51 protein-coding genes, 1 tRNA gene, 1 other RNA gene and 1 pseudogene (2 of these 54 running past the window's edge) are annotated in these 56,625 nt (G+C 71.4%); 16 read left to right on the top strand and 38 right to left on the bottom strand.

The annotated features are described in order from the left end of the window. From ACH4KB_RS30375 to ACH4KB_RS30350, 6 genes are all read left to right on the top strand, one after another. Positions 1-325, top strand: the final stretch of a protein-coding gene (locus ACH4KB_RS30375) for an ABC transporter ATP-binding protein (protein WP_398069042.1). It extends 944 nt beyond the left edge of the window; only the last 325 of its 1,269 coding nucleotides appear in the window; the start codon falls outside the window, past its left edge; its stop codon occupies positions 323-325. Further along, on the top strand, positions 322-1,191 hold the full coding sequence (locus ACH4KB_RS30370) for an ABC transporter permease (protein ID WP_398069041.1): 870 nt from the start codon (positions 322-324) through the stop codon (positions 1,189-1,191). The genes ACH4KB_RS30375 and ACH4KB_RS30370 overlap by 4 nt, the downstream gene beginning before the upstream one ends. Next, complete coding sequence (locus tag ACH4KB_RS30365; RefSeq protein WP_398069040.1) at positions 1,188-2,186, top strand: glycine betaine ABC transporter substrate-binding protein; 999 nt, start codon at positions 1,188-1,190, stop codon at positions 2,184-2,186. The genes ACH4KB_RS30370 and ACH4KB_RS30365 overlap by 4 nt, the downstream gene beginning before the upstream one ends. Before the next feature lie 77 nt (positions 2,187-2,263). Then, positions 2,264-2,881 (top strand): ArsR/SmtB family transcription factor, encoded by a 618-nt coding sequence (locus ACH4KB_RS30360; protein ID WP_398069039.1) that lies wholly within the window; start codon positions 2,264-2,266, stop codon positions 2,879-2,881. A gap of 46 nt (positions 2,882-2,927) precedes the next feature. After that, positions 2,928-3,122 (top strand): hypothetical protein, encoded by a 195-nt coding sequence (locus ACH4KB_RS30355; RefSeq protein WP_398069038.1) that lies wholly within the window; start codon positions 2,928-2,930, stop codon positions 3,120-3,122. A 25-nt stretch (positions 3,123-3,147) separates the two neighbouring features. Continuing rightward, on the top strand, positions 3,148-4,464 hold the full coding sequence (locus tag ACH4KB_RS30350) for an MFS transporter (protein WP_398069037.1): 1,317 nt from the start codon (positions 3,148-3,150) through the stop codon (positions 4,462-4,464). Here the strand turns inward: ACH4KB_RS30350 and ACH4KB_RS30345 are convergent. Beyond that, complete coding sequence (locus tag ACH4KB_RS30345; protein ID WP_398069036.1) at positions 4,424-5,212, bottom strand: S16 family serine protease; 789 nt, start codon at positions 5,210-5,212, stop codon at positions 4,424-4,426. The genes ACH4KB_RS30350 and ACH4KB_RS30345 overlap by 41 nt on opposite strands. Positions 5,213-5,350: 138 nt before the next feature. Continuing rightward, positions 5,351-5,995: an IclR family transcriptional regulator gene (locus ACH4KB_RS30340; RefSeq protein ID WP_018958460.1), complete on the bottom strand. Its 645-nt coding sequence runs from the start codon at positions 5,993-5,995 to the stop codon at positions 5,351-5,353. Positions 5,996-6,524: 529 nt separating this feature from the next. Between ACH4KB_RS30340 and ACH4KB_RS30335 the strand changes: the two genes are divergently transcribed. The 3 genes from ACH4KB_RS30335 to ACH4KB_RS30325 are packed head-to-tail and all read left to right on the top strand — an operon-like array spanning position 6,525 to position 9,963. Further along, a complete protein-coding gene (locus ACH4KB_RS30335; protein ID WP_398069035.1) occupies positions 6,525-6,977 on the top strand; it encodes a hypothetical protein in 453 nt (150 codons plus the stop codon). Continuing rightward, positions 6,977-9,277, top strand: coding sequence for a hypothetical protein (locus ACH4KB_RS30330; RefSeq protein WP_398069034.1), 2,301 nt, complete (start codon positions 6,977-6,979; stop codon positions 9,275-9,277). Before ACH4KB_RS30335 ends, ACH4KB_RS30330 begins: the two co-directional genes overlap by 1 nt. Positions 9,278-9,279: 2 nt before the next feature. After that, on the top strand, positions 9,280-9,963 hold the full coding sequence (locus tag ACH4KB_RS30325) for a hypothetical protein (RefSeq protein WP_398069033.1): 684 nt from the start codon (positions 9,280-9,282) through the stop codon (positions 9,961-9,963). An 85-nt stretch (positions 9,964-10,048) separates the two neighbouring features. Here ACH4KB_RS30325 and ACH4KB_RS30320 read toward each other — a convergent pair whose 3' ends face one another. The 4 genes from ACH4KB_RS30320 to ACH4KB_RS30305 all read right to left on the bottom strand — a co-directional run bounded on the left by ACH4KB_RS30320 (position 10,049) and on the right by ACH4KB_RS30305 (position 14,124). Next, the gene (locus tag ACH4KB_RS30320) at positions 10,049-11,833 is read right to left on the bottom strand and encodes a DEAD/DEAH box helicase (protein ID WP_398069032.1); all 1,785 of its coding nucleotides are present in this window, start codon (positions 11,831-11,833) and stop codon (positions 10,049-10,051) included. 159 nt (positions 11,834-11,992) lie between these two features. Continuing rightward, a complete protein-coding gene (locus ACH4KB_RS30315; RefSeq protein ID WP_398069031.1) occupies positions 11,993-12,382 on the bottom strand; it encodes a type II toxin-antitoxin system death-on-curing family toxin in 390 nt (129 codons plus the stop codon). Then, a complete protein-coding gene (locus ACH4KB_RS30310; RefSeq protein ID WP_026290595.1) occupies positions 12,379-12,579 on the bottom strand; it encodes a ribbon-helix-helix protein, CopG family in 201 nt (66 codons plus the stop codon). The genes ACH4KB_RS30315 and ACH4KB_RS30310 overlap by 4 nt, the downstream gene beginning before the upstream one ends. A 39-nt stretch (positions 12,580-12,618) precedes the next feature. Further along, entirely contained in the window at positions 12,619-14,124 is a 1,506-nt protein-coding gene (locus tag ACH4KB_RS30305; protein ID WP_398069030.1) for an MFS transporter, read from the bottom strand. Positions 14,125-14,350: 226 nt separating this feature from the next. Between ACH4KB_RS30305 and ACH4KB_RS30300 the strand changes: the two genes are divergently transcribed. Continuing rightward, positions 14,351-14,425, top strand: a tRNA-Cys gene (locus ACH4KB_RS30300). A gap of 53 nt (positions 14,426-14,478) precedes the next feature. On the opposite strand, the gene ACH4KB_RS30295 is transcribed toward ACH4KB_RS30300, so the two are convergent. From ACH4KB_RS30295 to ACH4KB_RS30230, 14 genes and pseudogenes are all read right to left on the bottom strand, one after another. Then, positions 14,479-14,811: a hypothetical protein gene (locus ACH4KB_RS30295; RefSeq protein WP_398069029.1), complete on the bottom strand. Its 333-nt coding sequence runs from the start codon at positions 14,809-14,811 to the stop codon at positions 14,479-14,481. A gap of 358 nt (positions 14,812-15,169) precedes the next feature. Continuing rightward, positions 15,170-15,829 (bottom strand): hypothetical protein, encoded by a 660-nt coding sequence (locus tag ACH4KB_RS30290; protein ID WP_398069028.1) that lies wholly within the window; start codon positions 15,827-15,829, stop codon positions 15,170-15,172. Next, positions 15,829-16,077, bottom strand: coding sequence for a hypothetical protein (locus ACH4KB_RS30285; protein WP_398069027.1), 249 nt, complete (start codon positions 16,075-16,077; stop codon positions 15,829-15,831). Before ACH4KB_RS30285 ends, ACH4KB_RS30290 begins: the two co-directional genes overlap by 1 nt. 58 nt (positions 16,078-16,135) lie before the next feature. Beyond that, a pseudogene (locus ACH4KB_RS30280) lies at positions 16,136-16,777 on the bottom strand (hypothetical protein); the annotation flags it as partial. A 19-nt stretch (positions 16,778-16,796) separates the two neighbouring features. Further along, on the bottom strand, positions 16,797-17,219 hold the full coding sequence (locus tag ACH4KB_RS30275) for a hypothetical protein (protein ID WP_398069026.1): 423 nt from the start codon (positions 17,217-17,219) through the stop codon (positions 16,797-16,799). Positions 17,220-17,526: 307 nt separating this feature from the next. Continuing rightward, positions 17,527-19,881 carry a xanthine dehydrogenase family protein molybdopterin-binding subunit gene (locus tag ACH4KB_RS30270; RefSeq protein ID WP_398069025.1) on the bottom strand — a complete coding sequence of 785 codons (2,355 nt, stop codon included), beginning with the start codon at positions 19,879-19,881 and terminating at the stop codon, positions 17,527-17,529. A gap of 82 nt (positions 19,882-19,963) precedes the next feature. Further along, positions 19,964-21,691, bottom strand: a complete 1,728-nt coding sequence (locus tag ACH4KB_RS30265) for a 2Fe-2S iron-sulfur cluster-binding protein (protein WP_398069024.1) — start codon at positions 21,689-21,691, stop codon at positions 19,964-19,966. Beyond that, positions 21,688-22,584: an FAD binding domain-containing protein gene (locus ACH4KB_RS30260; RefSeq protein WP_398069023.1), complete on the bottom strand. Its 897-nt coding sequence runs from the start codon at positions 22,582-22,584 to the stop codon at positions 21,688-21,690. The genes ACH4KB_RS30265 and ACH4KB_RS30260 overlap by 4 nt, the downstream gene beginning before the upstream one ends. Before the next feature lie 397 nt (positions 22,585-22,981). Then, positions 22,982-24,670, bottom strand: coding sequence for a beta-N-acetylhexosaminidase (locus ACH4KB_RS30255; RefSeq protein ID WP_398069022.1), 1,689 nt, complete (start codon positions 24,668-24,670; stop codon positions 22,982-22,984). A gap of 4 nt (positions 24,671-24,674) precedes the next feature. Further along, positions 24,675-25,577, bottom strand: coding sequence for a carbohydrate ABC transporter permease (locus ACH4KB_RS30250; protein WP_398069021.1), 903 nt, complete (start codon positions 25,575-25,577; stop codon positions 24,675-24,677). Continuing rightward, positions 25,574-26,554 (bottom strand): carbohydrate ABC transporter permease, encoded by a 981-nt coding sequence (locus ACH4KB_RS30245; RefSeq protein WP_398069020.1) that lies wholly within the window; start codon positions 26,552-26,554, stop codon positions 25,574-25,576. The genes ACH4KB_RS30250 and ACH4KB_RS30245 overlap by 4 nt, the downstream gene beginning before the upstream one ends. Before the next feature lie 2 nt (positions 26,555-26,556). Beyond that, positions 26,557-27,861, bottom strand: a complete 1,305-nt coding sequence (locus ACH4KB_RS30240) for an extracellular solute-binding protein (RefSeq protein ID WP_398069019.1) — start codon at positions 27,859-27,861, stop codon at positions 26,557-26,559. Positions 27,862-28,101: 240 nt separating this feature from the next. Continuing rightward, on the bottom strand, positions 28,102-28,398 hold the full coding sequence (locus tag ACH4KB_RS30235) for a DUF3039 domain-containing protein (protein ID WP_006124925.1): 297 nt from the start codon (positions 28,396-28,398) through the stop codon (positions 28,102-28,104). A 121-nt stretch (positions 28,399-28,519) separates the two neighbouring features. After that, positions 28,520-29,080 (bottom strand): YqgE/AlgH family protein, encoded by a 561-nt coding sequence (locus ACH4KB_RS30230; protein ID WP_398069018.1) that lies wholly within the window; start codon positions 29,078-29,080, stop codon positions 28,520-28,522. Positions 29,081-29,368: 288 nt separating this feature from the next. Here ACH4KB_RS30230 and murA point away from each other — a divergent pair, with 288 nt between their 5' ends. Continuing rightward, the gene (gene murA, locus ACH4KB_RS30225) at positions 29,369-30,709 is read left to right on the top strand and encodes a UDP-N-acetylglucosamine 1-carboxyvinyltransferase (RefSeq protein ID WP_097866898.1); all 1,341 of its coding nucleotides are present in this window, start codon (positions 29,369-29,371) and stop codon (positions 30,707-30,709) included. A gap of 127 nt (positions 30,710-30,836) precedes the next feature. Here the strand turns inward: murA and ACH4KB_RS30220 are convergent, their stop codons facing one another. After that, positions 30,837-31,718, bottom strand: a complete 882-nt coding sequence (locus ACH4KB_RS30220) for an AraC family transcriptional regulator (protein ID WP_398069017.1) — start codon at positions 31,716-31,718, stop codon at positions 30,837-30,839. Here ACH4KB_RS30220 and ACH4KB_RS30215 point away from each other — a divergent pair. Next, positions 31,717-32,205, top strand: a complete 489-nt coding sequence (locus ACH4KB_RS30215; protein ID WP_398069016.1) for a DUF2000 family protein — start codon at positions 31,717-31,719, stop codon at positions 32,203-32,205. The two genes, ACH4KB_RS30220 and ACH4KB_RS30215, sit on opposite strands and share 2 nt — an antisense overlap. Before the next feature lie 138 nt (positions 32,206-32,343). On the opposite strand, the gene ACH4KB_RS30210 is transcribed toward ACH4KB_RS30215, so the two are convergent. The 4 genes from ACH4KB_RS30210 to ACH4KB_RS30195 form a co-directional block, all read right to left on the bottom strand. Further along, positions 32,344-32,625, bottom strand: a complete 282-nt coding sequence (locus ACH4KB_RS30210) for an HU family DNA-binding protein (protein ID WP_003968811.1) — start codon at positions 32,623-32,625, stop codon at positions 32,344-32,346. A 376-nt stretch (positions 32,626-33,001) separates the two neighbouring features. Next, positions 33,002-34,438, bottom strand: a complete 1,437-nt coding sequence (locus tag ACH4KB_RS30205) for an NAD-dependent malic enzyme (RefSeq protein ID WP_398069015.1) — start codon at positions 34,436-34,438, stop codon at positions 33,002-33,004. A gap of 506 nt (positions 34,439-34,944) precedes the next feature. After that, entirely contained in the window at positions 34,945-37,326 is a 2,382-nt protein-coding gene (locus ACH4KB_RS30200) for a HelD family protein (protein ID WP_398069014.1), read from the bottom strand. Between the two features lie 111 nt (positions 37,327-37,437). Continuing rightward, entirely contained in the window at positions 37,438-38,076 is a 639-nt protein-coding gene (locus ACH4KB_RS30195) for a CGNR zinc finger domain-containing protein (RefSeq protein ID WP_398069013.1), read from the bottom strand. 215 nt (positions 38,077-38,291) lie between these two features. Between ACH4KB_RS30195 and ACH4KB_RS30190 the strand changes: the two genes are divergently transcribed. Further along, on the top strand, positions 38,292-38,912 hold the full coding sequence (locus tag ACH4KB_RS30190; protein ID WP_398069089.1) for a GNAT family N-acetyltransferase: 621 nt from the start codon (positions 38,292-38,294) through the stop codon (positions 38,910-38,912). Here the strand turns inward: ACH4KB_RS30190 and ACH4KB_RS30185 are convergent. The 4 genes from ACH4KB_RS30185 to ACH4KB_RS30170 form a co-directional block, all read right to left on the bottom strand. Next, complete coding sequence (locus tag ACH4KB_RS30185) at positions 38,845-39,408, bottom strand: GNAT family N-acetyltransferase (protein ID WP_398069012.1); 564 nt, start codon at positions 39,406-39,408, stop codon at positions 38,845-38,847. The two genes, ACH4KB_RS30190 and ACH4KB_RS30185, sit on opposite strands and share 68 nt — an antisense overlap. An 80-nt stretch (positions 39,409-39,488) precedes the next feature. Further along, complete coding sequence (locus ACH4KB_RS30180) at positions 39,489-40,631, bottom strand: uroporphyrinogen-III synthase (protein WP_398069011.1); 1,143 nt, start codon at positions 40,629-40,631, stop codon at positions 39,489-39,491. 168 nt (positions 40,632-40,799) lie between these two features. Continuing rightward, positions 40,800-42,131, bottom strand: a complete 1,332-nt coding sequence (locus tag ACH4KB_RS30175) for a nitrate/nitrite transporter (RefSeq protein ID WP_398069010.1) — start codon at positions 42,129-42,131, stop codon at positions 40,800-40,802. Positions 42,132-42,416: 285 nt separating this feature from the next. Continuing rightward, positions 42,417-43,382 (bottom strand): LysR family transcriptional regulator, encoded by a 966-nt coding sequence (locus tag ACH4KB_RS30170; RefSeq protein WP_398069009.1) that lies wholly within the window; start codon positions 43,380-43,382, stop codon positions 42,417-42,419. A 102-nt stretch (positions 43,383-43,484) separates the two neighbouring features. On the opposite strand from ACH4KB_RS30170, the gene ACH4KB_RS30165 reads away from it, so the two are divergent. After that, entirely contained in the window at positions 43,485-45,038 is a 1,554-nt protein-coding gene (locus ACH4KB_RS30165; protein ID WP_398069008.1) for an MFS transporter, read from the top strand. Positions 45,039-45,103: 65 nt separating this feature from the next. Further along, positions 45,104-46,798 carry a protein kinase gene (locus ACH4KB_RS30160; RefSeq protein WP_398069007.1) on the top strand — a complete coding sequence of 565 codons (1,695 nt, stop codon included), beginning with the start codon at positions 45,104-45,106 and terminating at the stop codon, positions 46,796-46,798. Positions 46,799-46,929: 131 nt separating this feature from the next. On the opposite strand, the gene ssrA is transcribed toward ACH4KB_RS30160, so the two are convergent. The 5 genes from ssrA to ftsE form a co-directional block, all read right to left on the bottom strand. Continuing rightward, positions 46,930-47,317, bottom strand: a transfer-messenger RNA (tmRNA) gene (ssrA, locus tag ACH4KB_RS30155). A gap of 119 nt (positions 47,318-47,436) precedes the next feature. Continuing rightward, positions 47,437-47,925 (bottom strand): SsrA-binding protein SmpB, encoded by a 489-nt coding sequence (gene smpB, locus ACH4KB_RS30150; RefSeq protein WP_397917159.1) that lies wholly within the window; start codon positions 47,923-47,925, stop codon positions 47,437-47,439. 18 nt (positions 47,926-47,943) lie between these two features. Then, positions 47,944-49,131 (bottom strand): S41 family peptidase, encoded by a 1,188-nt coding sequence (locus ACH4KB_RS30145; RefSeq protein WP_398069006.1) that lies wholly within the window; start codon positions 49,129-49,131, stop codon positions 47,944-47,946. 68 nt (positions 49,132-49,199) lie between these two features. Further along, positions 49,200-50,117, bottom strand: coding sequence for a permease-like cell division protein FtsX (gene ftsX / locus ACH4KB_RS30140; protein WP_097871215.1), 918 nt, complete (start codon positions 50,115-50,117; stop codon positions 49,200-49,202). A gap of 54 nt (positions 50,118-50,171) precedes the next feature. Then, complete coding sequence (ftsE, locus tag ACH4KB_RS30135; RefSeq protein WP_003968787.1) at positions 50,172-50,861, bottom strand: cell division ATP-binding protein FtsE; 690 nt, start codon at positions 50,859-50,861, stop codon at positions 50,172-50,174. Positions 50,862-51,120: 259 nt separating this feature from the next. Between ftsE and ACH4KB_RS30130 the strand changes: the two genes are divergently transcribed. Next, the gene (locus tag ACH4KB_RS30130; protein ID WP_265601304.1) at positions 51,121-51,321 is read left to right on the top strand and encodes a hypothetical protein; all 201 of its coding nucleotides are present in this window, start codon (positions 51,121-51,123) and stop codon (positions 51,319-51,321) included. Between the two features lie 202 nt (positions 51,322-51,523). Here ACH4KB_RS30130 and ACH4KB_RS30125 read toward each other — a convergent pair whose 3' ends face one another. From ACH4KB_RS30125 to ACH4KB_RS30110, 4 genes are all read right to left on the bottom strand, one after another. Then, positions 51,524-52,306: an LPXTG cell wall anchor domain-containing protein gene (locus tag ACH4KB_RS30125; protein WP_398069005.1), complete on the bottom strand. Its 783-nt coding sequence runs from the start codon at positions 52,304-52,306 to the stop codon at positions 51,524-51,526. 333 nt (positions 52,307-52,639) lie between these two features. Beyond that, positions 52,640-53,746 (bottom strand): peptide chain release factor 2, encoded by a 1,107-nt coding sequence (gene prfB / locus ACH4KB_RS30120; protein ID WP_007448315.1) that lies wholly within the window; start codon positions 53,744-53,746, stop codon positions 52,640-52,642. Between the two features lie 114 nt (positions 53,747-53,860). Continuing rightward, on the bottom strand, positions 53,861-55,108 hold the full coding sequence (locus ACH4KB_RS30115) for a serine/threonine-protein kinase (protein WP_398069004.1): 1,248 nt from the start codon (positions 55,106-55,108) through the stop codon (positions 53,861-53,863). Between the two features lie 270 nt (positions 55,109-55,378). After that, positions 55,379-56,625, bottom strand: the 3' portion of a protein-coding gene (locus ACH4KB_RS30110; protein WP_398069003.1) for a serine/threonine-protein kinase. It continues 427 nt past the right edge of the window; the window shows 1,247 of its 1,674 coding nt (coding positions 428-1,674); its start codon lies off the right edge, out of view; its stop codon occupies positions 55,379-55,381.

The raw sequence follows: 56,625 nt of genomic DNA, 5'->3' as shown, positions 1-56,625 counted from the left end.
GTACAAGTGGCTGCGGCGCGGCGACCTGATGCGGGCGCGCGGTTCGCTGGCGCGGGCCGGGCAGCTGGTGCACGACACGGTGACCCGGGACGCCACGCTGCACGACGCGCTGGAGGCGGTCCTCACCGACAGCGGGGGGCGGGTCGCGGTGACCGGGCGGCGCGGGGAGTTCATCGGGGTCGTCGACATGAAGACGTTGATGGACAACGTGCAGGAGCTGCTGGAGGCCGACCGGCTGACGGCGATGGAGCACCAGCACGAGCTGGAGGAGCAGCGGGTCCACCAGACGGAGCAGGAGCTGGAGGGGGGTGGCGGCGGCCGATGAGTCCCAGCCATCCGGCCCGCTCCGGCAAGGGCCCGGCCGCCCCCACCCGGCCACCGGGCGAGCACGACGTCAAGGGCCACGCGTTCCACGACGAGGAGAGCGACCCCTCCCCCGCCCCGGCCGCGCCGGAGCGCCGGTTCACCTGGCGAAAGCTGGTGGTCCTGCCGGTGGTACTGGTGGTCGTCCTGGTCGCCACCTACGTCTGGATCACCAACATCCAGCTGGACTCGATCGCGGAGAACTCGCTGACCGGCGGCAATGTGCGGCTGCGCTGGTGGCAGCACGTGCGGCTGACGGCGATCTCCACGTTCTGGGTGCTGATCATCGCGATCCCGCTCGGCATCGCGCTGACCCGGCGGCGGCTGCGGAAGGCGGCCCCGGCGTTCACCGCGCTGGCCAACATCGGGCAGGCGACCCCGGCCATCGGCCTGTTGGCGCTGCTGGTGATCTGGGTGGGCATCGGCCCGCGGACCGCGATCATCGGCATCGTGATCTACGCGGTGCTGCCGGTGCTCTCCAACACGGTGGCGGGGCTGCGTGCGATCGAGCCGAACATGATCGAGGCGGCGCGCGGCATGGGGATGTCCGGCCGGGGCGTCCTGATGAAGGTGGAGCTGCCGCTCGCGGTGCCGCTGATCCTGGCCGGAGTGCGTACGGCACTCGTCCTGAACGTCGGCACGGCGACGCTGGCGACGTTCGGCGGGGGCGGCGGACTGGGCGACCTGATCACGTCGGGGATCCAGACGCAGCGGATGCCGGTGCTGGTCATCGGCTCGGTGCTGACGGTGGTGCTGGCGCTGCTGGTGGACTGGCTGGCCTCGCTGGCCGAGTTGGCGCTGACGCCGCGCGGGCTGGAGGAGCGATGAGGAGGACGGCGTACGTTCCCCGGCGCGGGGCCGTGGCGATCGGTGGCCTGGCGGTGGCGCTGGCACTGGCGCTGGGCGGCTGCGGGCTCAAGAGCGGTTCGCCGATGGTGGACGACGTGTCGCCGGGGTCGGTCGGGCAGGGTGAGCCGCTCAAGGGCGCGACGCTGACCGTGACGTCGAAGAACTTCAGCGAGAACATCATCCTGGGCCAGATGACCGGCCTGGTGTTCAAGGCGGCCGGGGCGGAGGTCCTGGACCGGACGAACCTGCCGGGCTCGATCAGCGCGCGCGAGGCCATCATCAACGGCGACGCCGACGCGCAGTGGGACTACACCGGCACCGGCTGGATCACCTTCCTGGGCCACGCGGACCCGATCGTCGACCCGAGGAAGCAGTACGAGGCCGTGCGGGACGAGGACCGGGGCAACGGGGTGGTCTGGCTGCCGCCGGCGCCGCTCGACAACACGTACGCGCTCGCCATCAGCAAGAAGAACAACGCCAGGTACGGGCTGAAGACCCTGTCGGACGTGGCGGCCCTGGCGAAGAAGGACCCGGGCGCGGTGACGATCTGCGTGGAGAACGAGTTCGCCTCCCGCGACGACGGGCTGCCCGGGATGGAGAAGAAGTACGGGATGGACATCCCGGCGGGCAACATCCGGAAGATGGACGCCGGGATCATCTACACCCAGGTCTCCGAGTCCGACTCCTGCCTGCTCGGCGAGGTGTTCACCACCGACGGGCGCATCAAGGCGATGGACCTGGACGTCCTGGAGGACGACAAGAACTTCTTCCCCAACTACAACGCCTCCCCCGTCGTCCACGAGGCCACGTTCGAGAAGTACCCGGTGATCGCGGAGCTGCTGGAGCCGCTCGCGAGGAAGCTGACGACCGAGGTCGCTCAGACGCTGAACGCCAAGGTGGACGTGGAGGGCGAGGACCCGCACGAGGTGGCGAAGGAGTGGCTGGTGGCGGAGGGGTTCATCGAGGAGGGGTGAGTTGCCGGGGGGTCGTTGCAAAGACCCTGTTGCAAAAAACCCTTGCAAAGAGTTCTTTGCATCTCTAGTGTCGGCGTATGCCGGAGAACGAGGACGCCCCCCGCCCCTACCGCCACGACGGAACCGACCGCAGGATCCACAACGTCGACGCCCGAACGCTGCGCGCCGTCGCGCACCCCCTGCGGATTCGCCTGCTGAAGGCGCTGCGTGATTTCGGACCCGCCACCGCATCCCAACTCGGCGAAAGGCTCGGCGAGTCCAGCGGTGCGACCAGCTACCACCTGCGCCAGTTGGCGGAGAGCGGGCTGGTCGAAGACGCTCCGGAGCTGGGCAAGGGGCGCGAGCGCTGGTGGCGGTCGGTGCACGAAGGCTCGATGTTCGAGACCACGGACTTCCGGACGCATGCCGACCCGGAGGTGCGCGGGGCCATCGACTTCGTCCTGTACGAGACGGCCACGTCCCACGCCCAGGAGCTGAACACCTGGCTGGGCACCGTGGACGACTGGTCGCAGGAGTGGCAGCGCAGCTGGGACATGAGCGACTTCACGCTCCGCCTCACCCCGGAACTCGCCCTGGAGATGTCCCAGAAGGTCCACGAAGTGATGGAGAGCTACCGGGGCCGCGTCCCCGACGACACCGAGGGATCGGCCGTCGTCCGGACCCATCTGCACGCCTTCCCGCGCCGCTCCGAATGAAGCCGCCGCACACCGCGACTCGCCACCATCTGAAGGGAATCCCGTTATGCACGCCGACGTCCACCACCTCCTGCACGCCACCCGGGCCGCCGAACTCCACCACGCGGCAACGGCGTTCCGCCTCCCCCGCGCGAGCCTGCGCACCCGGGTCGGCTGGACCCTGGTCGAGGTGGGGCTGCGCCTGACGACCCAGAGCCGGGAGGCGACCGCGCCTCGCGCCGCCGCCTTCCATCCGGCGTAACCATCGACTCGGGGGAGACAGCACCATGGGGAACCGCACCCCGCTCGCCGCCACGCTCGCGGCCAACGCCATTTCCACCGCGGGCACTTCACTGACCCTGATCGGCGTCCCCTGGTTCGTCCTGGAGACCACCGGCAGCGCGGGCCGGGCCGGGCTCGTCGCCTTCTGCGCCACCCTGCCGATCGTCGTCGCCGCACTGATCGGCGGACCGGTCATCGACCGGATCGGCCGCCGCCGGGTCGCCATCGCCTCCGACGCGGTGTGCGCGTCGGCCATCGCGACGGTCCCGCTGCTGCACTTCGCCGGTGTCCTCGACTTCTGGATGCTGTGCGCGCTGATGGCGGTCAACGGGTTCGCCCACACCCCGGGCAACACCGCGCGCTACGTCCTGATCCCGGACCTGGCCGAGCACGCCGGCACCACGCTCCCCCGGGCCGCCAGCCTCTTCGACGCGGTCACGCGCGGGGCCCGGATGGTCGGCGCGGCGCTGGCCGGGATCCTCATCGCCTTCGTCGGCGCGGAGACGGTCCTGCTGCTGGACGCGGCGACGTTCGGACTGTCCGCCCTGCTGATCGCCGCGGGGGTACGGGGAGTGCGCGCGGCCGAGCCGCGCAAGACCGAGGTCCCGGTCTCGCTGCGCACGTACGGCTCCGAACTCCGCGAGGGATACGCCCACTTGCTGGGCAATCGCCTGCTGCTGGCGATCGTGGTCATGGTGATGTTCATGAACGGCACCGACCAGGGCTGGTACGCCGTGCTGCTCCCCGTGCACGCCGAGGCCGAGCTGGGCGGCGCGACCGCCATCGGGCTGCTCACCGCGCTGTTCGGGGCGGGCGGTCTCGCGGGGGCTCTGCTGTACGGGGCGGTGGGGCACCGGTTCTCGCGGCGGACGGTGTTCACGGTGTGCGTCATCCTGTGCGGCGCGCCGAGGTTCCTGGTCGCCGCGGTGACCGGGACGACGCTGCCGCTCGCGGTGACGATGCTGCTGGGCGGGATCGCTGGCGGTGTGCTGAACCCGATCCTGACGACGGTGGTCTACGAGCGGGTGCCGGACCGGCTGCGCAGCCGGGTGTCGGGGGCGCTGACGGCGGGCTGCGAGTTCGCGATGCCGCTGGGCGGGCTGGCGGCCGGGCTGCTGGTGGAGGGCGCGGGGACCACGGGGGCGTTGCTGGCGATGGGCGGGGTCTACTTCCTGGCCACGCTGAGCCCGCTGGTGTTCCCGTCCTGGCGGACGCTGGACGACGCGCCGGTGACGGAGCCCGTACAGCCGGCGCCACCCGTGGAGCCGGTGCCGCCGCAGGTCAGCAGCTCGGCACCTTCCCGCCCGTCTCCAGGGCCTTGAGCGAGCCGACCGCGTCCTTCAGCGTGGAGACGGGCACGATCCGCAGCCCGTCGGGCGCCTCGGCCTCCGCCTGAGCGCACTCGGCCTTCGGCACGAGGAAGACGCTCGCCCCGTCACGGTGGGCGCCCTGGGCCTTCATCGACACGCCGCCGACCGCGCCGACCTTGCCGTCCGCGCTGATCGTCCCCGTACCGGCGACGGTGCGACCGCCGGTGAGGTCGCCGCCGGAGCCGTTGCCGTCGAGCTTGTCGATGATGCCGAGGGAGAGGAAGAGGCCGGCGCTCGGGCCGCCGACGTCGCCGAGGTCCACCTCGACGCGCAGCGAACCGGGCTCGCGGTCCAGGTAGTTCAGGGCGGCGTCGACGGCGACGTCCTGCGACTGCTTCATGTCGTCGAGGTTGTGCTTCTCGATCTGCTTCTCGGAGCCGCCGGTGGGGTAGACGGAGTCGCGCGGCATGACCGCCCGGTCGGTCCGGAACCAGCCGTCGATCACCTCGCCGATCCGGACGTCCGCCTTGGGCCCGGTGGCGAGGATCGTCGTCATCCTCAGCTGCCCGTCGGTGGGCCGGGTCTCCGCGCCGGTGATGGTGATCACCGGCCGCCCGTCGTCCTTGCCGAGCACGTCCGCGGTCAGCCCGGGCCGGGCCAGGGTGAACGGCAGCGGTGCGAAGGCCGCCGTACCGAAGAGGGCGAGGACGGGCAGCGCGCAGAGGGCGAGGACGCGGGGGCGCGTGAGACGAGTGAGCACGCACCCAATCTAACCGCCGCCCCCCGGCCGGAACGCGCCAGGCGTACGCCGCCCCCGCCGTCTCCGCGAGGGCGGACCCGGCCACTTCCCGGCCGGTACTGGCTACCGCAGCGCGTCGGCCACCCCCGGCGCCACGGGCTACCGCAGCGCGTCGGCCACCTCCCGGGCGGCGTCGAGCACGCGGGGCCCGACCCGTTCCGGTACGGCGTCGGCGAGCATGACGACACCGACGCTGCCCTCCACGCCCGACACCCCGACCAGAGGCGCGGCCGCCCCGCTGGCCCCGGCCTCCAGCTCACCGTGGGTGAGGGTGTAGCCGGGGTGTCCGGCCTCCGTGGTCTGCCGGGCCGACAGGATGGCCCGGCCCGCCGCGCCCCGGTCCAGCGGATGCCGGAAGCCGGCCCGGTAGGCCACGTGGTAGTCGGTCCAGGTGGGCTCGACGACGGCGACCGCGAGGGCGTCGCTGCCGTCGACGAGCGTGAGATGGGCGGTGGCCCCTATGTCCTCGGCCAGGGAGCGCAGCGCGGGCAGCGCGGCTTCCCGGACGAGCGGATGCACCTGGCGGCCGAGCCGCAGCACACCCAGGCCGACCCGGGCGCGGCCGCCCAGGTCACGGCGGACCAGGGCGTGCTGCTCCAGGGTGGCGAGCAATCGGTAGACGACGGTCCGGTTGACACCGAGCTTGTTGGACAACTCGGTGACGGTCAGGCCGTGATCGGTGTCGGCGAGCAGTTTGAGGACGCGCAGTCCTCGGTCGAGCGTCTGGGAGGTCTCCGCTGTCACGACGCCCTCTCCTCTTCGGGGTGAGCGACGACGGTCCTGCTCCGGCGGGGTTGCGACGCCGGTCCCAGCGGCGACGCACGGAGAGGCCGCCGGCCTGGCAAGGCACCGGCTGCGCTCCGCGGCGGCGTTGCCACGGGGCGTTCATATGGCGGGGACAGTAGCGAGCCAGTCCGCTCAGCGGAAGTCCTCGTCCAGAATCCGGTCTCCGGACGCGGAGCCACGGAACGGCTCGCACATAAGGGCCGGTCAGCGCGGCAGCGTCCGGAAAGCGAACATCTACGCGCGTTCACGTGTCACGACTGGTGCACGGCAGAGCGCACTCAGGGGTGAACAAGCGTTAACACTGCGTAAAGTATTGGTACACGATTCCTCGTGCCTCTCCCTTGATCACCGCACGCCGGAAGCACCGTCTGTTCGGAATGTGTGACGAACAACGGTACGGCGGCCGCGCGGCGCGCCTGATTGGTAGCTTCCCTGACACACAGCCGCCGGCAACGGGCGGCCGGGCTCGCGGGAGGCGTTCAGATCCATGGTGTGGGACGAGTGGGAGCAGCTGAAGGCCGACGCGGCCGACCAGCGGTCGCAGCGGATGCAGTTGAACCAGTTACCGCCGGAACCGAGTGGTGGGGGCGGCAGCCAACAAGGGGACCTCGCGGTCAACCAGACTGATCTGGCCGCGATCGGAGACGCGGCTTTCGAACTTCATCAGGGCTTCAGCCGGGTGAGCGAGCATGCCCGCGCCGCTTCTCAGAAGGCGGCCGGAGGGCTGAAGACCCAGGGGTTCGCACTCGGCGGCGCGCTGGACCACGTGGCGTCGCGCTGGATCGACCAGTCCAGGTCGTTGTTGGACGCCACCGCGCACATCTCCAACCACCTCGACTTCACCAAGGGCGCCCACGCGGGCGACGAGGTCCACATCGCGGGAGCCGTCAGCAGCATTGCCACGCTCGACGCAGGCTTCAACGAGAGGAAGGGCGCCTGATGGACCTCGACGCCCTCCGCTTCGGCAACTTCTCGCAGCTCGGTGAGGCGATCACCGACTGGGAGCAGATGGTCAAGAAGTTGGCGACCCTCAAGAGCGACGCCAAGGACAACCTGGGCGGCAAGGCGGCGAAGGCCCGGTGGGCCGGGGAGAACGCCACCGTCACTCGCTCCTTCGTGGACAAGACCGCGGGTGAGTTCGCCGACGCCCACACCCAGGCCCGCACGGTCGCCCGCATCCTCGGCGACACCCGGGACGAGCTGGTCGCCTTCCGCGACGAGCTCAACGAGGTGATCTCGCAGAGCGGGAAGAAGAACCTGACGGTCAGGGACACGGGCGACGGGTCGTTCACCGTCACGATGAACATCCATCCGGACCGTGCCGCCAAGGGCACCACACTCCCCGAGCACAGTCAGAGCGACGTGGACGGCCTGCGGGACCGGGTCCAGGCGATCCTGCAGAAGGCCACGCGCAGCGACACCACCGCGTCCGAGGCGCTGCGGCTCATCGTGGACCAGGCCGAGCACGGGTTCTCCGGCGCCGACTACGCGGACCGGGACTCCGCGGCCAAGGCGGTCGCCGAGGCCGCGGCGCTCGCCAAGCTCTTCAAGAAGGACCCGACCGACCTCACGACGACCGAGCTGAACACGGTCAACGCCACGCTCGCCAAGTACGGCAAGGACCCGCTGTTCGCGGAGAAGCTCGCCACTTCCACGACGCCCGACGGGCTGCTGAAGTTCTACGCCGGCGTCGCCGACCCGTACCAGGGCTACGGAGCCGACCCGAAGCGGCTGGAACAGGCCAAGCTCCTCCAGAAGAACCTGGGTGTCGCGCTGGGCACCGCCACGCTCTCCGACAGCGCGGCCATGCGGTCCTGGGAGCAGAAGATGGTCAAGCTGGGTCCGGAGGAACTCGGCACCGACCACGCGAACAATCCCCGTGGATTCGCCGTCATGAGCAATCTCATGCGGTTCGGCGACTACGACGACCAGTTCCTCAACGACTACGGCGAGAAGCTCGTGGCGTTCGACAAGGAACGCAACGTCGAGCACATGAGTCCGTGGATCAACAACTGGAACAACGGCGACCTGAACTTCTACAGCGAGAACGACCGGGGCCGCGACCCGATGACCGGCTTCCTGGAGGCCCTCGGCCACAACCCCGGGGCCGCGACGCAGTTCTTCGCCCAGCCGGAAGGCGCCGGAGCGGGGGTCGACAAGGAATCGGAGGTGAACGAGAACCTCAAGTACTTCACGAAGGAGCGCATCTGGCTGTCCGACGCCTTCATCATGGGCGGTGACAACAAGGTCATCGCGGGCCACGACTCCCTCGGCCACGCGCTGGAGGCCGCCACCACCGGATACGTCTACGACGGCGACCCGATGACCGCCAAGGACCCGATGACCCCCGGGAACCGCGACCTGCGCACTGCGGAGACGGCAGGGGTCATGGAACAGGTCGCGTTCCTGTACGGGAGCGAGGACGGGCCGAAGATGCTCCATGAGCAGTCCCAACTGGCCGATAGTCTCGGCAAGATGGGGGCGGCGTACATCGACGACATCAACTACAGCCTGACCGGGGTCGGGGACCATATGAAGGACGAGGGGGCCTTTCCGGCGAAGTACGCCGGTCGTGCGGACCTCGGCAACCAGGGTGCCGTCAGCTTCCTGAGCGTGCTCGGCCAGAATGAGACCTCGCACGGTGTCGTCACGGCGGCAGAGCACCTATACACACTGAGCGTGCTCGACGCCAACCCCGCAACGAGCAAAGCGAACATCGACAACGCGCACGATGCTCTGACGACAGGTGCCGAAGCGCGCGGCATCCTCGACCACTCCCGCGTACAGCAGGCGGAGAAGACGTACGAGGACGAGGCGGAGCAACAGAACAAGTCGCTCGGCCGTTCCGGCGACTGGGCCAAGCTGGGTGCCGGAGTCGTGGTGGGAGGCGGTATCGCCGCGATTCCGGTGCCCGGTTCCACGGCGGCGGCGCTGGTGGTGGCACCGCTGGCCGCGGAGACGGTCGGCAACGCGGTCAACACCTTCATCGGGCACGAGATCGACAAGGGGATCGACGGTGCCCAGAAAGACCCCTTGCAACAGGCCCAGATGACCAGTCAGGAATTCTACGACCAAGGGGTGGACGATCTCGGCAAGGCCTATCTCGCTTATGTGAAGGACAATCCAGAGGTCGCCGGGATCGGTGATGACCAGGAGTGGAACCAGGAAATCAAGGAGAGTTACCTCGGCACAGGCTCCGGACAGAACGACTATCGCGGACGCGCTCCGCACAAGGACTGAACATGCCATGGCCATCGGACCGAACCTCCCGACAGAAACGGGCCGCGACAACCTGGCTCCGCGCCGCTTACGGGGTGCTGCTGCTCGCGGCGGCGACCGCCTGCGGCGGGGACGAGAAGACCGGCAAGCAGGACGTGTTTTCCGCCGAGCAGGTGTGCGACGGGACGCTCCGAGCATCGGCGCAGCAGGCGCTGCGGCGGGTCAGCGGGACGGACCGGTTCACCGAACTGACCGGGCGAGACGCATCGGGTGAACCGGGTACGTTCTCTCTCGAGCTCGCTGCGAAGCACCTGCACGGGAAAATCGGTGAGCGGCTGGACTGCAACGTCTACCGTGCTGACGACGACAGCGGGCATCCCCAGCTGGAAGTCGAATTCGAACCGCGGGCGGACCGCCCTGACATGAGCAAGGACGACGAGCACCTCCCGTTCGCCCTCGGCGTGCACGCCTACGTGAAGGGTGACGGCGGCGCTTACCTGTACTTCTCCTGCTCCACAGAGGGCAAGCAGGGGAAGGCGTCGTACGTGAAGGCCAGCATGTTCACCGTGGCCGGTGTGAACCCCGCCTCCACCGCCAAGGACCGCATGACCATCCTCAACGACGTGTCCCGCGCCCTGGCCGAGCAGCTCGGCTGCGCCGACGAGGCCGCGCTGCCCGACCAGGTCCCCGAGCCAGCGAACGGCTGACGGTCTCGACGAGGACGCGAAGGAGGGCGGGACGCGTACGGATACGCGTCCCGCCCTCCTTCCTTCCTCGGGCCCGTTCTCCCGGTCACGTCATCCGCGTCGCCCACTCCTGGACCTTCGCGATCCGCTGCTGGATCTGGTGCGCCGTGGCCTCCGCGCTCGGCGGGCCGCCGCAGACGCGGCGCAGTTCGTTGTGGATCACACCGTGGGGCTTGCCGCTCTGGTGGGTGTAGGCGGAGACCGTGGTGTTGAGCTGCTTGCGCAGGCTCAGCAGCTGCTTGTGGGTGACCACGGGCCGGGCGTCGGCCGGCTTCTCCAGGAGGTCGGCCTCCTCGGCCGGCTTCTGGCGGCTGTGCGCGATCTGCCGGGTCTGCCGCTTCTGGAGGAGAAGCTGGACCTGGTCGGGCTCCAGGAGCCCGGGGATGCCGAGGTAGTCCTGTTCCTCCTCGGAGCCGGGGTGGGCCTGCATGCCGAACTCGGCGCCGTCGTACAACACCCGGTCGAAGACGGCGTCGGACTCCAGCGCCTCGAAGGGCAGCTGCTCCTCGGTCTCCTCGTCCTCCAGCCTCTCCGCGTCGGCGAGGAGCTTGTCCTCCTCCGAGAACGGGTTCTCCTCGTCGCTGCCCTTCTTCGGCTTGTCGAGCACGTGGTCGCGCTCGACCTCCATCTCGTTGGCGAAGTCGAGGAGCATCGGGATGGTCGGGACGAAGACGGAGGCCGTCTCGCCGCGCCTGCGGGACCGCACGAAGCGGCCGACGGCCTGGGCGAAGAAGAGAGGCGTGGAGATCGTCGTCGCGTAGACGCCGACGGCGAGGCGCGGCACGTCGACGCCCTCGGACACCATGCGGACCGCGACCATCCAGCGCGACTCGTCACCGCTGAACTGGTCGATCTTCTTGGAGGCGGCCTTCTCGTCGGAGAGGACCACGGTCGGCGTCTCGCCGGTGACCTTCTTGAGGATCTTGGCGTACGCGCGCGCCGACTCCTGGTCGGTCGCGATGACGAGGCCCCCCGCGTCGGGGATGCCCTTGCGGACCTCGGTGAGCCGCTTGTCGGCGGCGGTGAGCACGTTGGGAATCCACTCGCCGGTGGGCGCCAGCGCGGTGCGCCAGGCCTGCCCGATGGCGTCCTTGGTCATCGGCTCGCCGAGCCGCGCGGCGATCTCGTCACCGGCCTTGGTGCGCCAGCGCATGTTGCCGCTGTAGCTGAGGAAGATGACCGGGCGGACGACGCCGTCGGCCAGCGCGTTGCCGTAGCCGTAGGTGTAGTCGGCGGAGGAGCGGCGGATGCCGTCGTTGCCCTCCTCGTACGCGACGAACGGGATCGGGTTCGTGTCCGAACGGAACGGCGTACCGGTCAGCGCGAGCCGCCGGGTCGCCGGGTCGAACGCCTCCTGGCAGGCCTCGCCCCAGGACTTCGAGTCACCGGCGTGGTGGATCTCGTCGAGGATCACGAGCGTCTTGCGCTGCTCGCAGCGGTTGCGGTGCAGCATCGGACGGACGCCGACACCGGCGTACGTCACGGCGACCCCGTGGTACTCCTTGCTCAGCGGGCCGGCGCTGTAGTCGGGGTCGAGCTTGATCCCTATCCGGGCGGCCGCCTCCGCCCACTGCTTCTTGAGGTGCTCGGTCGGGGCGACGACGGTGATCTGCTGCACGACATGGTGGTGCAGCAGCCACGACGCGAGGGTCAGCGCGAACGTGGTCTTGCCGGCGCCGGGCGTCGCGACGGCGAGGAAGTCGCGCGGCTGCTCCTGGATGTACCTCTCCATGGCGCCCTGCTGCCAGGCTCGCAGCTTGCCGGCGGTGCCCCAGGGGGCGCGGCCGGGAAAGGCGGGTGAGAGGTGGTGGGAGGCGGTGGTAGTAGTCACGGTCTCCGGTTCGGGGCTCTCGGGTACGTGGGGCGCTGTCCGCACCGGACCCGGCCCTTGATCGGCCCGGCCCCGCGATACGACAACCGGGCCACCCTACCGGGGGCCCGGTTGAAACCCGGTACGGACGAGCCGTGCCGGGGGCCGACGAGACCGTGCTCACATCGCGTCGAGGACCAGATCCCGCAGCCCCTGGGAGATCGTCTTGATCTCGTCCGTCGCCCCCGTGGCGACATCGATGACCAGCCGTTCCGCCGCGTCGATGTCCGGGCGCAGTTCAACGCCGTTCATGGCCAGAAACGTGACACAGGACAGCCAGGCAGTCCTCTTGTTGCCGTCGAAAAGGGGGCGGTTGACCGCCAGGGACTGGAGGAGCGCCGCCGCCTTGTCGATCAGATCGGGGTAGGCCTCCTCGCCGAACATGGCGGCGGAGGGGCGGTGCGCCGCCGACTCCAGCAGCCCGGCGTCCCGAAGGACGATCTGCATGCCGTCGCACGCATGCTCGGCGATCACGAGGATGTCCTCGGAGCTCAGATAGACACAGCTCACTTCAGCCGCTCCATCAGCTCGCTCCACTTGGCCGCCTGCTCCTTGGCCGTCTTGCGGACGATGGCCTGTTGCGCGGTCCTGGCGAGATAGTCGTCCACGGCCTGGAGCAGTATGGCGTGCATGCTGGTGCCCTCCTGCTCGGCACGCTGCTTGAGGGCTTCGGTCTGGTCGTCACGGAGACGCAGGTTCATAGCCATACCAGAACGGTACCAGCGGATGGTGCCAGAGTGGTACCGCTACTTCTCCCGCACGACGACCCGGGTCGCCACCCACGCCCCCACCAGCGCCACCCCCGCCATCGGCAGGAACACGGCGGCGAACGCGCCCGGGTGTGAGCCGGCGGCTCCCGCCTCCACCGCCCCGTGCGCGGCCGCGCCCACCGCCCCGCCGCCGAGCGCGGCGAAGGCCGCTCCGCCGCCGGCCAGGAGCAGCACGTTGGAGAGCCCGTCGGAGATCTGGAGGGCGGCCGAGTTGGAGCCCGCCTCCTCCGGGGCCGACAGCTTCAGCAGCAGCACGCTGGTGGAGGCGATCACCATGCCCATCCCGAAGCAGCCGAAGGCCCAGGCGACGGCGACGGTCCAGACCGGGACCCCCTCGATCAGCACGGAGGGCGCCACCGCGATCGAGGCGGCGACCAGCACCATGCCGCTGACCATCAGCCGCTCACGGTGGGGCTCCATGCGCGGCCGGGACTGCACGAACGAACCGAGAGCCCAGGTCGCCCCGCCCACGGCCAGCGAGAGCCCGGCCATCGTCGGGGAGAGCCCGCGCTGGGTGACCAGCATCAGCGGTACGAAGGACTCGGCGGCGATGAACGACCCGGCGGCGACCCCACGCAGCAGGACCACCGAGGGCAGCCCGCGCCCCGCCCGTACGGTCCCGGTGGGCAGCAGTCCGCGTACGGCGGGGACCAGCAGGGCGGTGCCGAGGGCGGCCGGCAGGAGGGCGAGCCAGTTCAGCTCCTGCCCCGCGTACTGGAGCAGCCCCGCCCCGGCCGAGATCCCCAGCGCGAGCCGGATCCGGCGGCGGTCGTACGGCTCGGTGGCGGCGGCCGGGTCGGCGGGCCCGGAGGCCGTCCGCCGGATCGCCGGGAGGGCCAGGACGAGCGGGATCACGATGAGGACCGGGATGCCGACGAAGACCCAGCGCCAGCCGAGGTGCTCGGTCACCGTCCCGGAGGCCAGCGGCCCGACGACGGAGGGGATCACCCAGCTCGCGGCGAAGGCCGCCAGGATCGCGGGCCGGATGCGCTCGGGGTAGGCCCGCCCGATGACCACGTACAGGGCGACGATCACCAGCCCGCCGCCGAGTCCCTGGACCGCCCGGCCCGCGATGAAGACCCACATGCTGCTGGCCGCCCCGGAGAGCAGCAGGCCGACGCCGAACGCGGTGATCCCGGTGGCGAGCGGCTGGAGCGGCCCGCGCCGGTCGGCCCACTGCCCGGAGAGGACCATGGCGAACAGGCTGGTGGTGAAGTACGCGGAGAAGGCGAAGGCGTAGAGGGGGATCCCGTTCAGCTCACGCGCGGCGACCGGCATGGCCGTGCCGACCGCCGTGGCCTCGAACGCGATGAGGAACACCACGGAGACGATGCCGATGCTGAGCGCCCGGTAGGTGCGCCCGAGGACCCCTTCGACGGCTGCGAGGGGAATGTCGGACAGCGGGTCCGGGGAGTGATCGTCGGTCGCGGGCGGCGCGAGGTGTGCGGCATCGGCGCCGTCACGCGGTTCGAGGGCGGTCATGGGCTCAGCGTAAGGGGCATGGAGCAGTTTGAACCCTGTCCATGTGCGGCACCGCGCTCGGCCCTTGGTCGTAGGTCCCGAGCCCCGGTGCCGGGCCGGGTGTGAACGGCGTATGGCAGTCGCGTTGCGTGCCCGCCGGATGCCTTGAGGCGGCGGGCGGAGCCCCGTAGCGTCATGGACAGCAAGGGAACAGAGCACCGCACGACAGCACCGCAGCGCCACACCCGACCGTGTGCCCGAGAGGCTCAGGGGCTCGACTGCAACTCGAGTTACACCGGTTCGAATCCGGTCACGGTCTCCATCGCCGAGCGGCCGTCCCCACGACAGGGGGCGGCCGCTCTCGTTCGCGGCCGGTCAGCCGGTCTTCAGGGCTTTCATCACCTCGCGCGTATCGCTGATCAGATCGGCCCGGTAGGCGAGCATCTCCGGCTGGTCCACCACGTCCGGCAGACCGTCCGTTCCGTTGTCGATGTCCGGAGGAGACATCCAGGAGGACAGGGCGAGCGTCACGACGAAACCGCCTTCCACCACCTGCACGCGCATGGACGCGTCCTCGGCAGCCCACAGCAGCCTCCGCACCCGGCGCCGGCCACCGCCCGCGTGCCCCTGCCCCGGATCGAACCCGCCCACCACGTCCGTGGGCTCCGTCGGCCCGGGTTCGCCCACCAGTTCCGGCTCAGTGATCACGTACGGGCTCTCCCCTGTTCGTTACGGCGCTACGAACCTTCGGACGGGTTCGGCCCTTCGCCGCATTCTCCGGCTATCCGGGCCGGCCGGGAAGTGTCCAGGTGCCTCCGTCGGCCCGGGGAGCTCCTCGCTCCGGCAGGGGGCGCCCGTACTGTCCTGCCTGCCTGCCTGCCTGCCTGCCTGCCTGCCGCTGGAGTACTAGCGGACGAACTCTCCGTCCGCGTGACGGTCGTGGCCCGTCATGGATACCGGTGTCCTTGTTCCGCACACCGATCTTCGAGCTGCCGGGCATCCTTGCCCCACCCATGGCCACCAGCCGCAGACGCCCCGACCTCGCAAGAGGCGTCACCGCCCAGGATCAGCGGAGGAGTTGCGCCGGCACAACCGGATCTCCGGTGCAGCCCAGTTCCTCCACCAGGGTTCGCGCGAACGTCGACAGCAGGGTCTGGCGCTGCTCGACTGCCAGCCCGGGGTCGGCCACCATCATCTCGAGAGGCAGTCCCTCCTGCTGCCCTGACGGAGCGCCGGGAACACCGCACTCGACAAGGAGCCTCATACGCGACTGCCCGTCCTCCGGCCAGACGAATACCTGGTCGTTCAACCGTTGCCAGTTCTTGCCGTACTTCGGCTTGCTCATCATAAAATCAAAGGTGAGCATGGACCACCCGGCCGTCGCCTCGATCACAAATGCGCCGCCATCCCCGGACCGGAGCTGAATGCGGCAGGCGCTGTATTCGTTGTGCAGCAGATCGTCCTCGGACCACTCCTCAGCCTCACGGCTCAGTGCCGCCGCCAAGTCCCCCGGGGCAAGGCGCGTTAAAGCTGCCTCCTCACCTCCACCCACGGAGTCGACCGCCTTGCGGACGTTCTCTGCGCCCAGGAAATGTGCACATGCCTGGCGACTCTTGGAATCAGCCGTCTTCCTCTCGGAATCGGAACCGTCCGAACACCCGGCCAGCACCAAGCCGCCCAGAACGACGCCGGTCATCATGGATGCCCGGAGTACCCGCTTCGCCATCAGTTGACCTTCCCCAGATGTCTCGCCGCCGTTACACCGTTGTTGTATTGCGTCTCGGTATCCGCGAAGAGAACGCGCTTCTCCTGCTCCGTCATTCCCACGGATTCGGCGTAGTGGAACATAGCAGCGGCGGCACTCGCCTTACCTTGTGAGGCATTCGCATCGATACTGGTGAGCGCTTGGTCGCCGTTGCTGTACTCGGCGTCTTTAAGATATTGCAGAGTGTCAGTGCCGTACTGCGTGCTCACCGCATTGCCGGCCGTCTCCATTACCAGCGGTACCGCAACTGCGGCAACAACACCAGCGCGACTGGAGTTCGGTGTGGGTGAGGTCGCGGCCCTTGGCGGCCAGCGCGGCGGCCCGGCCCGCCTCCTCCTGGTCGAACTTGGTGAACTTCGGGGCGCTGAAGTCCTTGCGGTCGGTGACGTTGGCCTGGAGGGAGTTCTTGAAGGTCACATCGGTGTCGTTGCAGTTGTCGACGATGAGGTCGATCCGCCGCTGCCACGACTCGATGTTCTCCCTCTCCTGCTGGAGGTACTTGCTGAAGTCGGGGTCGTGGCGTGCCGTGTTGTTCTCGGAGATCGGGGAACGCGCCGTCACCTTGCCCCTGCCGTCCACCTTGACGCCGGCCGCCGGCCCTTCGTGGTCCCGGATGTTGACCAGGTCGTCCTTGGCCTTCTTGAAGGCCGTGTAGCCCTCTGCCAGCAGCGTTTTGACACCCTTGGCCTCGGCGGCGGCGTCCGTGAACTCCTTGGCGGTCTTGCCGATGAACTCCCTGGTGACCCCGGCGTTGAGGCCCTCCCAGTTCGCCTTGCTCGCCTTCGCCTTCAGCCCGTCCGAGGCCTGGGTGGCGAGCCTGTCCAGATTGGCCGCCATTTCCGACCAGTCGTCGGCCGCGGCCTTCAGCTTCCCCAGCGGGGCTTCGACGATTTCCTCGTAACTCAGCATGTGCGTGTTCCCCCGGGCGCTACTTCAAGTATTCCGACAGCTTGGAAACCGCCGTCAGATCTCCGCCGATCTTCACGTCGTCCTTCGCGTGCTGGGCCTTGGTGTAATCCAGGTGGTTCGAGATGTGCGCGCAGGAATCCAGCAGCGTTTTGAGATGGGTCTGCCAGCGGTCTTGCACCTTGAGCAGTGCCGAACCGCTCGCGAAGTTGCCGTTGGTGAGCGCGATCGCCGCGTCGAAGGTGGTCGGGCGGGCATGGTCGCCGTCCTTCGACAGCTTCGTCCTCAGCTCGTAGGCGTCCTTGCCTATGGCGCCGAGGTCATCCCGGGTCACCACCAGGTCGGGTGCCCCGCCGCCGCCCTCGGCCGGAGCGCTGTTGAGCTGCATGGCGCTTCGCTCTGCCGCTGCCGCGCGCAGTTCGGCCCATTCCTTCTCGAACATCACGTGACCCCCGGGACTTGCTGTGCGGACAGCCTTCGTAGCAAACGTACGTGGCGGGCACAGAGCGGGCGAGTAGCATCTGAGCCTTTGTCCGGGCACGAATTCAGCGGAACCACGGGGTCGCGCTTGTATCCGTCGTCGTATTCCTGCTCTTCCCTGACTGGCGGGCGCGACTGCGAGATCTCGGCGGGGGTCTTCGTACCGGGAGCGGACAGCGGCAGCAACCACTCCGTTCCCCGGTACGACCTCACCTCTGCCGTCGACGACGGCCCCTGCTGAGCCGGGACCGCCCGCCGCGGCGGACTGCGGGTCAGCCCTTGGGCGTCGCCACCGCCGCCTGCGGCCTGATCGGCAGGCGGTTCACCGGGCGGCCCGTCGCCGAGCGGACTGCCGAGGCGACCGCCGCGGGGGCCGTGACGACCGGGACGGCCGAGGCCGGCTTCGCGCCGAAGGGAGCCACCACGTCGCGTTCCTCGACCAGTTTCACGATGCGGATGTCCGGGGCGTCCAGCGAGGTCGGGAGCGCGTAGCCGGTCAGGTCGGGGTGGCGGATGAGGCCGCGGGCGGTGCGGAGGTTCTCCGTGAGGGCCGCGCCGATGCCCTGGGTGATGCCCGCCTCGATGCGGATCGCCAGCTGGGCCGGGTTCAGGACGCGGCCGACGTCCTGGGCGACCGCCATCTCCACCACGCGGACGGAGCCGAGCTCGATGTCGACGTCGACCACCGCACGCACCGCGCAGAACGCGAGGCCGACGAACGCGTCGCCCTGGCCGGACTCGTCCAGCCGTTCCGTGGGGTGGGGGCGGCACTGGGCGGTGGCCCAGAGTTCCTTGCCGTCCAGCTCCTCGGTGACCGTCGTGGACAGCACCCCGTCGTACGAGGTGATCTTGCCGTCGGCGATCTGGAGCAGCTCCGTGGACATGCCGAACTTGTGGGCCAGCGGCTGGAGGAGCTGGGTGCGGACCATCTTCGCCGCGCGCTCCACCGCCCCGCCCGACACCCAGGTGTGGCGGCCGTGCGTCGCCGGACCCGCCGGGGGCTGGTCGGTGTCGACGGCGGCCACGTGCACCTCTTCGATGCCCAGGGTCTCCTGGACGATCTGGCGGGCCAGCGTGGTGAAGCCCTGGCCCGTCTCCACGGCGGCGCAGATCACCGTGGCCACGCCGTCGTGGACCCGGACCGTGGCCGTCGAGACCTCGTCCGTGCCCTCGGCCCCCAGCATGTGGACCATGCCCAGGCCGTAGCCCACGCCCCGGCGCACCGCCCCGGGCTCCCCCGCGCCCTCGGGACCGCCCGGCAGCAGCCAGTCGTCCTCCGGGACGTCCTTGGGGAGGGCGGGGAGGGGGAAGTCGCGTACGGCCTGGAGTAGTTCGGCCACCGGGGCCGGGCAGGTCACCGTCTGGCCCGTGGGCAGGATGTCGCCCGTGGCGAGCGTGTTGCGCAGGCGCAGTTCGGCCGGGTCGATGCCCAGCTTCGCGGCCAGCTTGTCCATCTGGCCCTCGTACGCCGCGCAGACCTGCATCGCGCCCTCGCCGCGCACATGGCCCGACGGCGGGTTGTTCGTCCGGACCGCCCAGCCCTCGATGAAGGCGTGCGGGACGACGTAGGGCCCGCAGGCGAAGGCCACGGCGGCCGCCAGGGACTCCGAGGAGGCGTCGGCGTAGGCGCCCGCGTCAAGGAGGATCTGGGCCTCCACCTTGACCAGTCGGCCCTCCGCGTCCGCGTGGTGGCGGTAGCGCAGAAGCGTGGGGTGGCGGTGGGTGTGGCCGAGGAAGGACTCCTCGCGGCTCGCGGCGAGCTTCACCGGGCAGCCGGTGCGCAGCGCGAGGAGCCCGAGAGGGATCTGGAAGCCCGGGTCCTCGCGGTCGCCGGTCGCGCCCGGCACCCCGGTCACGACGACCTTGACCCGGTCCGGTTCCAGGCCGAAGCAGGCGGCGATCAGGTCGCGGTCGGTGTGCGGGTCGGTGGAGGCGGTGTAGATCTCCACGCCGCCGTCCGGGCGGGGCACGGCGAGGCCGGCCTCCGCGCCGATCGGGGCCGGGTCCTGGCGGCCGATGCGGTAGAGGCCCTCGACGACGACCTCGCCCGTCGCCTCCGCGTCGCCGTAGCGCAGCGGGATGTGGCGGATCAGGTTGCCGTCGGGGTGCAGGGGCTCCGCCGCGAACGCCTTCTCCGGGTCCGTGACCGGCTCCAGCACCTCGTACCGTACGGCGATGGCGGCGGCGGCCAGCCGTGCGGTGTCCGGGTGGTCGGCGGCGACGGCGGCGATCGGCTCGCCGTGGTGGCGGACCAGGTCGGACGCGAACACCGGGCGGTCCACGACGTGACGGCCGTAGTTGCTGTCCCCCGGCACGTCCTCGTGCGTGACGACCGCGCGCACCCCGGGCATCTCCTCGGCGCCGGAGGTGTCGATGGACAGGATCCGCGCGTGCGGGTGCGGTGAGCGCAGCACGGCCGCCCACAGCAGGCCCTCGGCCCAGAGGTCCGCCGCGTACGGGAAGGTGCCCTCGGTCTTCGCGCGGGCGTCGGCGGCGGGGAGCGACGCCCCCAGGCCCATCTGGGGCGGCGCCTGGTCCGGTCCGCCTCCGGATCCGCCGCTCAGCGCGTCGATCCTGGGCAGGCTCGTGCTGGTCGCGTTGGCCGCGGTGGCCGCGTCGCTGCTCACGCCGCCTCCTTGTCGATCACGTAGTGCTGCTGGTGTCGCGTGTACGTGTGCCGCTGCTGTACGGCGGGGCCGCGGGCGTGCCTCACAGCGCCTCTCCCTCGTGCGGGTGGGGTCCCCTCTGCACGCCGCCGGCGCCCGGCTCGGCCTGGTGCGGGATGCGGGCCTCGTCCTGGGCCGCCGTGGCCGCCTCGGCGCTCGCCTCGCGGGCCGCGACGACGTCCGCGACGGCGTCGAGCACGCCCCGGTAGCCGGAACAGCGGCAGAGGTTGCCGCAGAGCGCCTGGCGGGTCTCCAGTTCGCTGGGGGCGTGGTTGCCCTCCAGGAGGTCGTGGACGGTCATCGCCATGCCGGGGATGCAGAAGCCGCACTGGACGGCTCCGCAGGCGGACAGGGCGCGCTGGACGTCGGACGGTTCGCCGTCCACGGCGAGGCCCTCGACCGTACGCACCTCGCTCCCCGCCGCCGTGGCCGCGGGGACCAGGCAGGAGGCGACCAGCCGGCCGTCGACCTGGACGTTGCAGGCGCCGCACTCGCCCTGCGAGCAGCCGTCCTTGGCCCCGGCCAGACCGAGGCGCTCGCGGAGCACGTAGAGCAGGGACTCGCCGATCCAGGCGTCGCTGACCGGGCGGTCCACGCCGTTCACATGGAGCAGGTAGGACGCGGACGGGTGCTCGCTCGGTGCGTCGAGGAGGGCGGGGGCGGGAGCGGGAGCGGGGATGACGTCGGCTTCCGGGGCCGCGTCCTGCACCGCGTCCTGGGCCGCTTCCGGGGCTCCGTCCGGGGCTCCTTCCGGGGCTCCGTCCGGGACTGTGTCCGGCGGCGTGTCCGGGGCCGTGTTCGCTTCGGGCTCGGGCTCGGGCGCGGGTGCCGCGTCCGGCTCCTCGGCGGCGGGGGGCTCGATGTCGGTGGCGGTGTCGGTGACGGGCTCCGCGTCTGCCGCCTGGGCTGTCTGCTGGGCCGGTTCGTCCCGCGCCGGTCCGTCCGTTGCCGGTTCCGCTTCCGGGGTCTGCTCCGCCACGGGTACGGGGTCTGCCACCGGTTCCGGCTCCGGGGTGGCCCAGGGGGCGGGGGCGCCGCCGGGGAGTGTGGCCGGGCGGGCGCTGTCCGCGTACCACTGCGGCGTGTGCGCCGAGGCCAGGAACTCGCCCGATTCGTCCGGGAGATCCCCGTCCGCCACCGGAATCGTCCACTGGCCCGTGTGACCGGTCTGGCCGGTGTGTTCGGTGTGACCGGTGTGTTCGGTGTGACCGGTGTGGTCCACCTGGCCGGCCTGGTCTCCATGGTTCGCCTGGTCGGCGTGGGTCGCCCCCTCGGCGTGGCCTGGGTGTCCGCCCTCCGGGGCCGCAACCGTCTGCGTCGCCGCCGTCCCGCCGAACGCCTCGGTGAAGTTCCACTGGGCCGTGGCGTGCGACGTGTCCTGGTACGGGCCCTGGTAGCCGCCCTGCCCGCCCTGCTGGTTCGGGTCCGGCCAGTGGACCGCGCCGGGCTCCTGGGCGGCGGCCTCCTGGGCGCGCTGCTCGGCCTGTGCCTGCTGGGTCTGGGTCTGGGTCTGGAGAACCCAGCTGCCCGTCGCCGCCGGGTCCAGCCCCGCGGCCGGGGTCAGCGGCAGGATCATCGGGGGGACGTACCCCTGGCCGGGAGCGGCCAGGGGAATGTTCGCCAGGTCCTCCGGCGGGAGGTGGACGAACGCGGTGGCGTCGGCGTCGAACCCGTCGCCCTGCGGCGTCGGCTCCCAGCCGCCGTGACGGGGGTCCGGGCCTTCGGAGTGGCCCTGCCGCCCGTGCTGGTCGGGGAATTCCTCATTGCTCACGACAGTGCCCTCCCCAGCGCGCGTCGGGCGAGCGCGGCGACGGTGCGCCGCAGGTGCAGTACGGCCGGGGACAGCGGCGGGGCCTCTGTTCCGTCGGCGGGTGGTGCGTGGTCGGGGATGCAGGCCGCGGCGACGTACTCGCCGAAGGCGGCCAGCGCGTCGGGGGCCAGGCCCCGCTCGCCGTCCCAGTCGATCAGCGAGGCGATCCAGCGCTCGGCCTCCAGCGGGCGCAGCGGCATCGGGGCGATGGCGCCGACCGCGCAGCGCACGCCCCGGCGGGCCGGGTCCAGGACGACGGCGACCGAGGCGGTGGCGCGGCCCGGGCCGGTGCGGCCGGTGGCCTTCAGGAACACCTGCGGGGCGTGCAGCAGCGGTACGCGGACGAAGCCGATCAGCTCCGCGGGCTCCAGCAGTTCACGGCCGGCCAGCAGATGGGAGACGGGGATCTCGCGGCGGGCGCCGTCGGGGCCCGCGATGACCAGCTCGGCCTCCAGCGCGGCCAGCACCGGCAGGGCGTCGCCGGTGGGCGCGGAGGTGACGATGTTGCCGCCGAGCGTGCCAGCGTTGCGGATCTGCGGCGGTCCCGCGGCGCGGGCGGAGGCGGCGAGGGCGGGGATCAGGGCGGCGAAGTCGGGTCGCCCCATGCGGGCGTGGGTGAGGCCGGCGCCGAGGAGCGCGTGGCCGTCCTGGTAGTGCCAGCCGCGCAGCTCGCTGATCCGGCCGAGGCCGACCAGTCCCGAGGGGCGCAGGAGCCCCTTGTTGACGGCCGCCATCAGGTCCGTGCCCCCCGCGACCGGAACGGCTGCGGGCATGGCGCCGAGTGCCGCCACGGCCTCGTCCAACGAGGCCGGCAGCGTCACCGACTGCATCGTCTGCGGTGCGTGCGTGGTCAACCCAGCTGCCCCTTCCCGGTCTCCCGGCTGTCCCGCCTGTTCCGCCGTACGGTACGTGTTCACAGCCCGGACGTGGCAACTCTGGCACATCTTCCGATCGGACCGTCGCGAGGGTCCGCGAAGGGTGGATCCGTCCCTGACCTGCGAGATGGCCTGGTTTCGTCCTTCTTCGGCAGGGAGGGTGAATTGCCACTCTTCAGCGATGCTTGTACGACTTATTGCGGTTCGCGGTTCGCTGTCTCGGTTCGCAGTCGCGGTTCGCAGTCTCGCTCCGGCGCGTGGGGCGGGGGCTCGGGCGCGTGCCGTCAGGGCTGTTGGGCAGGGCTGTTGGGCCCGGACGCGCGCCGGCCGCGGCGGTCCCGGAGGACGGCCGCGGCCGGGCGGTGCGGTGCGGGGGTCACACCACGGGCGGCGCTCCCTCACGCGGGAAGCCGAGGACTCCGGGGCGCTGCTGCCGGGGGTACGGGCCGCCCGGCGGGCGGTAGTCCACGCCGAGGGCGTCGAGCCGGGCGTAGTGGGCCGTCATCCGGGCGTCGAAGGCGGCGAAGTCCCGGTCGGCCGGGGCGGGCAGGGCGGACCAGGCGACCTCGGCGAAGGCGGCGAGGCGTGGGAAGACCTGGTAGTCGACGCGGGCCCGGTTCTGCATGACCTCGGTCCAGACGTTGGCCTGGGTGCCCAGGATGTGACGGGCCGCCTCCTCGCTCAGGCCCGGCGGGACGGGCTCGAAGCGGTAGACGTCCTCCAGGCTGCGGACGTACCCGATGGGCATCGGCTCGTCGGGGCCGCCGTCCTGACGGTGGTCCAGATACACCTGCTGCTCGGGACACATGACGACGTCGTGCCCGGCCTCGGCGGCCGCGATGCCGCCGCCGTAGCCGCGCCAGGAGGAGACCGCGGCGCCTTCGGCGAGGCCCCCTTCGAGGATCTCGTCCCAGCCGATGAGGCGGCGGCCCCGCTCGGTGAGCCAGGCGTCGAAGTGCCGGATGAACCAGGACTGGAGCCCGTCCTCGTCCTTCACGCCGAGTTCGGCGATCCGGGCCTGGGCGAGCGGGGACTCCTTCCACTGGTCCTTGGGGCACTCGTCGCCGCCCATGTGGACGAACGGGGAGGTCTCGGCGGGGAAGAGTTCGAGCACCTCCTCCAGGACGCCCTCGAAGAAGCGCAGGGTGTTGTCAGTGGGGGCGAGTACGTTCGGATTGACGCCCCAGGTGTCCCAGACGGAGAGGGTGGTGGTGTCGATGACGTCGGTGTTGCCCAGCTCGGGGTAGGCGCTGATCGCTGCCTGCGAGTGGCCCGGGATGTCGATCTCGGGGACGACCCGGATATGCCGCTCGGCGGCGTAGGCGACGATCTCGCGGATGTCGTCCTGCGTGTAGAAGCCGCCGTAGGGGGTCTCGTCCCACAGTTCGGATGCCCGGTGGCCGTATTTGGTGCGTGAGCGCCAGGAGCCGACCTCGGTCAGCCGGGGGTAGCGCTTGATCTCGATGCGCCAGCCCTGGTCGTCGGTGAGGTGGAAGTGGAAGACGTTCAGCTTGTGGGCGGCCAGCAGGTCCAGGTAGCGCAGGACGTCGTCCTTGGGCAGGAAGTGCCGCGAGACGTCGAGCATCATGCCCCGCCAGCCGAAGCGGGGTTCGTCCTCGACGACGACCGCCGGGACCTCCCAGGCGCGGCTCGCGGTGAGGGGCGCCCGCCGGAAGGCGTCCGGGCCGAGGAGCTGACGGAGGGTCTGCGCGCCTCGGAAGACGCCCGCGGCGCTGCCGCCCGTGAGGCGTACGGCATCGGTTCCGACGGCGAGGCGGTAGGCCTCGGGGGCCAGTTCCGCGTCGACGGCGAGCACGATGCCGCGGTCACCCGTGCCCTCGGCCAGGGGCAGCCCGGTGGCCGCGCCGAGCGTGGTGCGCAGCCAGCGGGCGACGCCCTCCGTGCCCGGGGCGGCGCTCAGCGGGGTGTCGTGGCCCAGCGGGTACGGCTGCCCGGAGGGGGCCGCCGTCAGGGTGCGCGGGGCCGGGATCAGACCGAGAGCCGCGGGGTCCACGGTGTCCGTGCGGTCCGTGCGGTCCGTGTGCTCGGGGTTCCGGGGTGCCATGCCATCAGTCCTTTACCGCTCCGCCCAGTCCGGAGACGAGGCGTCGCTGTACGAGTACGAAGAAGACCAGTACGGGAATGGTCATCACCGTCGAGGCTGCCATGATCCCTCCCCAGTCGTTCTCGTCCGGTTTGAAGAAGACCAGCAGCGCCATGGGCAGCGTCGACTGGGAGGTGTCGCTGATGATGAACGACTTCGCGAACAGGAAGTCGTTCCAGGTGGTGATGAAGGAGAAGACGCTGGTCGCCACGAGGCCCGGGAAGACCAGCGGGAACAGGATCTGCCACAGGAAGCGGGTGCGGCTGGCCCCGTCGATGTAGGCGGCCTCCTCCAGGGCCTCGGGGACCGCCTTGACGAAGCCGCGCAGCATCCAGATGGCGAACGGCAGCGAGAAGGCGAGGTGCGGCAGGATCAGCGAGCCGAGCGTGTTCAGCTGCCCGAAGTCCCGCATCAGGAAGAACAGCGGGATGGTCAGCGCCTCCACCGGCACCATCTGCGCGACCAGGAACATGATCAGCAGCGTGGTGCGGAACTTGAAGCGGAAGCGGGTCACCGCGGTGGCGGCGAGGAAGGCGATCAGCGCGGAGAGGATGACGACCGTGCCCGCCACCAGCAGGCTGTTGAGGAAGTAGCGGGCGAAGTCCTGCTGTTCGAAGACCCGGCGGAACGAGTCGAGCGAGGGGGACAGCGTCCAGGGGCGGGCTTCGGTGGACTGGATCTCCCCGGCCGGTTTGAAGGCGGAGAGCACCATCCAGTAGAGGGGGAAGGCGACCGCGACGGCGATCAGCAGGGCGGCGGCCTCCGCGGCCAGCCTGCCGGGCCGTTTGACGCGCAGCAGCCTGGCGAGGCCGCCGCCGCGCGTGCCCTTCGCGGGACCGCGTACGGGACTGCCGGTCGTCGTGCTCACAGTTCCTCCCCCTGGCGCCTCACCAGGCGCAGATAGACCAGCGTGACGGCCAGCAGGATCACCAGCATCACGACGCCGATCGCGGATCCGAGGCTGTACTGCGAGGACGCGAACGCCTTCTGGTACGCGTACACGTTGAGCACCAGGTTCTGGCCGGCGATGCCGCCGCCGCTGGTCATGACGTAGATCTGGGTGAAGACCTTGAAGTCCCAGATGATCGACTGGATGGTGACGACGATCAGGATGGGCTTGAGTATCGGCGCCATGATGGTGCGCCAGATCCGCCACTGGGACGCGCCGTCCAGCGAGGCGGCCTCCAGCACTTCGGTCGGGATGGCCCGGATGCCCGCGTACACGGTGACCATCACGAACGGGAACGAGCACCACAGGACCGCGAAGAGCACCACGGCGAAGGCGCTGTAGCGCCCGTACATCCAGGAGAAGTCGCCGAGGCCCAGCATCTTGTTGACCGGTCCGAAGTCCGGGTCGAAGAGGAAGACCCAGACGGTGGAGCCGGTGATCGCGGGGGTGGCCCAGGCGCCGAGCGCGGCCAGCATCAGCGCGAGCCGGGGCACGGCGCGGACGCGGGTGAGCAGGACGGCCAGCGCGCAGCCGACGATCAGGGTGGACACCACGCAGGCCGCGGCGAAGAGAACGGTGGCGAGGAGGACCTGCCAGAACTGACTGTCGTTGAAGAGGGTGGCGTAGTTGCCGAAGCCCTGGAAGGTGGTGGGTTCGCCGCCGCTGACCTGGGCCTGGGTGTACTCCAGGAACGAGATCAGGCCGAGTTGGTAGATCGGGTAGACCAGCAGCCCGGCGAGCAGGACGAGCGCCGGCAGGAGGTAGAGCCACGGGGTCCAGCCGGCGCGGTTCGCGGGCGAGACGGACCGGCCGCGCCGGGGCGGGCGGGCGGGCGGGGTGCCGCCGCCCTTCCCGGCCGCGGGCGGCGCCTTGAGCGAGGTGGTGTGCGTGGTCATCGTCAGCCCGCGTCGGTGAAGGCCGTGTCCATCTTCTTCGCCGCGTCGTCCGAGGCCTCGGCCACGTCCTTACGGCCGGAGACGATCTCCTGGAACATCGTCGGCAGGACCAGCGAGGCGTCGATCTGGCCCCAGGCGGGCGAGGCGGGGACGAACTTGGCGCCCGCGCCCAGGGTCTCGACGAACGGGGCGACGAAGGGCTCCTTCTTCGCGGCGTTGTCCCGGACGTCGGTGTAGGTCGGCAGGAAGCCCATCGCGTCGAACATCTCGGCCTGGGCCTTCTTGCCGCTGAGCGACTTCATCAGGTCGACGGCGAGGGTGCGGTGCGAACTGCTCTTGAGGATGCCGAGGTTGTTGCCGCCGGCGAAGGCGGGGGCGATGGAGTTCTTGGCGACGCCGGGCAGCGGGACGACGGCGTACTTGCCCTTGACCGCGCCGGCCTCGACGGCCGCGTGGCTGAAGTCGCCGCCGATGGCCATGGCGGCCTTGCCGGAGGCGAAGGCGGTCACGGTGGCGTTGCCGCCCATGGAGGCGCACTTGGCGGCCGGGCAGTTGTCGTCGCCGAAGAGGGAGGTGTAGGCCTCGATGCCCTTGCGGGACTTCTCGCTGTCGATGCCCGACTTGTACGTCCCGCCGGTCTCGCCCGCGAGCTCGCCGCCGTTGGCCCAGATGAAGGGCATCGCGCCGTAGGTGTACGCGCCGCCGACCGCGAGGCCGTAGAGGTCGGGCTTGGCCTTGCGGATCTTCTTGGCGGTGGAGATCAGCTCGGCCTGCGACTTGGGGGGATCGATGCCGAGGTCCTCGAAGACGTCGGTGCGGTAGTAGAGGGCCCGGACGCCGACGAAGAAGGGCGCGCCGTAGATCTTGTCGCCGACGGTGACCGACTGCTTGGCGATGGGGTCGGTGTCCTTGGCCTCGTCCCAGGCGCCGAACTCCTCGGTGATGTCCGCGAGTCCGCCGTCCTTGACGTAGCCGGCGGTGTCGGAGTTGCCGTACTCGATGAGGTCCGGGGCGCTCTTGGGGTCGTTGAACGCGGCCTTGATCCGCTGCGCGCGGGTGTCGACCGGTATGTACTCGACCTCGACCTCCGCCCCCTTGTGGGCCTTCTCGAACGCGGCGACGGCCGTGTCGACGACCTTCTCCTTGGGCTTGTTGCCGACCTCCTGGAAGAGCCAGACACGGAGCGTGCCGCTCTTCTCGTCACCCTTCGCACTGGTGTCGGAGGTCTGCGGCGCGCAGGCGGTGGCGGTGAGGCCGGCCAGCACAAGCGCCGCAGCCGGGGCGGCAATTCGGGCAGAAAGCTTCATCCGGGAACCCCTACCGGTCATGCGTTGCATCATGTGCAACGTGCGTTTCGTTCTGCACAACTGGCAGGAGAGTAGATCCGCGTTCCGGCGACGACAAGTGGTCTCGACCACTCTGTGACCAGCGGATGCAGCCCGTGCAACGCGACCGATCCGTCACTCAGAGTGACCGGGCAAGCGGAAGGCCCCCGGGGCGTGCGGTGTCGCACGCCCCGGGGGCCTTCCGGCAAGTGAGGTCCGGACCTACTTCTTGTCCTTGCCGCCGCCCTTGCCCTTGTCCTTGTCGCCGCCGGCACCCATGGACTCGTAGATCTCCTTGCACATGGGACAGACCGGGTACTTCTTGGGGTCGCGCCCCGGCACCCAGACCTTCCCGCACAGCGCGACCACGGGAGTGCCCTCCAGGGCACTCGCCATGATCTTGTCCTTCTGGACGTAATGGGCGTAGCGCTCGTGGTCGCCGTCGCCCCTCGACACCTGCGGCGTCGGCTCGACGAGGGTCCCCGTACCTGCCCCGCGATCGGGCTCAAGAGTGCTCATAACCGCCAAGGGTACTGAAAGAGGCGGCCTCCGGTTGAGGGAAGGGTCACCCCTGGTCGAGCGGAGGTTCGTCCCTCAGGTGAACGACGGGCGCCCCCTCGGCCGAGCGACGGTTCGTCGCTCAGTTGAGCGAAGGGTCGTCCGGGTACGTGGCGATCATCGCGAGCTCGCTGCGCTGGCGGCGGAGCACCGCGCGCCAGAGCTGTTCGGGGCGCGGGGAGGAGACGTCGCCGGGCTCCGACTCGACCACGTACCACGCGCCCTCGGCTCGCTCGCTCTCCAGTTGACCGGGGCCCCAGCCCGCGTATCCGGCGAAGATCCGCAGCGAACCGAGGGCGGGGCCGAGCAGCTCGGGCGGGGTCTCCAGATCGACCAGACCGATCGCCCCGTGCACCCGCCGCCAGCCGAGCGGGCCCTCGCCGCCGGGGATCACCGCCACGCCGAGCGCGGAGTCGAGCGAGACCGGGCCGCCCTGGAAGACGACGTCCGGCTCGCCGGTCAGGCTCGCCCAGGACGCGAGGATGTCGCCGACGCCGACCGGGGTCGGGCGGTTGAGGACCACGCCGAGGGAGCCCTCCTCGTCGTGGTCGAGGAGCAGCACCACCGCCCGGTCGAAATTCGGGTCCGTGAGGGCGGGTGCGGCCACGAGCAGCCGCCCTGTGAGCGAGGACACCTCCGTCATGGCAGGAATGATCCCGCATCTTCACCCCCTGCGGGGGGTGAGTGACCGTGATGCCGCCCTCAGGAGAGCGAGCGCAGCTCAGGGCGCACGGAGGCACGGGGAGGCGCACCGTCCGGCGGAGGCGCGGTGGACCATCCGGACGGTAACCCTCCGCAAGATCGGATGCGCGGAGGGTGTTGTGGCGGATTCATGACGTTCGTACACCCCCCTTCGTCTTACGGAAGGGGGGTAGGAGGCCATTACCCTTTTCGTTGGCCCCCTGCCCGACCACTCCGGAACGCGAGATACATGACCGGCACAGACGATGTCCTGCTTGTCCACGGCGGAACCCCGCTGGAGGGCGAGATCCGCGTCCGAGGCGCCAAGAACCTGGTGCCGAAGGCCATGGTCGCCGCGCTGCTCGGCAGCGGGCCCAGCCGCCTCCGCAACGTTCCCGACATCCGTGACGTACGGGTGGTCCGGGGGCTCCTCCAGCTCCACGGCGTCACCGTCCGCCCCGGCGACGAGCCGGGCGAACTGATCCTCGACCCCTCGCACGTCGAGTCGGCGAACGTCGCCGACATCGATGCCCACGCGGGGTCGTCGCGCATCCCGATCCTGTTCTGCGGCCCGCTGCTGCACCGCCTCGGCCACGCCTTCATCCCGGGCCTGGGCGGCTGCGACATCGGCGGCCGGCCGATCGACTTCCACTTCGAGGTGCTGCGCCAGTTCGGCGCGACCATCGAGAAGCGGGCGGACGGCCAGTACCTGGAGGCCCCGCAGCGGCTGCGGGGCACCAAGATCCGGCTGCCGTACCCCTCGGTGGGCTCCACCGAGCAGGTGCTGCTCACCGCCGTCCTCGCCGAGGGCGTCACCGAGCTGTCCAACGCGGCCGTCGAGCCGGAGATCGAGGACCTCATCTGCGTACTGCAGAAGATGGGCGCGATCATCTCCGTGGACACCGACCGGACCATCCGGATCACCGGTGTCGACAAGCTCGACGGTTACACCCACCGGGCGATCCCGGACCGCCTGGAGGCGGCTTCCTGGGCGTCGGCGGCGCTGGCGACCGAGGGCAACATCTATGTGCGCGGCGCCCAGCAGCGCTCGATGATGACCTTCCTGAACACCTTCCGCCGGGTCGGCGGGGCCTTCGAGATCGACGACGAGGGCATCCGCTTCTGGCACCCGGGCGGCGCGCTGAACGCCATCGCGCTGGAGACGGACGTGCACCCCGGCTTCCAGACGGACTGGCAGCAGCCCCTGGTGGTCGCGCTGACGCAGGCCGCGGGCCTGTCGATCGTCCACGAGACGGTGTACGAGTCGCGGCTCGGCTTCACCTCCGCGCTCAACCAGATGGGCGCGCACATCCAGCTGTACCGCGAGTGCCTCGGCGGCTCGGACTGCCGCTTCGGCCAGCGCAACTTCCTGCACTCGGCGGTCGTCTCCGGACCGACCAAGCTCCAGGGCGCCGACCTGGTCATCCCGGACCTCCGGGGCGGCTTCTCGTACCTGATCGCGGCCCTGGCGGCGCAGGGCACCTCCCGGGTGCACGGCATCGACCTGATCAACCGCGGTTACGAGAACTTCATGGAGAAGCTGGAGAAGCTCGGCGCGAAGGTCGAACTGCCGGGCGGTTCGCTCGTCTGACCGTCCCCCCGCGCCGTGAAGGCCGCACAGTGCTGCCGCACACAGCACTGCGCACCGCGCGGTTCCCGCGTGAGCGGCCCGCCGCCCCGGTTCCGGACTCGGAGCCGGGGCGGCGGGCTGTCGGGCGTCAGAAGGGCCCCTGAAGGCCGCGTGAGCGGGCATGGCGGGCATAGCGCCCCGGGGTGGTGCCCGCGATCCGCTTGAAATGCCGGGTGAGGTGGGACTGGTCGTGGAAGCCGACGGCGACGGCCGCCTCGCCGGGCGGCATCCCGTCGAGCAGCAGGCGGCGGGCCCGGTCGACGCGGCGGGACGTCACGTACTGGTGCGGCGCGATGGCGTACGCCGCGCTGAAGGCCCGTACGAGATGGGTGGGGTGCGCGTGCAGCAGCCGGGCGGCCCCGTCCAGGGTGACGCCCTCGCGCAGCCGCTCGTCGAGGAGCTCGCGCAGATCCCGTGCGACGCCCCGGCCGGGCGGCGGGCCCGCCGGGAGGCCCCCGGGGCGCAGGTGTCCCCGCAAGCGCTCGCCGATGAACGCCAGGCGGCTCTCCGCCTCGAACGCGTCGCCCGGGTCCGCGAGGGCGGTGTGCAGTCGGCCGACGCGGGTGCGCAGCAGCGGGTCGGCGAGGTCGGGGGTGTCCACGGCGGGTCCCACGAGACCGGCGTCGAGGAGCGTCATGTCCAGGTAGAGCACCCGTTTGCGGAAGCCGTCGGTGGTCGCGGGAGAGCCGTTGTGCGGGACGCCGGGCGGCAGCAGGCTCACCGTGCCGTCCGGGGTGGAGCGCTCGTGGCGGTCCAGGTCGTAGCGGACGGCGCCGTCGTCGACGATCAGGAGCGTCCAGGCGTCGTGGACGTGCATGGGGTAGGCGTGCTCGGTGAAGCGGGCGTGGAAGACCTCCACGACGCCGGCGACGGCCGGGCGCCAGGCCGCGACGTCCCTCGTCTCCTGCTGTGGCGCCACGCCAAGAACGTACAAGACCGCGCCCGGGTCCACCGGCCAGTCTCGAACCATGAGAAACACGCACGAGACCGAGACCGTGAGCGAGAGCGGGACCGAGAGCGGGACCACGGTGGCCGGGAGCGTTCCCGTCCGCTTCGACACGAAGGTCGCGGTGCTGCTCCGTGACGACCTGGAGTCCTGGCAGCGCCTGAACGTGACCGCCTTTCTGGTCAGCGGCCTGGGGACGGCGGTGCCCGAGGTGATCGGCGAGCCCTACGAGGACGCCGACTCCACCGCGTACCTGCCGATGCTCCGGCAGCCCGTGCTGGTCTTCGAGGGGGCGAAGGAGACGGTGACCGCCGCGCACGCCAGGGCGCTGTCCCGGTCCCTGGCGACGGCCGTGTTCACCGCGGACCTCTTCGGCACGGGGAACGACCGGGACAACCGGGCGGCCGTACGGGCGGTGGGGCGGGACGCCCTGGATCTGGTGGGCCTCGCCGTGTACGGGCCGCGCAACGCCGTGGACAAGGTCCTCAAGGGGACGCGGATGCACCCCTGAGACTCCGCGCGCCCCGCAGGAACCCCGCAATGCCCCGGGCACTGTGCGGGGGCTCCTGCGGGGCGCATGTGCCTCCGGCATGCGCGAGGGCGGCCACTCCTGGTCGGGAGTGGCCGCCCTCTGTTGCGCCGTTGAGGGTTACTTGCCCTTGGCGGCTTCCTTGAGCTTCGAGCCCGCGGAGACCTTCACGCTGTAGCCGGCGGGGATGTTGATCGGGTCGCCGGTCTGCGGGTTGCGAGCGGTGCGAGCGGCACGGTGGGTGCGCTCGAAGGTCAGGAAGCCGGGGATGGTGACCTTCTCGTCGCCCTTGGCGACGATCTCACCGACGGTCTCGGCGAGCGCGGCCAGCACGGCGTCGGCGTCCTTGCGAGTCACCTCGGCGCGGTCGGCCAGGGCGGCCACCAGCTCACTGCGGTTCATGTTGTTACTCCCGTGTTCTTCTTGCCTGTGAGGCGTGAGATCGAAGCCGATGCTGCCAGGGCCCTCTGACAGTCCCCGGACCCGGGTCTGATGTCAGACCCTCTCGCCCGATTACGCATCCTGCCCCCACCAGCGGCGGGAAAGCCAATCCGGAACCCTTCGGGGTCAATGAAAAGCGCCACGGTTCGCTCGTGGTGACGCTCCGTCGACTTGGCCGAGCGGACCGCAGCGGATGCCGGGCCCCGCAGGGCCCACTGCCCGCCCACCCTAAAGGGGCGTTTGGGGCGCCGCGACCCGCGACGCGCCGTACGGCACGGGCGGGTGCGGCCCGGGGTGTTCTGCGAGTGCCCCGTGAGGGGCCCCCGAAACGGTGGGGTCAGACGGACGCGGAGGGGGCTGTTCCGGTGCCCGCGGCGGCCTTCGCGGCGGCCCGGACGGCTCCGGCGACCGCACCAGCCACCTTGTCGTTGAAGACCGAGGGGATGATGTAGTTCGCGTTGATCTCGTCCTCGGCGACCACGTCGGCCAGCGCGCCGGCCGCGGCGAGCATCATCTCCGTGTTGACGGTGCGGGACTGGGCGTCCAGCAGGCCACGGAAGACACCCGGGAAGACCAGCACGTTGTTGATCTGGTTGGGGAAGTCCGAGCGGCCGGTGGCGACGACCGCGGCCGTCCGGCGGGCGACCGCGGGGTCGACCTCGGGGTCCGGGTTCGCGAGCGCGAACACGATCGCGCCGTCCGCCATCGCGGCGACGTCGTCGCCGTTCAGCACGTTCGGAGCGGAGACGCCGATGAAGACGTCGGCACCGGCCACGGCCTCCTTGAGGGTGCCGGTGACACCCTCCGGGTTGGTGTTGTCGGCGATCCAGCGCAGCGGGGAGTCGGGGTCGGCCGCGACCAGGTCCTCGCGTCCGGCGTGCACCACACCGTGGATGTCGGCGACGACGGCGTGCTTGACGCCGGCGGCGATGAGCAGCTTCAGGATGGCCGTACCGGCCGCTCCCGCGCCGGACATGACGACCCGTACGTCCCCGATGTTCTTGCCCACCACGCGCAGGGCGTTGGTGAGGGCGGCCAGCACGACGATCGCGGTGCCGTGCTGGTCGTCGTGGAAGACGGGGATGTCGAGGGCCTCGCGCAGCCGGGCCTCGATCTCGAAGCAGCGCGGCGCGGAGATGTCCTCCAGGTTGATGCCCGCGAAGCCGGGGGCGATGGCCTTGACGATGGCGACGATCTCGTCGGTGTCCTGGGTGTCCAGGCAGATCGGCCAGGCGTCGATGCCGGCGAAGCGCTTGAAGAGGGCCGCCTTGCCCTCCATGACGGGCAGCGAGGCCATCGGGCCGATGTTGCCGAGGCCGAGCACCGCGGAGCCGTCCGTCACAACTGCGACGGAGTTGCGCTTGATGGTGAGGCGGCGCGCGTCCTCGGGGTTCTCGGCGATGGCCATGCAGACCCGGGCGACGCCGGGGGTGTAGATCATCGACAGGTCGTCACGGTTGCGGATGGGGTGCTTGGACGCCATCTCGATCTTGCCGCCGAGGTGCATGAGGAACGTACGGTCGGAGACCTTGCCCAGCGTGACGCCCTCGATGCCGCGCAGACCTTCGACGATCTCGTCCGCGTGCGAGGTGGAGGTCGCGGCGATGGTGACGTCGATCCGCAGCATCTCGTGACCTGAGGCGGTCACGTCGAGGCCGGTGACCGAGCCGCCGGAGGACTCCACGGCCGTGGTGAGCTGGGAGACCGCGGTGCCGCTCGCGGGCACCTCCAGCCTGACCGTCATCGAGTACGAGACGCTGGGCGCCGTTGCCATGGCCGAGTCCTTCGCTTTCCTTAGCTTCATTGCCGCACATCCGGAACCTGCGTTCCGGACACGCTCCCCGATCGTCGCACCTACCGGCTGGTAGCCGGTAATGACTGCCGTCTTTCGGAAAGTAGTTTCCACCATACGAGAAACAACCCGTTCGGCGGAACCCCCAACGGGACCCGAACCGGCCGGGCGGCCCCTGAAACAGGGAACAGAGCCCGGGAAACGGGGGCAGAGCCCGGGAAACGGGAGGCCGGGAAACGGGGGCAGAGCCCGGGAAACGGGAGCCCGGGAAAACAAGAACAGACCCGCGCCACCAGCAGGTGACGCGGGTCTGTCTTCTTCGGTTGGGTGGCACCGACCCGCCATGCTCGCCTCGCGGCAAGTGGTCGCTCGAAGCGACGAAGGTTGGGCCCGGGGGCTTGGATCGAGCCGGTGCCACTACCAAGGTAACAAAGACCCCCGAGAAGTGATTCCCGCGCGCCGGGTTGACTCGCCGAGCCTCTTCGGCGTCAGTCCCTCAGCAGGTCCGGTACCCCGTCCTCGTCCGGCAGGTCCCGCTCCCCCGAGACCACCGTGAGCTGCTGGGTCGCCCGGGTCAGCGCCACGTACAGCACCCGCAGACCGGCCGGGGACTCGTCCGCGATCTCCGCGGGCGAGACGACCACCGTGGCGTCGTACTCAAGCCCCTTGGCCTCCAGGCTGCCCAGCGCCACCACCCGCTCCCCCAGCTCCGCGAGCCACTCGCGGGCCTGGGCGCGCCGGTTCATCGCGACGACCACGCCGACCGTGCCGTCCACCTCCGCGAGCAGCCGCGCGGCCTCCTGGCGGACCGTGCCGGCCAGGTCCCCTCCGCGTACCGGCTCGAAGCGGGGCACCACCCCGGTCGAGCGGACCGCCGCCGGGGACTCCGTGCCGGGCATCGCCAGCGCCAGCACCTTCGCGGCCAGCTCGGCGATCTCCGCCGGGTTGCGATAGTTGACGGTGAGGGTGAAGCGGCGGCGCGGCCGGGAGCCGAGCGCCTCGTCCCGGGCCGCGCCCGCCTCGTCCGGGTCGGACCAGGAGGACTGGGCCGGGTCGCCGACGATCGTCCAGGTGGCGTGCCGGCCCCGACGGCCGACCATGCGCCACTGCATCGGCGTGAGGTCCTGCGCCTCGTCGACGATGACGTGCGCGTACTCGGTGCGCTCCGCCGCGAGCCGCTCGGCCCGCTCCCACTGGGTCTCCTCGCGCTGCGGCATCAGCTCCTCCAGACCGGTGAGCTGGTCCAGAGGGTCCGCCTCGCGCTTGCGGCGGGGCCGGTTCGGGGTGCCGAGCAGCGCCTGGAGCTCGTCCAGGAGCGCCACGTCGTGGACGGAGAGCGGCCCCTGGCCGTCCGCGTCGAGGCGCTTCAGCGACCGGGCCAGGCGGCGCACCTCTCCCTGGTTGAGGATGCGCCGGGACCAGCGGCCGAGGCGTCGCTCGTCGGCCATCGCGGCCAGCACCCGGCGCGGCGTCAGCTCGGGCCACCAGGCGTCGAGGAACTCCAGGAACGGGGTCTCGGTGGAGACGTCCTCGTCGAACGACGAGCGCAGCTCCGCCACCAGCTGGGGGTCGGTGTACCGGCCGCGTCCGGAGGACTTGCTCCACAGGGCGTCCAGCAGCAGCTTGCGGGCGCGCGGGCGCAGCAGATTGACCGGGGCGGTGCCGCCCAGGGCGTTGTGCCGGATGCGCTGGAGCTCGTCGGCCGCCAGCTCGACCCGGGCCCCGAAGGCGACGACGCGCAGCCGGTCCGGGGTCGTCGCGGCGGCGCTCCGCTCGGGTTCCTCGCCGAAGGAGAGCTGGCCCTCCTCCTCCCGCGGGGCCGCGGGCCGGCCCTGTTCCAGCGCGCCCCGGGCGGCCTTGCGCAGCACGTGGAGCATCCGGGAGGAGCCCTTGATCCGGGCCACCGCCGGTTCGTCGTAGGTGGTCGCGCCCTGGGGGCCCGCCGCGTCGTCGGAGAGCGAGCCGACCGCGCGGATCGCGACCTGGCCCTCCTCGCCGAGTGAGGGCAGCACCCCTTCGGTGTACGCGACCAGGAGCGGGGTGGGCGAGACGATCAGGATGCCGCCCGCGTACCGCCGCCGGTCCTGGTAGAGCAGATACGCCGCCCGGTGCAGGGCGACCGCGGTCTTGCCGGTGCCGGGGCCGCCGGTGACCTCGGTGACGGAGGCGGCGGGGGCCCGGATGACCAGGTCCTGTTCGGCCTGGATGGAGGAGACGATGTCCCGCATGGTGTGGCTGCGGGCCTGGCCGAGCGCCGCCATCAGCGCGCCGTCCCCGATCACCGGCAGCTTCTCGCCGTCCAGGAACGCCGTCAGCTCCGGGCGCATCAGGTCGTCCTCGACCCCGAGGACCTTGCGGCCCTTGGAGCGGATGACCCGGCGGCGTACGACGCGGCCCGGCTCCTTCGGGGTGGAGCGGTAGAACGGCGCGGCGGCCGGGGCGCGCCAGTCGATCACCAGCGGCGCGTAGTCGGAGTCCAGGACCCCGATCCGGCCGATGTGGAGCGTCTCCGCGATATCCGCGGTGGCGTCCTCCCGCACGGTGTCGTCGGCCGGCTCGACGGAGGTGTACGCGCCGTCCGGGCCGCGCTCCCCGTCCTTGCCGAGCAGCAGGTCGATCCTCCCGAAGAGGAAGTCCTCGAACTCGCTGTTCAGCCGGTTGAGGTGGATCCCCGCCCGGAACACCTGGGCGTCCCGCTCCGCGAGCGCGCCGGGGGTACCGACCTGGCCGCGCTTGACGGCGTCGTCCATAAGAAATTCCGCCTCGTGGATCTTCTCTTCGAGGCGGTGATAAACACGGTCGAGATGCTCCTGCTCGACACCGATTTCCCGGTCCCGCAGCGATTCGACAGCGGCATCCTGCGCGGCCACCGAGGCCCCCTTCTTAACAGCACTGGGCAGCCGTCAACCCTATAGCGAAGGGGGCCCCGAGCGCACCTGCCGACCGGGGTCGATCGCGCGTCGCGTCGGGCGGGGCCCGGTTCACTCGACGCCGGGCGGAGTTTCCTCACCCGGACCGCGCCCGTCGGCCGTCCGCAGGGTCCTGCGCCGGTGGCGGGCGACCCGCTCGCGGTTGCCGCAGACCTCGCCGGAGCACCAGCGGCGCCGTCCGCCGCGCGAGGTGTCCAGGTAGAGGCGGTGGCACTCCTCGCCCTGGCAGCGGCGCAGGGCCGCCCGTGCGGCCGGATCGGTGAGCAGGTCCACGGCGTCCCGGGCTACGACGGCGAGGAGCCCCGCGCAGTCGGGTGCCGTGCTCAGGGCCCGCACCAGGCCGCCGTCCGCACCGCGCACCGCCCGGGGCCCCGGAGGCGCTCCGGAGGCCAGGGAGTTGACCCGCTCCAGCGCCCCGTCGGCCTCGGGACCGCCGAGCTGCGCTGCCATCAGGCGACCGACGGCAGAGCGCAACTCGTGGAAGCGGGCCACCCAGGTGTCGTCCAGCGCCGTCAGTACGGTGTCCGACGGGACGAGCCGGGCGTCGGCCAGCCACCGGGCCAGACGGGCGGGCCCGTCGAGCTGTTCGCAGCCCCCGTGCGCCCCGCCCGCGGGCTCCGTGGCCACCAGGTCGAGGCAGATCCGGCCCGTGTCGAACCGCCACATCCGCGCACCCCTGCCCGCTGCCATGCTCCTGTCACCACCTTGGGTCACCGGTCGAACGGCCACCCCCCAGAGTGCCCCGGTCCGGGCCCGGCCGGAACCCCCGCCGTCGTCCCGCTGCGGGACCCGCCGCCGTCCCGGTGCGGGACCCGCCGCCGTCCCGGTGCGGGACCCGCCCCCCGTCTCGGCGCGGGACCCGCCCCCGTACCGTGGCGGCCATGGATCACGAGGGGGAGACACGCATGGACCACCGGGACGGGAGTGCCGTGCTCGGCCTCGACGGGCTGCGGCTGCGCCGGTGGCGCGAGGAGGACCTGCCCGCGCTGCTGGAGGCGTACGGGGATCCGGCGATGCGGCGGTGGCTGGCCACCCAGGTCTCCGGGGCGGACGGGGCGGCCGACTGGCTGGAGGCGCAGCGCACGGGGTGGGCGACGGGCACCCGGTTCGCCTTCGCCGTGACCGAGGGCGGGCGGGACGGCGAACCGCTCGGCAACATCGTGCTGAAGCGGCCGGATCCGGCCAACGACTGCGCGGAGGTGGGCTACTGGACGACGGCCGCGGCGCGCGGCCGGGGCGTGGCGTCACGCGCCCTGACGGCGCTGACCGACTGGGCGTTCACGGAGTTCGCCGAACAGGGCCTGACCAGGCTGGAGTTGCTTCATCAGGTGGACAACGAGGCCTCGTGCCGGGTGGCGGAGAAGTGCGGTTACGCGCTGGCGCGGGTGATCCCGGCGCTGCCGCCCGACTATCCGCTGGACGGCCATGTGCATGCGCGCGAGGCCCCCTCGGCGGCGCTCATCCGACCGGCGGGTCGTCGTGCAGAAGCCGCTGGAACAGGTGGTGGTCGCGCCAGCGGCCGTTGATGTGCAGATAGCCCGGCGCGGTGCCGATCCGCTCGAACCCGGCCTTGGCGAGCACCCGTTGGGAAGGGGCGTTGTCGGTGACGGTCGCCGCCTCGACGCGGTGCAGGCCCAGCCGGTCGCGGGCGGCGTCGCAGACCGCGCCGACGGCGGCGGTGGCGAGACCGCGTCCGGCGTGGTCCGCGTCGACCCAGTAGCCGAGGCGGGCGTTTCGGTAGGGGCCCCGCTCGACTCCGGAGAGCGTGAAGGCGCCGATCACCCGGCCGTCGTCGTCCGCGAGCGCCCAGGGCATGGACCGCCCGGCGTCCCGGTCGGCCAGCAGGGCCCTGAGCCGGGCGGCCTGGCCCTCGGCGGTGTAGAAGGCCTCGGGGCGCAGGGGTTCCCAGGGGCGCATGTACGCGCGGTTGCGGGTGAGGGCCGCGGCGAAGGCGGGCGCGTCGGTGATCGCGACGGGGCGGAAGGCCACGTCCGGGGCGATCCGGTGGAGGTGATCGGTCATCCGGTCACGCTAAGGGCTGTCCTGTCGACGGTGACGCTCCGGGGCCCCTGAGCGGCCGTACGGTGACGCTCCTGGCCCCCTCAGCGGTCGTACTTCATGTCCGCCGACGGGTCGAGCGCCAGCCGGTAGCCGCGCTTGACGACCGTCTGGATCAGCCGGGGCGCGCCCAGCGCCGTGCGCAGCCGGGCCATCGCGGTCTCCACCGCGTGCTCGTCGGTGCCGCTGCCGGGCAGGACCCTCAGCAGTTCGGCGCGGGCCACCACCCAGCCGGGGCGGCGGGCCAGCGCGTGCAGGAGGGCCATGCCCGCGGGCGGCACCGCGCGCAGCTCGTCGTCGACGAGGACGGCGTGGCCCCGGATCTCGACCCGGTGGCCGGCGACGGGCAGGGTGCGGGCGGCGAGCGGGAGTTGGGCGCACATCAGCTGGACGAGGGGGCCGAGCCGGAAGCGTTCCGGCTGGAGGGTGTCGATGCCCCGGGCCTGGAGCGGGAGGGCGGTGACCGGTCCGACGCAGGCGACCAGCACGTCGTCGCGCAGGGCGCCGAGGATCTCCGGGAGCACTCCGCGGGTCTCGGCGCGGCCCAGGAACGAGGCGGCGGCGGGGGCGCTGGTGAAGGTGATCGCGTCCAGGCCCCGGGCGGCCGTGACGTCGAGCATCCGGTCGAGCGGGGCGATGTCCTGCGGGGGCATCCAGCGGTAGACGGGGACGACGACGACGTCGGCGCCCGCGGCGTTGAGGGACTCGACGAAGCCGGGCAGCGGTTCGCCGTGCAGCTGGAGGGCGATCCGGCGGCCGGCGACGCCTTCGGCGAGGAGCCGGTCGAGGACCTCGGCCATCGATTCGGACCCGGGCGACCAGGCCTCGGTCAGCCCGGCGGCGCGGACGGCGCCCTTGACCTTGGGGCCCCTGGCGAGGAGTTCGACCCCGCTCAGCGTCTTCAGCAGGGCGTCGCCGACGCCCCAGCCGTCGGCCGCCTCGATCCAGCCGCGGAAACCGATGGCGGTGGTGGCGACCGCCACGTCGGGGGCGTGGCCGATCAGCTGCTTGGTGGCGGCGAGGAGTTCGCTGTCGTCGGCGAGCTGCACGATCCGCAGGGCGGGGGCGTGCAGGACGGCGGCCCCGCGGCGTTTGAGGAGGGTGGCGAGCTCCTCGGCGCGGCGGGCGGCGGTCACCCCGACGGTGAAGCCCGCGAGGGGGCCGTGCGTTGTGTCGTCGTCCTGCATGTCGTGTTCCCGGCTCCCGTGGTTCCGCTGGTACGCGAAGTGCGAAGGCCCGAGACTGTCAACGATGCGTGACAGGCTCGGTTCCCCCGTATTTCCCGGCCGTTACGTCGTACGACGTCAGGATGTCGTCCCGTGCTCCCTCCGGGGCGACAGGCCCGGCGACAGGCCCTACACCTCCGCGTAACCGAGCCGTCCCCTGGTGGGCACGGGAGCGGGGCGGCGAAGGTATACCGCCCAGGTGAGGGTGAAGCACACCCCGTAGAAGGCGAGGAAGGACCAGAAGGCCGCGGTTCCGGCGCCGGAGGCCTGGAAGGACTGGCGGAAGGCGAGATTGATGGCCAGGCCGCCGAGCGCGCCGACGGCCCCGATGAGGCCCATGGCCGCGCCGGAGAGCCGTCGTCCGTGGGCGGCGGCCGCCTCCCCGTCGAGGCCCCGGGCGAGGGCCTTGGCGTGGAAGATGCCGGGGATCATCTTGTACGTCGATCCGTTGCCGAGGCCCGTCAGGACGAAGAGGGCGGTGAAGCCGGTGAGGAAGACAGGCAGCGAGGCGTTCCCCGAGGCCTGGATGACGACGCCGGTGGCGGCGGCCATCGCGGCGAAGGTGGCCAGAGTGATGCGCGCACCGCCGTACCGGTCGGCGAGCCGGCCTCCGACGGGCCGGATCAGGGAGCCCAGCAGCGGGCCGATGAAGGTGAGCGAGGCGGCCTGGAGCGGGGTCCGGCCGAACTGGGTCTGGAGCACCAGGCCGAAGGCGAAGCTGTAGCCGATGAACGAGCCGAAGGTGCCGATGTAGAGGACCGCCATGATCCAGGTGTGCGGGTCGCGGGCGGCTGCCAGCGCGGCCCCGGTGTCGTTCTTCACGGGCCGGAGGTTGTCCATGTACAGGGCGGCGCAGACGCCGGCCAGGACGATCAGCGGGAGGTACACCCCGAGGACGATCCGTGGGTGCGAGGCCCCCAGCGTGCCGATGACGAGCAGGCCGACGAGCTGGACGACGGGGACGCCGATGTTGCCGCCGCCCGCGTTCAGGCCGAGCGCCCAGCCCTTCTCGCGCAGCGGGAAGAAGGCGTTGATGTTGGTCATCGAGGAGGCGAAGTTGCCGCCGCCGATCCCGGTGAGCGCCGCGACCGCGACGAAGGTGGCGTACGAGGTGCCGGGCTCCATCACCCAGAACGCGGCCAGGGTCGGGACGAGCAGGCTCACCGCGCTGAAGATGGTCCAGTTGCGGCCGCCGAACCGGGCGACGGCGAAGGTGTACGGCACCCGCACCAGGGCGCCGACGAGGGTGGCGGTCGAGATGAGGAAGAACTTCCCGGCCGGGTCGATGCCGTACTCCGGCCCCATGAACAGGACCATCACCGACCAGAGGGTCCAGATGGAGAATCCGATGTGCTCGGAGAGCACGGAGAACCACAGGTTGCGGCGGGCGACGCGTTCGCCCTTCTCCCGCCAGAACGTCTCGTCCTCCGGCTCCCAGGTCTCGATCCAACGGCCTGCCATCACGCGCCTCCACAGGGGGGTCGGGGTGGTGTCCCCGTCGCTTCGGGGTGTCGTCCCGACGCTAGGGAGCCCGCGTTTCGGCGTGGTGCCGTGAGGTGACCGGTGGGCAACCTTGCTCTCACCGGGCCGTTACCGGGCCGGTGAGATGCGGTGTCCGCTACCGCCTGCCGTCCGGCCGGAGCCGCGGCCGGCGCTTGGCGGCGACGTTTTCGGCCCAGCCGAGGGCGAGGACGCAGAGGGCGACGAGGGCGACGAGGGCGCAAAGGGCGATGAGGGCCCAGGCGATCAGGAGCGCATCAGTGACCGATCGCCCTCGGGAAGCCAGGAGCGGGACGGGGGGACCATCCACCCTTCAGCAAGGGCCAACTGGTCAGCAGCGCTACGCAACGCGTCCACGCCGGGGTGGTTCAGACCCTTGCGCCAGACCAGCGCCAGCGGCGAGAGCGGAATCGGGTCGACGAGCGGGCGCAGCACCGTTCCGGGCAGCGCCGGGAAGTCGACGACGGCGAGCACGGGGTGCCCACCCTTCGACATGACCCGCTGAAATTCGGCCACGCCCACGGCGAGCGGAACGGGTGGCGCCATGGTGATGCCCCACTCGGCGAACAGCAGCGCGGCGAGGTCCGTCCACTCCCGTGTCCGCTCATTGCCGGCCCCCGCGTAGACGGTCTCTCCGGCCAGCTCGGCCAGGGCGACGACCTCCCGCGCGGCCAGTGGATGGGAGACGGGCAGCATCAGGGCCATCGGCTCGTACCGCACGGGGTGCACCAAGAGTCCCGCGCGCACCGCGGGGGACAGTCCCGCGGCCCGGCCGAAGGAGGCGTCGAGCCGGCCGGCCAGGATCTCGCCGGCGGCCCAGGTGAGGCCGGATTCGAAGCGGGCCATCAGCTCGCACTCCGGCAGCAGTTCGCGGGCGCGCGCCAGCACCCGGGCGGCGGTCGCGCCGTCGCTGTTCAGGTCGACGAGCAGCGGCCGGGCGGGCCCACCGCTGAAGGCCCCGGACAGTTCGGCGTGCGCGTCGAGCACCCGGCGGGCGTACGGAAGCAGACGCTCCCCGTCCGGGGTGAGCGCGACCTGCCGGGTCGTACGGACGAACAGCTCGGCGCCCAGCTCGCGCTCCAGCCGCCGGACGTCCCGGCTCAGTGCCTGCTGCGCGACGAAGAGGCGGGCGGCGGCCCGGGTGAAGTGCAGTTCGTCGGCGACGGCGAGGAAGGCGCGCAGGAGACGGGGGTCGATGTCGGCGGGAGGCACAGCGCGAATCTACCGCGCTGGACGCCATTCACAACACAGACGCGTGAATGGGCGCGGAGAAGGTGTTGGACCCGGGCGGCGGTCCACGGTCAGCCTGGTCGTATGCCGATATCGCCCGCCGCCGCCCGTCAGCAGTCCGCTCCCCGGCCGGAGCCCGTTCCCCGCTCCGAGTCCGTCCCCCACCCGGAGTCCGCCCCCCAGCCGGTCCCGTCCCGTCGGGCCGTCGCGCCCCGTCCCGGCCCGTCCTCCCGCCCGCCCGCCGCTCCCCGGCCCGTTCTCGCCGGCCGCCCGGACCGGGCCGTCGCACCGCCGCCCACTCCCCTGCTCGCCCTCGCCGGCGGCCAGCTGGTCGCGGCCCCGCGCTCGGTACCTGGGAGCGCCGGGCGGATCGGGGGCGCCTGGCGGAACGGGTACGCCGGGCGGACCGGGGGCGCCGGGCGTCGGCGGTCGTCGAACCCGTACCTCCGGCTGCTGGCCACGCCCGGGGCGCGGGCGTTCACGGCGGGCAACCTGATCGCCCGGCTGCCGATGGGGATGTTCAGCGTCAGCGCGGTCATCATGATCGCCGGGTCCCGGGGTTCGTACGCCCTGGCCGGGGCCGTCACCGCGACCGGGCTGGCCGCGACGGCGGTCGTCGCGCCCTTCACCGCCCGGCTCGTGGACCGCTTCGGGCAGGCGCGCGTCGCGAAGCCCGCCACCGCGCTCGCCGTGCTGGGCTCGCTGGCCCTGGTTCTCTGTGTGCATTACGAGGCCCCGGCCTGGACGCTGTTCGCCGCGTACGCCGCGACCGCGACGACCCCGAACACCGGCGGAATGTCGCGGGCCCGCTGGGCGCACCTGCACCGGGGCGACCCGGCGGCCCTGCACACCGCGAACTCCTTCGAACAGGCCGCCGACGAGCTGTGCTTCATGCTGGGCCCGGTGCTGGCCGCGACGCTCTGCGGGGCGCTGTTCCCGGAGGCGGGCACCCTGGTGGGGGCGGTGCTCCTGATGAGCGGCGTCCTGGTCTTCGCCGCCCAGCGCGCCACGGAACCGCCCGTCACCCCTCGTACGAGGACCGTGGCCTCACCCCTGCGGACGCCGGGGATGCCCGCGCTGCTGGCGGTCTTCCTCGCCACGGGGGCGGTGTTCGGGGCGATGGAGGTGGTCTCCATCGCGCATGCCGGGGGCGCGATCCTGGCGCTCCAGGCGGCGGGTTCGTGCGTGGCGGGCCTGGTCTACGGCTCGCTGCGGCCCGCCCGGAACGTCCGCCTCAGGCTGTTGCTGTGCCTGGCCGGGATGACGGCGCTGATGTCCCTGCCGCTCCTGGCCGCCGCCGGCTCCGCCTCCCTGCCGGTCCTGGCGCTCTGTCTGCTGGTGGCGGGGGCGGCGACCGCGCCGACGATGGTCACGGGCATGACGCTGGTCCAGCGGTCCACGCGCCCGGAGCAGTTGAACGAAGGCATGACGCTCGCGGTGACCGCGCTGCTGGGAGGCATCGCGGCCGGGGCGGCGGCCGGCGGCTGGCTCGTCGAGCACGCGGGCACGGTCACCGGCTACACGGCCCCGGTGTCCGCGGCGGCCCTCGCCCTGGTCATCGCGGGCGCGGGGACGGTCGCAACGGCTTCGGCCCACCCCGACCGGCGGAACAAGGCAGCCACGCCAAAGGGGAGTTGACCTGGGCCGATGACTGGGAGAGGCTGATCCGGCCGCTGTTCACGCGTACCGGGGGGACTTCTCGCATGGCGACCACGACCGGAGGTCTGCGCGTCGGACCGGACTCGGCTCCCGACCGCTACCGGCTGCGACGGTCCATCGGACGCGGCGGCGAGGCGGTCCTCTACCTCGCCGACCTGGAGCTGTCCGGAGAGGCCGAGCCCATCGTGGTGAAGGTCCTGGACACCCGCACCACCATGACGGCCGAGGGCTTCGCCCGGATCAGCGCCGCGTGGAGCGACCAGGCGGAACTGCTCCGTTTCGTGCACCGGGTCGGCGTGATCGGCGTGCGGGAGCACTTCGAGGGCCCGCCCCCGCACCCTCCGGGCCGGGCCGGGGAGAGCACCGGTCGCTGTCTCTACCTGGTGATGAACCATGTGGAGGGGCTGGACCTGCGGGACTGGCGGGCCGAACGCACCCTGGAGACGCCCGCCGAGCGGCGCGAGGCCGTCCGCTGCCTTGAGCAACTGGCCGAGGTGCTGGACCGGCTCCACTCGGGCACCGCCACCCCGTCGGGCCGCGTGGTGGTGCACGGCGACCTGTCGCCCGGCAATGTGATGGTCGACGCCGACGGACAGGCCACCCTGGTCGACTTCGGGCTGAGCAAGCTCGCCCCCGAACACCGCACGACCGAGGTCTGGTTCACCCCCGGGTTCGCGGCACCGGAGGTGCACGAAGGCGTGCGTTCCCCGGCGGCCGACCGGTACGCGTTCGGCGCCATCGCCTACTTCCTGCTCAGCGGCGAGACCCCGCCCACGGCTCCGGAGCAGCTGCGCGAGCGGTTCACCGCGCTGCCCGAGGTCACCGGCCTGCCGCCCGAGCGGCGGGCCGCCCTGCTCCAGCTGTACGACGCCGACCCGGCCCGCCGGCCGGAGTCGCTGACCGGCTGGGTACGGCAGTTGCGCCCGGCGGTGGTCACGACGACCTCCCGCGCCCGCACCGCCGCGGCCCCTCCCCGGCCGGCGGCCCCGCCGCCCGGGGGCGCGCCCTCCGCGCGCCCGCACTACGTCGCACCGCAGCCACCGCCGCCGGCGCAACCGCCCGCGGCGGCCCCCGGCCCGGGGCGGCCCCGCTCGAAGTACCTGCTGCCGCTGGGCGCGGCGGCCGCCGTGGTCCTGCTGGTGACGGGCGCGGTCCTGGGCTCCCAGCTGGCCTCCGACGACGGCGACACCGCGTCCGGCAAGCACCCGGGGGCGACCCGCACGGCTTCGGGGAGTCCCACGACCGATCCGAGCCCCGAGCCCGGTGCCCCGTCGGAAACACCCCGTACACCGACGGCCGACCCGCCCGCCACCCCGGACGCGACGCCCTCTTCGGAGCCCCCCGCGAGGGAGCCCCAGTCCCTGACGGCACTGACGCCGGTGGACGGCTCCGAATGGGACACCGAACCGGCCGTCCTGAACACCCGCGCTTTCGAAACGGCGCTGACCAAACGCCTGCCCTGCTTCGGGGAGACCAGCTCCACCGAGTACAACCTGGAACGCGCCTGGTCCTCCCTCCGCTTCACCGGCGGCATCACGGACGACTCCCCCCAGTCGCAGGGCAAGGTGACATTCGTCGGCGACGGAAAGATCCTGGCGTCCGGGACCCTGTCCCTCGGCAAGGAGCGGACCTTCGACGTACCGGTCGCCGATGTACTGCGGCTGCGCGTCACCCTGGCCACCGCGTCCGGCGACTGCCAGGGCATCGCCGCTTTCGCCGACCCCGTACTGGAACCCTGACACGTCCCGCCGCCCTGGAGGGGCCCTGACCAAGCTAAGGGCTGTCCCGCAATTCCCGGCGGGACAGCCCTTAGACATGGGAAAAGCCTCCGCCCCGCGAGTGAACTCGCGGGGCGGAGGCTTACATGGGGTGGTGGAGATGGCGGGAATCGAACCCGCGTCCAACGGTGCGGAACCAGGGCTTCTCCGAGTGCAGTTCGCTGCGCTTTTCTCGGCCCCGGAGGTCACGCGAACAAGCCTCCGACAGGCCCAGCCACTGTTTGATTTCCTTCTCGGCCCCGTGGCCGGGCCGAGAAGTTTAGATCCCTAGTTGATGCCAGGATCCGGGTCGGGACCACCCCCGGGCTGACACTCCGCAGAGTCTTCGCTTAGCTGCTAATTAGGCAGCGAGGGCGAAGGCGGAGGAATCGCGCTTGGAATTGGCGATTATTGTTTGCGACATATGGTTTACGAGATCATTGCCGCTTCCTCGACTCGCTTCCCCTGCTTCGACATCCGCTGTCGAAACCGATCATCCCCATGTTGATTTTTCAAAACGCGCACCTTCGCTGAGGTGCACGGCCCATCGTACGTGACCAACGCCGGACGATGCCACTGTATTCCTGCCCGGCCGCCGGCCCCGCCGGGACAGGCGCCGCTCAGGCGCTGCGCTGGCGCCGGCGGGCCGCCGAGATGGCGCGGTTCGTCTCCCGCGTGTCCTGCTTCTCGCGGAGCGTCTGCCGCTTGTCGTACTCCTTCTTGCCCTTCGCGAGCGCGATCTCGACCTTGACCCGGCCGTCCTTGAAGTACAGCGCGAGCGGCACGATCGTGTGGCCGCTCTCCTGGGACTTCGACGCCAGCTTGTCGATCTCGGCCCGGTGCAGCAGCAGCTTCCGCTTCCGCTTGGCCGTGTGGTTGGTCCAGGTGCCCTGGACGTACTCGGGTACGTGGATGTTGTGGAGCCAGGCCTCGTGGTCGTCGATCTGGACGAAGCCGTCGACCAGGGAGGCCCGTCCCATGCGCAGGGACTTGACCTCCGTACCCATGAGGACGAGGCCGCACTCGTAGGTGTCGAGGATCGTGTAGTCGTGCCGCGCCTTCTTGTTCTGCGCGATCATCTTGCGCCCGGTGTCTTTTTCCTTCGCCATAGTGCGGTCATTTTCGCACTACGACCCACCCCCGAGGCCACTCAATACCGTCTCGGCCCGCTGCTGCGCCCTCTCCCCCACCACGAGGTCGGGTGTGATGCCCCTGCCGTCGACGTTCCGGCCGTTCGGCGTGCGGTAGTGGCCGACGGTCAGCTCGGCCACCGAACCGCCCGGAAGCTCGCTGGGCATCTGCACGGAGCCCTTGCCGAAGGTGGGCGACCCGACGGTGACCGCGCGGCCCCGGTCCTGGAGCGCACCGGTCAGCAGCTCGGCGGCGCTCATCGTGCCGCCGTCGACCAGGACGACGAGCGGGCGGTCCGTGTCACCGCCCGGATCGGCGTACAGGGCCTGCTGCTCCCCGTGTACGTCGTACGTGGCGACCAGGCCGCCGTCCAGGAAGGCGGAGGCGGCGACGACGGCCTCGGTGACGAGTCCGCCGGAGTTGGCGCGCAGGTCGAGCAGTATCCCGGCCCCGTCGGGGGCCTCACGGACCGCTTCCCGGACCTCGGCCCCGGCGCCCTTGGTGAACGCGGCGACCTTGACCAGGACCGCCGACGACGGTTCGGCCCCCAGCCGCCGCACGGTGACCGCCTCGGTGGTCAGCCGGGCCCGCCGTAGGGTCTCGGTCCAGGCCCGGCCCTCCCGCGCCAAACCGAGCTCCACCCGGCTGCCCTCGGCCGCTCCCGTACCGTCGCCGCGCAGCAACGCCACGACCTCCGCGACGGGGCGCTTGCCGACCGCGCGGCCGTCCAGGGTGCGCAGCAGGTCGCCGGCGCGGATGCCGGCCCGGTCGGCGGGACCGCCGGCCTGCACGCGGGACACGGTGACGTGGCCGCGGTCGGTGCGCCGGGCGGAGAGCCCGACGCCGGTGTAGGAGCCGTCCAGCGCCTGCTCGAACTCCTCGTACTCCCGCTCGTCGTAGACCGCGCCCCAGCGATCGCCACTACGGCTGACGACCTCCTCCGCGGCGTCCTTCACGGACTTCCCGTCCGCCTCGGCCTGGGCGGCGGCGTCCTCGATCTCGTCGCGGTCGACCGGGGCGACGGTGGAGGAGACGGCACGCGTCTGCGGCCCGGCCGCGGAAGCGGGGTCCTGCGGCAGAGATCCGGTCGCGGCTCCGGTGGCGAGGGCACACCCGAAGACCAATGTCAGGGCCGCCCCGCGGCAGAGGCCGCGGGGCCGGAAGCGGTGCGAACAACCCGACATGGCGCCGAGTCTAGGACAAGCCCCCTGGGGCGCACGGGCACTCGCCCGTGCGCCCCAGGGGGCACATGTCACACCTTCAGGTACTTGCGCAGCGCGAACAGAGCGGCGACGGCGGGCATCAGCAGACCGATCGCGAGCACCAGCGGGAGCTTGGTGAGGACCGCGTCCCAGCCGATGAAGTTGATCAGGTTCAGCTTCTCCTGGAGCGCGAGGCCGCCGTCGATCAGGAAGTACCGTCCGCCGAGCAGCATGGCGCAGGCCAGCACGCCGCCGATGAGGCCGGCGACGGCCGCCTCCATGATGAAGGGGGCCTGGATGTAGAAGCCGGAGGCTCCGACGAGGCGCATGATGCCCGTCTCACGTCTCCGGCTGAACGCGGAGACGCGCACGGTGTTGACGATCAGGATCAGCGCGATGACCAGCATCAGGATCATCACGTAGACCGCGACGGCGTTCATGCCGTTCATCAGCTCGAAGAGCTGGTCCAGGATGGACCGCTGGTCCTGGACGGACTGCACCCCGTCGCGCCCGGCGAAGGCCGTCGCGACGACCTTGTACTTCTGCGGGTCGTCCAGCTTGACCCGGAACGACTCCTGCATCTGGTCGGGCGTGATGTTGCCCGCCATCGGGGAGTCGCCGAACTGCTCCTGGTAGTGCTTGTACGCCTCGTCGACCGTCTCGAAGTGGACCGTCTCGACGGCGTCCATCTTCTCCAGGTCGACCTTGATCTGTTCCTTCTGCTCCTTGGTGACAGCCCCCTTGGCGCACTTGGGCATGTCCTTGGCGTCGTTCTTGTTGCAGAGGAAGATCGAGACGTTGACCTTGTCGTACCAGTAGTCCTTCATCGTGCTGACCTGCTCGCGCATCAGCAGCGCACCGCCGAACAGGGCGAGCGAGAGGGCGACGGAGACCACGACCGCGAAGGTCATCGTGAGGTTGCGGCGGAGACCGACGCCGATCTCCGACAGGACGAACTGGGCGCGCATGGCGTCCTTTCAGTACTCGATGCTCGAAATGCACGAGGGGCCGGAGCCCGTCGGTCAGTGCTGGTAGCCGTAGACGCCGCGTGCCTGGTCGCGTACGAGACGGCCCTGCTCGAGCTCGATGACGCGCTTGCGCATCTGGTCGACGATGTTCTGGTCGTGGGTCGCCATGATCACGGTGGTGCCGGTCCGGTTGATCCGGTCCAGCAGCTTCATGATGCCGACGGAGGTCTGCGGGTCGAGGTTGCCGGTCGGCTCGTCCGCGATCAGCAGCATGGGACGGTTCACGAAGGCGCGGGCGATGGCCACGCGCTGCTGTTCACCACCGGAGAGCTCACCGGGCATCCGCTCCTCCTTGCCGCCGAGGCCGACGAGGTCGAGGACCTGGGGCACGGCCTTGCGGATCTCGCCGCGGGGCTTGCCGATGACCTCCTGCGCGAAGGCCACGTTCTCCGCGACCGTCTTGTTGGGCAGCAGGCGGAAGTCCTGGAAGACCGTCCCCAGCTGGCGGCGCATCTGCGGCACCTTCCAGTTGGACAGCCGCGCGAGATCCTTGCCGAGCACATGGACCATGCCCGTGCTGGCGCGCTCCTCGCGCAGGATCAGTCGCATGAAGGTCGACTTGCCGGAGCCGGAGGACCCCACCAGGAAGACGAACTCACCCTTCTCGATGTCCAACGAGACATCGCGCAGAGCCGGTCGGGTCTGCTTCGGGTAGGTCTTGGAGACGTTGTCGAATCGGATCACGGATGCACCACGGTCGGCCGGGAGTAGGTGAGCGTGACCATACGCGAACCGGGCTCACGCGTGCAGGCGGCGTCCTGCAATGGGCGTTTTATGGCAGATCACCCCCTGGAACGAACCGGGTCGTGCCGGACCTTGACCGGCGGGCCGCGCCGAAATCGCCGCGAGCTGGCACAGTGGTGGGGGGAACGGTTGCGTTTCCGTGAGCGTTGTGCGGAGAGAAGCAGGTAAGCGGCTCCGCCGCGCGGGAGGAGGAATGCGCATGACCTATGACCGACTGGTGTGCGCGAACTGCGCGTCCCCCGTCACCGAGGGCCGGTGCCGCGTCTGCCGCGCCGTGCGGCAGCAGATGCTGGAGGAGCAGGGCCAGGGCCCGCTGGCCGGGATGAGCCCGGCCATGCTGATCGCCCTGATGGTGGTGCTGTTGACCGCGCTCGCGCTGCTGGCGCACCAAGCGGCCTGATCCGGCCCGCACGGCCCTTCGGGGCCGCCCCTCATCGCCCCTTCGGGGCTACCAGACGTATGCGTACGGCCGCCTGAGCGGTTCGGGCACGCAGAAGGGCCCGGGAGGCGTCGTACGCCTCCCGGGCCCTTCTGCGTGCTGTGCCGTGCCGCGTACGGGCCGGACCCGCGCCCTCTACGCGCCGGTACGGTCCGCTGCGGACCTAGGCGACCGTGCGACCGCCGCCGACGAGGCGCGGCAGGATACGGAAGCCGATGCCGCCCGCGATCATCGTCGCGGCGCCGATGACCAGGAAGGTCGTCTCGGCCGCACCGGTCTCGGCGAGCTCTTCCTTGCCCTTGCTCTGCTCGACCGGCTGGTTGCCGACGCTGTCGGTGTCCGTGTTGTCGGTGCAAGCGGCACCGTCGGAGTCGACGACGCAGTCACCGGCCCCGCCGGCAGGGACCGGGGAAGACGGGTCCTTCGGGTCCGACGGAGCGGTCGGGTCCTTCGGGTCCTTCGGCGGGTCCACCGGGTCGGTCGGCGGGTCAACCGGGTCGACCGGCGGGTCAACCGGGTCGACCGGCGGGTCGACCGGCGGGTCAACCGGAGGATCGACCGGCGGGTCCACCGGCGGGTCAACCGGAGGATCGACCGGCGGGTCCACCGGCGGGTCCACCGGCGGGTCCACCGGCGGGTCAACCGGCGGGTCCACCGGCGGGTCAACCGGCGGGTCAACCGGCGGGTCAACCGGCGGGTCAACCGGCGGGTCAACCGGCGGGTCGATCGGCGGGTCGATCGGGTCGCCCGGGTTGTTCGGGTCTTCCGGCTCGGTCGGGTCGTCGTCCCCGTCCAGCAGGCCCGTCTGGACCTGAACGTCGGCGACGCCGGAGTCGACGCCGAATTCAAGCGCCTGCGCCGCTCCGGCCGCAGTCAGCGAAGCACCCGCGGCGATGACCGCACCAGCGGCGATCCGCGCGACGCGCATACGCGTCTTCTTCGTCATGTGTTGCTACCCCCAGTAGCCGATCTCGTCATTGGAGCAGCCATATGCGGGCCGTGGGCTGACCCTGCGGGGAATCTCTCGGCAAGGCCACGTCGTTTCGTGGTCACTTTGCCAGCCCCCCGGTTCACACCCGTCCCAGACATACGCATGCTGCTCTAGCACCCTGGCCAGAGTTAAGGATTGCGTCAAGGCCGTTCCGTGCACTACACGCCGGTATGGGGGTTCTTGACGGCTATTCGGAAGCCGGACTGTGACGCATCGGGCACAGGTCCTCCGCAACGGAGGAAGGCCCGGACAGTCGCCTGTCCGGGCCCAGTCTCCGTACCTCCGAGGCTACTTCTCGCTCTGCTTGCGCCAGCGGATGCCCGCCTCGACGAAGCCGTCGATCTCGCCGTTGAAGACCGCTTCGGGGTTGCCCATCTCGAACTCCGTACGCAGGTCCTTGACCATCTGGTACGGGTGCAGGACGTACGAACGCATCTGGTTGCCCCAGGAGTTGCCGCCGTCGCCCTTGAGCGCGTTCATCTTCGCCTGCTCCTCCTGGCGGCGGCGCTCAAGGAGCTTCGCCTGGAGGACGTTCATCGCGGACGCCTTGTTCTGGATCTGCGAACGCTCGTTCTGGCAGGAGACGACGATGCCGGTGGGCAGGTGGGTCAGACGGACCGCGGAGTCCGTGGTGTTGACGCCCTGTCCGCCGGGGCCCGAGGAGCGGTACACGTCCACGCGCAGCTCGGACTCGTCGATCTCGATGTGGTCGGTCTGCTCGACGACCGGGAGCACCTCGACGCCGGCGAAGGACGTCTGGCGGCGGCCCTGGTTGTCGAAGGGCGAGATGCGGACCAGGCGGTGGGTGCCCTGTTCGACGGAGAGCGTGCCGTAGGCGTACGGGACCTGGACGGCGAAGGTGGTCGACTTGATGCCGGCCTCTTCCGCGTACGCGGTCTCGTAGACCTCGGTCTTGTAGTTGTGCCGCTCGGCCCAGCGGATGTACATGCGCTGGAGCTTCTCGGCGAAGTCGGCGGCGTCGACGCCGCCGGCCTCGGCCCGGATGGTCACCAGGGCCTCGCGCGCGTCGTACTCGCCGGAGAGGAGCGTGCGGACCTCCATCTCGTCCAGCGCCTTCTTCACCGACTCCAGCTCGGTCTCGGCCTCCGCCTGGGCATCGGCGTCGCCCTCGTCCGCGGCGAGCTCGAAGAGGACTTCGAGATCGTCGATGCGGCCGCGCAGGGTCTCGGCCTTGCGGACCTCGGCCTGGAGGTGGGAAAGCTTGCTGGTGATTTTCTGGGCCGCCTCCGGGTCGTCCCACAGGGACGGCGCCGCAGCCTGCTCCTCGAGCGCGGCGATGTCCGCCCTCAGCGCATCCAGGTCCAGGACGGCCTCGATCGACCCCATGGTCGAGGAGAGGGACTTCAGCTCTTCGGAAATATCGACGACTGCCACGGGTCCAGCGTAACGGCTGGGCGGATGAAGCTTGCCCTCGCCCGGAAACCGGTTGCCGGTCCCGGACCGGGGCGAGGGTTTCCGGAGGCCCTGCCACGGGCTTCCGACGTGTCCTTATGGGGTCGCCGGCGCGGAGTTCTCGCTGTCCTGGGGCGCCGGGCCCCCGTCGCCGTCGCCGCCGGCCAGCAGGCCGCCGACCACGACGGCCGCACAGAGGGCGAGGGCGGCGACACCGAGGGTGATGCGGCGTTTGCGGACGGCCGCCGACTTGTTGCGGGCGGAGCCTGGCCGGGGCCGGCCCGGGGCGCGGGGGGCGCGGGCCGTCCCGAGGGGGCCGCCCGCCAGCTCGTCCGGGGCGGGGACGCGCATGCTCGTGTGGGTGTCCCGGGTGGAGTCGGGAGCGGAGCCGGGCACCAGCGGGACCGCGCCGCGGCGGCGGGGCTCCTCGGCGGCCGGGGTGTACTGCTGCTCGTCGTAGGCGGCGGGCTGCTGGTCGTTCTCCTCCGGGCCCGGCTCGTCCACCTCCAGCGGGGGTATCCCCGCCAGCAGGGGCAGCAGGTCGCGCAGCCGTACGGCGAGCTCCGAGGCGCGCAGCCGGGAGGCGGGGGCCTTGGCCAGGCACTGGACCAGGAGCTGCCAGAGCTCCTCGGGGATGCCGGGGAGCGGGACGACGGTCTCGGTGACGTGGCGGCGCAGGACCGCGCCGGGGTGGCCGCCGCCGAAGGGCGTGAATCCGGCGAGCAGCTCGTAGAGCACGGTCGCCAGGGCGTAGATGTCGACGGCGGCGCGCGGCGGGAGGCCCTCGACGATCTCGGGGGCCAGGTAGTCCGGCGTACCGATGATCTTCGTGGCCTTGGTGCGGCGCGGGGTGTCGATCAGCTTGGCGACGCCGAAGTCGGTGAGCAGGGCCGGGTGCGCGCCACCGGGGCCGAGCGGGCCCTCCATGTCGAGCAGGATGTTCTCCGGCTTGACGTCACGGTGGACCACGTGGGCCTTGTGCGCGGCGGCGAGCCCGTCGGCGACGTCCGCGATGATCGCGACGGCGGCCTCGGGGGCGAGGCGGCGTTCGCGGTCGAGGCGGGTGCGCAGGTCGGTGCCGCGTACGAGGGTCATGACCAGGGCCAGGTCGTTGCCGTCCACGACGAGGTCCCGGACGGCGACCACGTGCGGGTGGACGAGTCCGAGCAGGGCTGTGCGCTCCTGCACGAAGCGGCCCACGAGCTCCTGGTCGGACGCGAGGTCCTCACGGAGCAGCTTGATGGCGACCGGGCCCTCGGGCCCTTCGCCGAGCCATACCGTGCCGGCGCTGCCGCGCCCCAGGATCTGGTGGGCCGTGTACCGGCTGCCGATATTCCGTGCCAAGACTGCTCCCTCAGCGGCTGGCGGTGGACCCCCGGTCGACAAAGTTACGCGGCGTTCGGGGTGTCACGCGCCCTGGATGGCACCGACCTTCACTTCTCCGGGCCAAATAGACCCGGAGAAGTCGACAAAGGGACAGGGTTACGTGTCGGACCGCGCCCGACGGACACGGGTCGGACCGCGCCCGACGGTTACGGACCGGACCGCGCCCGACCGTTGCACCCAGGACCTCGCCCGACCGTTAAGCGTCGGGCGCCGCCCGGCGGTTTCTGGTCAGGCCCCGCCCGTGCTGTCGCCGACCTTGGAGATCCAGTCGGTGACCGTGCCGATCGCGTCGCCGATCGCCTCCCAGTAGCCCTTGCCCTGGGCGACCCAGTCCTGGAGCGGGGTCAGCTCCCAGATGAGCCAGCCGGCGACGATCAGGAGCACCACGGTGAACAGGCAGCCCTTGAGGCAGCCGAGTCCGGGGATGCGCATCGGGTTGGCGCCGCGCTGCCTCGGCGGACGCGGCTCGCGCGGCGGTCGCGGGGCCGGCTGCTGGGGCTGCTGCGGCTGCGGGGGCGGCTGCGGGGGTGCGTACTGCTGCCGCTGGGGCGGCTGCGGCTGCTGGTACCGCTGCGGCTGCTGCTGATGTTGCGGTGGGTACTGCTGGTGCTGCGGAGGCGGCTGGCGGCGCTGGGGCGGCTGCTGCTGATGGGGCTGCTGCGGCGGCTGCTGGCGCTGGGGGCGGCGGCGCAGCGGGTCCTGGCTCGGGTCGAGGTACTGGACCTGGGTCTGCTCGTTGCGGTCACGGGCCGCCTGGAGCTGCGACTGCCAGGGGTGCGGCCCGTCCGGCTGCGGCGGCCCGTCGGGGCGCTGCGGCACGGGCGGCAGGACGGCGGTCGGGTCGGCGTGGCCGCCGGGCCCGCCCTGGCCGCCCCCGGGGCCGGTCTGCGGGAGCACGTTCGTGGCGGCGGCGGGGTCGTAGGAGCCCGCGTTGCTCGGCAGCACCTGCGTGGGGTCGGCCGCGCCCGGGGTTTCCGGGACGGCGGTGGGCGCCGGGTCGGGGGCGAGCAGGGCGCCCACCCCTTCGGCGGCGGCGATCTGGGCGGAGTTCGCGTGGACGCCGATGCCCGAGGCGACCGTACGCAGACCGCGGGCCAGGTTCTCGGAGCTGGGCCGCCGGTCGGGGTCCTTGCTCAGGCAGCGCTCTATGACCGTCCACAGCGGGGCCGGGACGTTGGAGGGGCGGCGGGGCTCCTCGCTGAGGTGCCGGTGCAGGACTTCGAGGGCGGTGCCCCCGGCGAACGGCGGGCGGCCGGTGACCAGCTCGTACAGCAGGATGCCCGCGCCGTAGATGTCGACGGCGGAGGTCTGCGGGCGGCCTTCCGCGGACTCCGGCGCCACGTAGGCGGGTGTGCCGACGAACTCGTGGGTCCGGGTCAGGCCCGGGGAGTCGGCCAGCCGCGCGATGCCGAAGTCGGTGAGCATCGGGTGCATCTGGCCGTCGCGCTCGTCGACCAGCACGTTGGCCGGCTTGA

The sequence above is a fragment of the Streptomyces sp. NPDC017520 genome (assembly GCF_044329855.1).
GTDB lineage: Bacteria > Actinomycetota > Actinomycetes > Streptomycetales > Streptomycetaceae > Streptomyces.
Note: the sequence above shows the minus strand (reverse complement) of the source record. Positions and strands in the feature narration are given on the sequence as shown.

Coding starts and splice junctions, on each gene's coding strand:
- ACH4KB_RS30370 (WP_398069041.1), top strand. CDS start 322: ATGAGTCCCAGCCATCCGGCCCGCTCCGGCAAGGGCCCGGCCGCCCCC.
- ACH4KB_RS30365 (WP_398069040.1), top strand. CDS start 1,188: ATGAGGAGGACGGCGTACGTTCCCCGGCGCGGGGCCGTGGCGATCGGT.
- ACH4KB_RS30360 (WP_398069039.1), top strand. CDS start 2,264: ATGCCGGAGAACGAGGACGCCCCCCGCCCCTACCGCCACGACGGAACC.
- ACH4KB_RS30355 (WP_398069038.1), top strand. CDS start 2,928: ATGCACGCCGACGTCCACCACCTCCTGCACGCCACCCGGGCCGCCGAA.
- ACH4KB_RS30350 (WP_398069037.1), top strand. CDS start 3,148: ATGGGGAACCGCACCCCGCTCGCCGCCACGCTCGCGGCCAACGCCATT.
- ACH4KB_RS30335 (WP_398069035.1), top strand. CDS start 6,525: ATGGTGTGGGACGAGTGGGAGCAGCTGAAGGCCGACGCGGCCGACCAG.
- ACH4KB_RS30330 (WP_398069034.1), top strand. CDS start 6,977: ATGGACCTCGACGCCCTCCGCTTCGGCAACTTCTCGCAGCTCGGTGAG.
- ACH4KB_RS30325 (WP_398069033.1), top strand. CDS start 9,280: ATGCCATGGCCATCGGACCGAACCTCCCGACAGAAACGGGCCGCGACA.
- ACH4KB_RS30310 (WP_026290595.1), bottom strand. CDS start 12,579: ATGGCTATGAACCTGCGTCTCCGTGACGACCAGACCGAAGCCCTCAAG.
- ACH4KB_RS30305 (WP_398069030.1), bottom strand. CDS start 14,124: ATGACCGCCCTCGAACCGCGTGACGGCGCCGATGCCGCACACCTCGCG.
- ACH4KB_RS30290 (WP_398069028.1), bottom strand. CDS start 15,829: ATGGCGAAGCGGGTACTCCGGGCATCCATGATGACCGGCGTCGTTCTG.
- ACH4KB_RS30255 (WP_398069022.1), bottom strand. CDS start 24,670: ATGGCACCCCGGAACCCCGAGCACACGGACCGCACGGACCGCACGGAC.
- ACH4KB_RS30245 (WP_398069020.1), bottom strand. CDS start 26,554: ATGACCACGCACACCACCTCGCTCAAGGCGCCGCCCGCGGCCGGGAAG.
- ACH4KB_RS30240 (WP_398069019.1), bottom strand. CDS start 27,861: ATGAAGCTTTCTGCCCGAATTGCCGCCCCGGCTGCGGCGCTTGTGCTG.
- ACH4KB_RS30235 (WP_006124925.1), bottom strand. CDS start 28,398: ATGAGCACTCTTGAGCCCGATCGCGGGGCAGGTACGGGGACCCTCGTC.
- ACH4KB_RS30230 (WP_398069018.1), bottom strand. CDS start 29,080: ATGACGGAGGTGTCCTCGCTCACAGGGCGGCTGCTCGTGGCCGCACCC.
- murA (WP_097866898.1), top strand. CDS start 29,369: ATGACCGGCACAGACGATGTCCTGCTTGTCCACGGCGGAACCCCGCTG.
- ACH4KB_RS30215 (WP_398069016.1), top strand. CDS start 31,717: ATGAGAAACACGCACGAGACCGAGACCGTGAGCGAGAGCGGGACCGAG.
- ACH4KB_RS30220 (WP_398069017.1), bottom strand. CDS start 31,718: ATGGTTCGAGACTGGCCGGTGGACCCGGGCGCGGTCTTGTACGTTCTT.
- ACH4KB_RS30210 (WP_003968811.1), bottom strand. CDS start 32,625: ATGAACCGCAGTGAGCTGGTGGCCGCCCTGGCCGACCGCGCCGAGGTG.
- ACH4KB_RS30205 (WP_398069015.1), bottom strand. CDS start 34,438: ATGGCAACGGCGCCCAGCGTCTCGTACTCGATGACGGTCAGGCTGGAG.
- ACH4KB_RS30195 (WP_398069013.1), bottom strand. CDS start 38,076: ATGGCAGCGGGCAGGGGTGCGCGGATGTGGCGGTTCGACACGGGCCGG.
- ACH4KB_RS30190 (WP_398069089.1), top strand. CDS start 38,292: ATGGACCACCGGGACGGGAGTGCCGTGCTCGGCCTCGACGGGCTGCGG.
- ACH4KB_RS30185 (WP_398069012.1), bottom strand. CDS start 39,408: ATGACCGATCACCTCCACCGGATCGCCCCGGACGTGGCCTTCCGCCCC.
- ACH4KB_RS30180 (WP_398069011.1), bottom strand. CDS start 40,631: ATGCAGGACGACGACACAACGCACGGCCCCCTCGCGGGCTTCACCGTC.
- ACH4KB_RS30175 (WP_398069010.1), bottom strand. CDS start 42,131: ATGGCAGGCCGTTGGATCGAGACCTGGGAGCCGGAGGACGAGACGTTC.
- ACH4KB_RS30165 (WP_398069008.1), top strand. CDS start 43,485: ATGCCGATATCGCCCGCCGCCGCCCGTCAGCAGTCCGCTCCCCGGCCG.
- ACH4KB_RS30160 (WP_398069007.1), top strand. CDS start 45,104: ATGGCGACCACGACCGGAGGTCTGCGCGTCGGACCGGACTCGGCTCCC.
- smpB (WP_397917159.1), bottom strand. CDS start 47,925: ATGGCGAAGGAAAAAGACACCGGGCGCAAGATGATCGCGCAGAACAAG.
- ACH4KB_RS30145 (WP_398069006.1), bottom strand. CDS start 49,131: ATGTCGGGTTGTTCGCACCGCTTCCGGCCCCGCGGCCTCTGCCGCGGG.
- ftsX (WP_097871215.1), bottom strand. CDS start 50,117: ATGCGCGCCCAGTTCGTCCTGTCGGAGATCGGCGTCGGTCTCCGCCGC.
- ACH4KB_RS30130 (WP_265601304.1), top strand. CDS start 51,121: ATGACCTATGACCGACTGGTGTGCGCGAACTGCGCGTCCCCCGTCACC.
- ACH4KB_RS30125 (WP_398069005.1), bottom strand. CDS start 52,306: ATGACGAAGAAGACGCGTATGCGCGTCGCGCGGATCGCCGCTGGTGCG.